We start from the raw sequence: 57,148 nt of genomic DNA, 5'->3' as shown, positions 1-57,148 counted from the left end.
CCCTCGACGGTCGAGATGTCGACGCCCAACATCTATGCCGACCGCATCGAGTGGATGATCCGCCATCTCGACAACCGCGAGAACCTGATCATCTCGCTGCATCCGCATAACGACCGCGGCACCGGCATCGCCACCACCGAACTCGGCCTGCTGGCCGGTGCCGACCGCGTCGAAGGCACGCTGTTCGGCAATGGCGAGCGCACCGGCAATGTCGATATCGTCACGCTGGCGCTCAACATGTTCACGCAAGGCGTCGACCCGGAACTGGACTGCTCCGACATCAACCGCATGAAGGACGTCTACGAATATTCCAACCAGTTGAAGATCCCCGAGCGCCACCCTTATGTCGGCGAACTGGTCTACACGGCGTTTTCCGGCTCGCATCAGGACGCGATCAACAAGGGCATGAAGGCGATCAAGACCGCCAACAAGCCATTGTGGGAAGTGCCCTATCTGCCGATCGACCCGCAGGATGTCGGCCGTAGCTACGAGGCGATCATCCGCATCAACTCGCAATCGGGCAAGGGCGGCATCGCTTATGTGCTCCAAGCTGACTACGGCTTGCATCTGCCCCGTCCGCTCCAGGTCGAGTTCAGCCAGGATATCCAGGCGATCACCGACTCCGAAGGCAAGGAAGTCTCGTCGAACCGCATCCATGAGCGCTTCCTCGAACGCTATGTCGACCAGCCCGGCGCGCGGCTGAAATTCGTCGACCACCAGACTTTTCCGGATACCGAAGTGAAGGGCCGGCGCATCGTCGAGGCGACGATCATCGACCAGGGCAAGGAGGTGACGATTTCCGGCACCGGCAACGGCCCGGTAGACGGTTTCGTCGATGCCCTTTCGCGCCATATCGGCGTCTCTCTCTCGGTGCTCGACTATTCCGAGCACTCGATCCAGCGCGGCTCCAACGCCTCGGCCATCTGCTACATGGAGATGGAACACCCGGGCGGGCGGATTTTCGGCGTCGGCATCAACACCAACATCGTCGCCGCCTCGCTCGAGGCGGTGGTGTCGGCGGCCAACCGCGTGGTGTGATCGTCCACCGAGGTTAACCATGCCGCGCCTTGCCCGGGGATATCGGGCAAGGCGAAGGCATCCCGAATTCTGCGTACTTGTGAGTTGACACAAGCACGCTATGATTGAGTTCCATAACGGCGCCGCTCTCAAAAAAGGTCCGACGCTTGCCCCAGAATAAGCCTGCTGCCCCCGCAGTGCTCGAAACGCTTGAGAAGCTTCTCGCCAGCGAGACCTTTGGCCGTTCGGAACGCGCGCGCAAATTGCTGCGCTACCTGGTTGAACAGGAGCAGGCCGGCCGTGCGGACCGCCTGAAGGGCTTCGCAATCGCGGTCGACGTCTTCGGCAGGGATGCCGGCTTCGATTCATCGGCTGATGCCGTGGTCCGGGTGCAAGCCGGCCGCCTGAGAGAACTTCTGGGGCAATATTTCGCCACCGAAGGCGCGTCCGATCTCATCCGCATCACCATCCCGCGCGGCAGCTACGTTCCCGCCTACGAAATCGCGTTCGACGCAGGCACAAAGCCGGTTCCGAAAATCCTGCCTCTGGATGAGCCGATCGTCCTTGCGCAACCACAGCAAATCCAGGCCGATACACCACCGGCAGATGCCGGCCAGCCTTCGGCTTTCATCGCTGCCGCCCAGCCTTTGCCTCCAGCGTCGCAGGTCATGCGGCACCTCTGGTTCTTCTGGGGAGCCATGGCGGTCATCATCGCTATGCTCGGCTTTCTCGTTTTCCGCATAACCGAGCCGGCAACGCTGGACGACGTCGCAGCGCTGGCGGGCACTTCTTTCACCGAGACCGGCAGCATCACAAAATCGTCCGCGATCGAGGCCCTGCCGCCCGTCTACATTACCAACGCTTCGGAAGATGCCGACGCGACGCGGGTCGCGACGGTGCTGCGGGCCGGGCTTTCCGGCTTCGACACCGTCGACTTCATCGCCAAGGATGTTCCGGCCGGCGCAGGCCCGGTCAATCCCAACCAGTTCGTCTTCAACGTATCACCGGGCACATCGGACGGAACGGTGGCGGTCGAGTTGCAGCATAGCGCCAGCGGGAAAATCCTCGTCAGCCGCACCCTTTCGCCCGAAGACCTCGATCCGAAGGTGCTTGATGACCGCATCGCCGACATTTTGAGCGCCACGATACCCGTCTCCGGGGCGATCTACGGCTTCATCGACCAGAACGATACCGATACCGGGCTGACGCGCTGCCTGCTGCTCAACGACAATTACTATCTCGACCAGACCCCGCAGAAACACGAGGAAGCCTATCGCTGTTTCGAACAACTGCTGGCTGAAAATGCCAAATCGCCGCTGATCTACAGCGAACTGGCCTCTCTCCATCTGGAAGCAGTCACCGACCACCACCCCTACCCGCCCGGCGCGACTGCCGAGCAGGCTCTGGCGCTGGCCCATCGTGGCGTCCTGACCGGACCGACCAGCCCCTATACGCATCGCTCCTACGGCTTCCTGAATTCGCGCGTCGGCGACCCGACAGAGGCCATCCGCTTCATGCGCAAAGCCTATGAGCTCAACACCTATGATCTCAGCATGGCAGCAGCCTATGGCTATGCGCTGATCTTCTCAGGCAATTACGTCGATGGCGCGCCCATTATGGAGCACGCCGTCGAGGCCTCGAGCGCCCATCCAATGTGGTGGGACTATGGGCTCTTCCTGGCCAAGCTCATGACCGGTGACATGGAACGGGCGGCACGCGCCACAGAATCATTGGCGGCAACGAAGAAATCGCACTACCTGGCCGCGCGCCTGATTGCCGCCGACATCTCCGGCAAAACCGAGCAGGCCAAGGCTATCGCAACCGAACTCGCCGTCGATTTCCCAAAATTCGCCGCCGATCCGCGCCCCACTTTCGAGAAAGCCAACTATCCTGCCGACTTGACGGAAAAGCTGGTGAATGCGCTGCGCGCGGCGGGGCTCGGCGGGTCGAGCTGATCGGCCCTCTTTCCATAGAGCCGTATCCGGGTCGGCGGAAGTAACGTTTCCCGGCGGCAAGTGCCGCCAAAAGACAATCCTGCCGGAGAGATCGCTTCAGATGACCCAACAGCTTTTTGCCGCCGAGACCGGCACTGGTTCTCGCGTTGTCGTGCTCATCCACGGCTTCGGCGGCTTCCACGGCATCTGGGATCAAGTGGCCACCGAACTTGCTTCGGAAAATCGCGTCATCGCCTATGACTTGCCCGGCCATGGCGGTTCGCTTGGCTGGCCCGGCGCGGGACCCGCAAAAATCGCCGTGCGCGCAATTCTTGCCGATCTCGCGGCACGCGGCATCGAAAAGGTCCATCTTGTCGGCCATTCGATGGGCGGCGCGATTGCGGCACTGGCTGCCCTTTCCGACCCTGCCCGCATCGCTTCGCTGACCTTGCTCGCGCCGGGCGGCTTCGGCGAAGAAATCGCCGGACCCTTGCTGCGCCGCTTTGCGGCGGCAAGATCGCAGGCCGAGATTCGCGACTGCCTTGATGCGATGTCGGGACCGGAATTTCACCCCCCAGACAATTCCATCGAGGCGCTGGAGACGGTGCGCAGCATCGACGGCCAGCGCGAAAAACTGATCGAAATTGCCGGCGCCATTACCGAGAATGACCGGCAGGGTGTGATCCCGCGCGAAATGCTGGCAAAGCTGACCATGCCGGTCGCAGTCGCCTGGGGAACGGAGGATTCGGTCTTGCCCTTCTCGCAGACTACCGGCTTGCCATCAGCCTTCAGGCTTTATCCCTTGCAAGGTGCCGGCCACATGCTGCCGGAAGAGGCACCTGAAACCGTGCTGGACATCATCCGCCGCACCATGGGCTGAACGGGTCGCGGACGGTCAAACCCACCGAATTTGGCGCTGGAACAGATGCAATGCCACATTCGCTATGTTAAGAGTTCGTTAACGTAGCCGCGGGGTTTGGAGCCACTGCCCATGAGCGATGCAGGGGAAAACGTAACGCCGATCGACCAGACGCACCGGCTTGCCGACGTCATTCGCGACGTCAAGAACGCTGCCGCCGACCGCGAGGATGTCGTCGTGGAGCTGCGCGAGGCGAGCCGCATGCGGCTCGATCTGCTGGCGCAGGAGCTGGCCCCCGTCTTTGCCGACGTTCCCGCCGATATCGACATGTTCGACTTTGCCGTGTCCTCCGGCCTGCAGCCGCGGCTGTGGATCGACGCGGTCAGCCATGTCGGCCTCGGGCGCGACCGCCGCACCTATCGCTTCCTGCACGACACGCGCATCGGCCGCGTCGTGCTTGCCGAATCCACCAGCATCAAGCCGGTTGCCGATCAGGTAACCCGCTACATCGCCGAGCGCATCGTCGAGCGTCAGCGCCTGATGGATGGCGGCGTCGGGCAGAGTTTTGCCCGCAGTGCGGATGTTGCCGAAGCGGCTCCCGCCCTTCGCACCTCCGGTTCCGACGGCTGGAAAACATTCTTTTCAGGGCTTGGCATTGTCACCGCCGGCGCGCTGGTCGGCGTTGCGGTCGCCGCCATCCTGTTCTGGGAACGCCTCTCTGCGATCAAGATCACGTTCTGATCAGCGCCCGACCGTTTCGTGCGCACTGGTCAGGTCCAGCGCCATGATCTCGGACGGAGGCATTGCCGCACCGGTCAGACCGTGACGGCTGAGGCGAATATCCCATGCGCCCGCCTCGCCCGAAATATCGATGAGATTGTACTGGGCGGCGGGCTTGTGGCCGCCCGGCGCCTGGCCGGCCGCGGCAACGCCCACCACAGGCACCCGTGCCGATCCGCGCTTGCCGATCCAGTAGAGCGACGGCTCGTGCGAATGCCCGTGCAGCACCAGTTCCGCGCCATGGCGGGCGATGATCTTCTGGAAACGCCTTATGCCGAACAGGCGTTTGTGCTGGGCAACGGCGCTTCGCACCGGCGGATGATGGATCATCACGATCCTGCACAGCCCGCGCTTGCCGGCATCGTCAAGAATGCTGCGGAGCCTGTGAGCCTGCTCCTCGCGGAAAAACCCATTGGCCATGAAGGGTGCAGTCGCCCGCGCCGACGAAACGCCGATCAGCGCGACCTGACCGCGCACGCGCAAATAGGGGAAACCATGACGGTCGACCGGCGCGTTCTGCCCGTCGCCAGCCATCCACGGACCCCAGGCGCGGCAGATCTTGTCGAAGGCGCCGGGCACATAGGCGTCGTGGTTTCCCGGCACCACCGAAACATCCTCCGGCTTGCCGACCATCTCAAGCCAAAGCTTCGCCAGCTCGATCTCGCCATCCAGCGCCAGATTGACGAGATCACCCGTCACCGCCAGATGGTCCGGATTCTTGGCCTTCAGATCGGACACGATCGCGTCGATCACGCCGTCATGAAGGTAACGGCGACGGTTGCGTTGCCAATTGACATAGCCGACCGCCCGCTTGGAGGCGAGTTCGCGATAGGTTACAGCGGGAAGAGGTCCCAGATGGATATCGGAAATATGCGCAAGCCTGAACATTCAACCCTTTTAGGATACGCGCTTGCAGCTTTCCAGAAGCCGGTTGCCGCAGGATGACAATCAGCGAGCGCGAAGCGCAACAGGGCAAGAGTGCATGGGCACGCCTGCGCTCCAGCATCTTTCATTTCTATTTCCTGCTACGCCGCCCGATGACGCTTGGCGTGCGCGGACTGGTCTATGACCGGGAGGAAAATGCCGTCTTTCTGATTCGCCACACCTATGTTCCGGGCTGGCAGTTGCCGGGCGGCGGGGTGGAAACAAGCGAGATCATGGCCGACGCGCTGGCGCGCGAACTGGTCGAGGAAGGCAACATAGAGATCACCGCGCCGGCGGTGTTGAAATCCCTGCATTTCAACCGCCAGGCAAGTCGGCGCGACCATGTCGCCATGTATCTTGTCGAAAGCTATCGGCAGACGGCGCCAAAACAGCCCGATTACGAAATCGCCGAGGCCGGTTTCTTCAAGCGCGATGCCCTGCCCCCTGAGACAACCCCGGCAACGCTGCGACGCATCGCCGAGGTTCTGGATGGGGCGGAAGTGTCGCCTTACTGGTAATCAGGCAGCCTTCCTGAATCGGTCGCGGTCATGCGCCGCGAAATGGTCGATCTCCGGCCCGACGGGAATTATCCGCGTCGGATTGATCGTGGCATGGCTGCCGTAATAATGCGCCTTGATATGCCGCATGTTGACGGTCTGCGCCACGCCCGGCACCTGATAGAGATCGCGAAGGTAGTTCGACAGGTTCGGATAGTCGGCAATCCGCCTCAGATTGCACTTGAAGTGCCCGACATAGACGGGATCGAAACGCACCAGCGTCGTGAACAGCCGCCAGTCTGCCTCGGTCAGCCGGTCGCCGACAAGATAGCGCTGGCGTGACAGGCGATCCTCCAGCGTGTCGAGCGCGGCGAAGAGTTCCTTGAACGCCTCCTCATAGGCCTCCTGCGTCGTCGCGAAGCCAGCCCTATAAACACCGTTGTTGATCGCCGGATAGACGAGATCGTTGATCGCATCGATCTCACCGCGCAGCGCCTGCGGGTAAAGGTCGACCGATGCATCGCCCCATTCGTCAAAGGCCGAATTCAGCATCCGGATGATTTCGGATGACTCATTCGAGACAATCGTCTGCTCTTTTTTGTCCCAGAGAACCGGCACCGTCACCCGGCCCGAATAGGAAGGATCGGCCTTTGTGTAGATCTGGTGCAGGAAGTCGAGGCCATAGAGCGTGTCGCCGGTGGCGCCATCGTCAGTCTGGAACGTCCAGCCATTTTCCCCCATGAAATGGTGCACGACCGAAATAGAAATCACATCGTCGAGCTTCTTCAAGGCACGGAATATCAGCGTGCGATGCGCCCAGGGACAGGCGAGCGAGACATAGAGGTGGTAGCGGCCCGGCTCGGCCTCGAAGCCGCGTGTCCGGCCCGCAGCAGGCTTGCCGTCGGCCGTGATCCAGTCACGCCAGCCCGATTGCTGACGCACGAAGTGCCCGCCGGAATCCTTGGTGTCGTACCAGCGATCCACCCATTTTCCGTCGACCAGCAGTCCCATGGCGATGCTCCTTTTGTGAAGCCCAATGTAGGGACCGAGGTGGCAGGCAGAAACCCTTGTTGTCTGAACAGTTCGTCAACGCGATCGTTTCATTGAAGAATTCCGGTGGACGGGGTCGAAATTTGATGGTAGCGGGTCACCTCAATGGCAACACACTTTGCACATATTCGGTTCGACCGACGACGAATGGGCGCCCGCGCTTAAACAAGCGCTGATTCCCGACCGCTGCCATGCGCTGCGGATAGTCTCCTCGACCGGATGCAAAGACCATGACTCTTGCCGTGACCTACCTGCCGGAACTGCCGGCGCATGATTTCGAAATCGACGCGATCAATGAAGAGGCCTTTGGCCCGGGCCGCTTTGCGCGCGCCGCCTACAAGATCCGTGAAGGTGGCCCCCACGAACGCAAAATGTCCTTCGTCGCGACCTATGACGGCGCGGTGATTGCGTCGGTACGGATGACCTGGATTGCCGCCGGAGAAGGCCGCGCCTTGCTGCTCGGACCGCTTGCGGTGCGCCCTGCCTTCAAAAACATGGGCATCGGCCGCAAACTTGTAGCGATGTCAGTGGACGCCGCGAAGAAGGCCGGCGCGCCCTCCGTCGTTCTGGTCGGCGACGAACCCTATTACGGCCCGCTCGGCTTCAAACGCATTCCGCGCGGGCAAATATCGATGCCGCGCCCGGTCGATCTCGACCGGATTCTCGCAGTCGAAATCCAGCCCGGCGCTGTCGCGACGCTGACGGGCGAGGTTTGCCACGCCGACCTGGCGGGGCTCCAAATCGATTGCGTGGCCGAGCAAGCCTCCGTAGCATGACACTGACGTTTTCCGGGCGGTAGAAACCCTCCGGAACGATTTGTCGTTGACATGACCGCCCGAAGCATGAGCCCGCTTCGGGCTGAAATTTATTTGCTTTGAATCCGGGAGGAAATTCACCGATGAACCCCAATGGCCAGATAGCACTTGTCACAGGCGGCAGTTCCGGCCTGGGCGAAGCCACGGCGCGCGCACTTGCAGCGCGCGGTGCAAAGGTCGGGGTTCTGGATATCAGCGTCGAACGCGCACAAAGGGTTGCGGGCGATATCGGTGGCTACGCTGCCGAATGCGATGTCAGCAATGCCGAAAGCGCTGAGGCAGCCATAGCCGAGATAGCCGCGAAACTGGGCGAGCCGCGCATCCTCGTAAACTGCGCTGGCATCGCCATCGGCATGAAGACTGTCGGCAAGGACGGCCCTCACCCGCTCGACCTCTACCGCAAGGTGATCGAGGTCAATCTGATCGGCACCTTCAACATGATCCGCCTTTTCGCCGACCGCGCCGCCAAGCTCGATGCGCTGGAAGGCGGCGAGCGCGGCGTCATCATCAGCACGGCTTCCGTCGCCGCCTACGACGGGCAGATGGGACAGGCCGCCTATTCGTCCTCCAAGAGCGGCATTGTCGGCATGACCTTGCCGGTAGCGCGTGACCTCGCCCGTTCCGGTATCCGCGTGATGACGATCGCGCCCGGCATCTTCAAGACGCCGATGATGGCAGGCATGCCGCAGGAGGTGCAGGATTCGCTCGGTGCCGCGGTGCCCTTCCCCTCGCGCCTCGGCGAGCCTTCGGAATATGCCGCCCTTGCCCTTCATATCGTCGAAAACCAGATGCTCAACGGCGAAACGATCCGCCTCGACGGCGCGATACGCATGGCGCCGAAATAGAGCCGGCAATCCATGACCACGAAGCCGGGACCGCTTTCAGGCCTGACCGTCGTCGAGATGGCCGGGCTTGGTCCGGTACCGCTGGCCGGCCTCATCCTGTCGGAGATGGGTGCGGACGTCATCCGCGTCGAACGCCTGCGCACGGACCGGGCATTCCTGTCACTGCCGCCCGAATATGACCTCGACCGGCACGGCCGCGAAATCCTCCGCGTCGATCTCAAGCAGGCCCAAGGCGTGGAACTGGTGCTGCGCCTTGTCGAAAAGGCCGACGCGCTGATCGAGGGTTTCCGCCCCGGCGTCATGGAAAAGCTGGGGCTGGGGCCTAAGATCGCCTGCACCCGCAATCCCGGCCTGATCTATGGCCGCATGACCGGCTTCGGCCAGACGGGACCCATGGCCCAGCGCGCCGGCCACGACCTCACCTATCTCGCTTATACCGGCATACTCCATGCCATCGGGCAGAAGGGCGGCAGGCCGGTGCCGCCGCTCAACCTCGTCGCCGACTATGGCGGCGGCACGATGTTCTTGATCACGGGTATCCTGGCGGCACTCTTCGAACGCTTCAAATCCGGCAAGGGCCAGGTTGTGGACGCCGCCATGGTCGATGGCGCATCCATGCTGGCGACGCCGTTCTTCGGCTTCATGGCCGCCGGCCTGTGGCAGGATCGCCGTGGCGAAAACCTGCTTGATTCCGGCGCGCCTTTCTACGACACCTACGAAACCGCCAACGGCAAACACATCGCGGTTGCCTGCCTCGAGCCGCAATTCTTCGCCGAGTTCTGCCGGCTCCTCCCGCTCGACCAGCGCTTCGCCGAAGCGCAATATGACAAGTCGCTGTGGGATGAGATGCGTGAAGCGATCGCAGATCGCGTGCGAATGAAAAACCGCGATGAATGGAGCGCCTTGTTCAAGGACACGGATGCCTGCGTGGCACCTGTTCTTTCGCTCAAGGAAGCACCTCGCCATCCGCACAACCACGCACGTCAGGCGCATGTCGCGGCCGGCGCATTGCTGCGGCCGGGCCCGGCACCGCGTTTTTCGCGCAGCGGCACGCAGGCCGCGATGCCTGTCGAAAGCACGCCCGCGACGATCCTCTCCCGTTTCGGTATTCCAGGCACCGAGATCGAGACGCTTGCCAAGGAAGGCGTTGTCGGCAAATAAGTGGATATCAGCATTCATGATTTTGTGAGGATGGGGTGGAAACGAAAAAGGATGTCATTCGCGAAACGGATGCCGAGGCGATCACACTCGCCAAGACGCTGATCCGGACGGCGCGCCATGGTGCTATCGCCACCCTCGATCCCGAAACCGGCGCGCCGCTGGCAAGCCGTGTCGGCACCGCCACCGACGTCGATGGAACGCCGCTGATTCTTGTTTCGTTGCTTGCCGCCCACACCCGAGCGCTTATCGCCGATCCACGCTGCTCGCTGCTGCTCGGCCAGGCCGGCAAGGGCGATCCGCTCGCCCACCCGCGCATTTCGCTTTATTGCCGGGCAAGGCAACTGGAACGCGGCACACCCGCCCACGCCCGGGCGCAACGCCGCTATCTGAATCGCAATCCCAAGGCAGAACTCTATGTCGGTTTGGGTGATTTCTCGTTTTTCCGGCTGGAGATCGATGGTGCCAGCCTGAATGCAGGTTTCGGCAAGGCTTACAATCTGACGCCGGCCGATCTCTTGACCAACAGCCCCGCGCTTGAAGCGCTTGCCGACAGCGAGCAGTCGGCGCTCGACCACATGAATTCCGACCATCTCGACGCGATCGCAGTCTATGCCCGCCACTATGCAAAGGCCGATGGCGACGGCTGGATCGTCACGGGCTTTGACGCCGATGGTATGGATATTGCAACAGGCGACCAAATTCGACGCGTTTTCTTCCCGCGTAAGTTGACGGAAGCCGGCGAATTGAGAAAGATGCTTGTTGAAATGGCCAAGAGCGGACGTGAAGCAGATCACATACGGCGCTAGCTCTGGTCTTTAAGGAAGCAGCAGGGCCTCGAATTAGCAAAATTGCTTTTAGGCTTTGCTTTTTTAGAAATTGTCGGATTCAGGTGAAACCGACGCGCGTTTCTCGACGTTATTGCCCCCATGACGTCGAGGGAAAAGTTACCGTGGGGGAAGGTATGACCGCCAATCCGCTTATCGATAATGCAGGAGCTGCAGCCACGCTGCTCAGTCTCTTGGGCAATGAAAAGCGTCTCGTCATCATCAGCCATCTGCTGGAAGGTGAAATGTCGGTCGGTGCGATTGCCGAGAAGGTTTCGCTCAGCCAGTCCGCACTCTCGCAGCATCTGGCGAAATTGCGCAGCATCGACATAGTCGAGACGCGGCGCGACCGGCAGATGATCTACTATTCATGCAATTCCGCCGCGGTGCGGCAATTGATCGGCACGCTTGATGGGATCTTCAACGGCGCAGACGAGGTCTACGAGAAATCCTACGCTCAGAGCCCGGTCCTCGCTCAGAAGTCTTGACCGGCAGCGGTTGGCGCTCTTTAAGAAGTCGAGCTGGATGGCGTTGCGTCCATGCGGACGCATAAGAACGATCCAACACCTTGAATGAGCGTCGGAATATTTCGAAAGCCGGATTTCGTTTTGGTCCGATGCTCTAACAGACCGACCGAGCCCGATGGACCCGATACGCATTGACGATCCCGCCGATCCTCGCGTCGCGCCTTACATGGATATTCGCGAGCGCGATCTGGCCGGCCGGCAGGGGCGCTTTGTCGCCGAAGGCAAGGTCGTTCTCAACGTCCTGTTTTCAGCGCGGCGTTTCGAGGCGGAATCGGTGCTGTTGCTTGAAAACCGGCTTGCGGGCATGACCGAAACGCTGAAATCCGCGCCGGCCGATGTGCCGGTCTACGTTGCCTCCAGCGATGTTCTGGACGGCATCGCCGGCTTCCACATGCATCGCGGCGTGCTGGCGATAGGCCGCAAGCGCCCGCCCGAAACGATCGAGACGATTCTGGAAACCCTGCCGGAACGTGCATTGGTGGTCGTCCTGGTCGGCATCGCCAATCACGACAACATTGGCGCGATCTTCCGCAATGCTGCAGCCTTTGGCGCGGATGCCATCCTGCTCGACGAAACCTGCTGCGACCCGCTCTATCGCAAGGCGATAAGGGTCTCCGTCGGCGCAGCACTCAAAGTACCCTTCGCCGTCGCAAGCGAAACCGGTAGTCTTGTCGACACCCTCGGAAAACACGGCTTCGAGCAGATCGCCCTGTCGCCGCAGGGCACGGTCGACTGCCGCGACATGGCGCGGCCACAGCGGCTCGCTTTGTGGTTCGGCACCGAAGGCGAAGGCCTGCCGGAAAAGCTGATGCGGCGGCTGAAAACGGTGAAGATCGCCATGACCGGCGGCTTCGACAGCCTGAACGTGGCGGCTGCGTCTGCAATCACCTTGCATCACTTCACCGACCATCGCGTTTAGGGTTGCTCAGTCCGCAGACGTCGCCGTCTGCAGTGCCCGCACGCGATCGGCAAGGCTGACCGTTAAGCCTGCACCCTCGCCTGTCTCGGCCGCCAGTGCCTTGGCAATCGGCGAATCGGGACCATCCAGCTTCGCCGCCAGATTGACCACATGGGCCGCCAGTTCGTTCATCTGCTCACGCAGCCTGGCGTTTTCGTCATCGTCGCCGGTGTTCTCCTGCGAAACGGGAGCCGAATTTTCCGACTTCAGCCGCTTGTTCTCGCGCGCCAGCGCGGTCAGCCGCTCTTCCAGGCGCTCGCGGTCGGCTGACAATTTCGCCAGTCTTCTGTCGATATCGTCATCCGCGTCCGCATAGGCCAATGCCGATGCTTGCGAAGCTGTGCCGGCGGGCTCATTGCCCTTCGACGCATCACGCAGCCGCGCCAGTTCACGCTCACGCCGTTCCAGCCTGTCGTCGCGGTCGGCAAGCGTGGCTGTCAGCGTCTCCACCTTCCTGGCCAGGTCGCTCGTCCGCTTCTTTTCCACCGTCAGGCCTTCGCGCGCTGTCCTGGTTTCAAGAGCCATGGCCTTGGCCTGCACGTCAGCTTCCTTGCGCTGCGCCTTCAGCTTCGACAACTCGCTGGTGAGCCTCTCAAGCTCGCTTTCCCGCGCCACCAGTTCGATCTGGCGGCTGCTCGACGAAAAACTCGCCTCATCATACATGCGGCCAAGCTTTTCCAGTTCCTCGGCACTCATCGTGCTGGAGCCTTCAATCTCGGCAAGCCTTTCGCCGAGGCGCTTCAATTCCTCGTCGCGCTTGGTGAGATCGGCAGTCAAGGCACCCACCCTCACCGCCAGCGCATCATGCGCCTTGACCTTCGCATCGCGCTCGGCGGCAAGCTTTTTGACCTGTTCCTGGGCGCGGCCGACATCGACGAGCTGCGACGCATTCTTTGCCTGCAGGCTTTCGGCCTTCATTTCCAACCGGCGAATCGACATCGCCGCTTCGGCGCGGATGCGATCCTTCTCGGCCTGGATTTCGCTTGGCGTCAGCGGCATCGAGCCTTCGATGCGCTTGCGCGTCAGGTTGACAGCCCGCCGCCAGGCAACCGGTGTGATCAGCACGGCAATGAAGCCGGCACACAGGAAGCCAAGCACAAAGAACAGGATGGACTGGATCACATTACACTATCCGTTGCCGGTGGGCTCCGCCCGCCCCTGGCCTATCTGCCACAGGGCGGTGTTCGGGGCAACGCAATGGTGGTCCGTATGCTTAAAACGGGTTCCACGTCGCCTGCTGTGTCAGCTTCAGATATCCCATATTGATGCCGAGCCGGGCACCGACACCGGTTCGCACCGGCACCAGCAGCATGTTGCCGTTCTTCATGACGTTGAAGCCGACGCCCGCAACGACATAGGCGGAACCTGCGACACCGCCAAAGCGGTTGTAGAGGTTGGAAACGTCATCGAGATTGTAAACCAGCATCATGGTGCGCGAGCCTTCGCCGCCGAAATCCCAGCCCAGCGACGGACCCTGCCAGAACACTTTATGGTCGCCGGCGTTCTTCGTGTAGAGCGAGCCTTCACCATAGGTGAGCCCGCCGATCAGCGCGCCGGAACCTTCCTCGCCAAGGATATAGCCGTTCGGCAGGCCGTAGGACGAGAATATCTTCTCGATCACGGTCGCCAGCCCACCGGATGTGGCGCCAAAGAAGCGATGGCCGGAGTCCACGATTTCCTGAGCGGAATATTCCTGAGCCCGCAAGGCCGATGAAGAAAAAGCCACGATGCTCGAAACGGCGAACATCATTGCGATCAGCCGGAACAGATTCCGGTTGTATAGTCGGGAAAACATGCTTCCAATCTCCGTCCGGGAGCACACTCGCCGACGCCTACTGCCTGTCGCGGCTCTTTGTTGGCCGCTTTCAGGGTCACTCACCCGCAAATTATGCCGTAATCCTTTTTCAACCATTAAGCTTTCACATGAAGATGGCGGTTCGAAGGCTGGCGACAGCGTTGGTGGCCGTGCAAACGCTGATTTTAAAGACGAAAATGCTGGAACTTTTCGCTGGCCGGACGATGCCTGTATGATCGCGGCCTGAGAGCCAGACGTGATTCGTTCGGGCTGGCGCGGTAGAACTGCTTCGCACTGATTCGTTAATTGATGTTAGGGATACCGTTCAATGTCCGATCTCTTCGCGCTGTCCGCACCAGATCTCGCTGCCCTGCTGTGCAGCCGCGTGTGCCATGACATCATCTCGCCCGTCGGCGCAATCAACAACGGGCTGGAACTGCTTGATGAAGGCGGCGCCGACGAAGACGCCATGAACCTCATTCGCGCCAGCGCCCGCAATGCCTCGGCGCGGCTGCAATTCGCCCGCATCGCCTTTGGCGCGGCAGGCTCGGCCGGAATGCTGATCGACACCGGCGATGCAGAAGCCGTGGCGACTGCCTTCCTGAAAAACGAGAAGCCGGAGTTGACCTGGACTGGGCGACGCGCACTGCTGCCGAAGAACAAGGTCAAGCTGCTGCTCAACCTGGTTCTGGTGGCCAACGCCGCGATCCCGCGTGGTGGCAAGATCGCCGTGACGCTCGACGATGTCGAAACCGAGCCGAAATTCACGCTCTCTGCAAGCGGGCCGATGCTGCGCGTGCCGCCGAAATTCCTCGAGCTTCATTCCGGCCACCAGCCGGAAGAGGCAATCGACGCCCACGCCGTCCAGCCCTATTACACATTGCTGCTGGCGCGCGAGGCAGGCATGACGATCTCCATCCACGCTACTTCGGACGAGATAGTCTTCACCGCCGCTTAGTTTCCGGCAGAAGCAGGTTTCGCACTGCTCCATTTCGGGGATCATGCGCTGAACGCGTATCCCCGAAACGCTTGGCCGCGGGGCCTAAGCCACTATTTTTACGAAAACTTTACCCAACGGATTTTCAGCTTTTTTACATCACCGGGCTAACTTGCAGCCGCACGGTCCGGTTCTCTGGCTCGCGCGGGGGATGCAAAGAGAGACGGGCTCATGAAACGCTGCATGTTCATCGACGATTCGAGTGTCATCAGGAAGGTCGCCAAGCGCATCCTGAGCGGCCACGACATGCTTGTGATCGAGGCCGCCACTGGTTCTGAAGCCCTCGAAATGTGCGCAGCCGACATGCCCGACATCATCGTCGTAGACGGAGCACTTCCCGACATGGCGAGCGCCGACGTGATCCGCCGAATTCGCGCCATCGACAGCCCGGTCAAGCCGAGGATCGCGATATGCCTGGTCGAGTTCGACATCGGCGCGATCATGCGTGCCAAGCGCGCCGGCGCCCACGATTATCTGCTGAAGCCCTTCAACCGGTCGCAATTGCTGTCGCGCTTCCGCGACCTGCGGGCTGCCTGAACCCCCAAAACGAAAAAACCCGGCAAAAGCCGGGCCTTTTCAATCGTTTGCCGAAACTCAGGCGCTTTCGCGGATTTCCTCGGGTTCGCGCAGCACATAGCCGCGGCCCCAGACCGTTTCGATGAAGTTCTGGCCGCCGGACGCGGTATCGAGCTTCTTGCGCAGCTTGCAGATGAAGACGTCGATGATCTTCAGTTCCGGTTCGTCCATGCCGCCATAGAGGTGGTTGAGGAACATTTCCTTGGTCAGCGTGGTGCCCTTGCGCAGCGAGAGCAGCTCAAGCATCTGGTATTCCTTGCCGGTCAGATGCACGCGCTGGCCGCCGACTTCCACGGTCTTGGCGTCGAGATTGACCACCAGGTCGCCGGTGAGGATGACCGACTGGGCGTGGCCCTTCGAACGGCGCACGATGGCGTGGATGCGGGCGACGAGCTCGTCCTTGTGGAACGGCTTGGTCATATAGTCGTCGGCGCCGAAGCCGAGCCCGCGAACCTTGTCCTCGATGCCGGCCATGCCGGAGAGAATGAGGATCGGCGTCTTTACCTTGGACAGCCGCAGCGTCCTCAAGACTTCATAGCCGGACATGTCCGGCAGGTTGAGGTCGAGGAGAATGATATCGTAGTCGTAGAGCTTGCCGAGATCGACGCCCTCTTCACCGAGATCCGTCGTATAGACGTTGAAACTCTCCGATTTCAGCATCAGCTCGATGCTTTGTGCTGTCGCACTGTCGTCTTCAATCAGCAGAACGCGCATTTCATTCCCCTTTTCTGCCGCCGGACCGCATCGTGAGCCATCCGGTACCGGAGCAGTGATTGCCTAGGTCGCAGGCTGCCATCGAATGGTTAACAAATCCTAATTCCGCTTGGCAAGCAGTAACAGAATTTTTAACCCCTGGATACACCCTCTTGAATCTAATGAAGAATCCCCGATCCATTTATTAACAAGCCACGTTAACAATCGGCGCCAAGTGATTCTTTTGACTCTTGTTGTGGTCGTTAGGCTTCGCAGCCAAATTTTTACCGCCCCTTAAGTCCTGCCCCTTATGATTAACAATGCCCGTAAACGAATGGTTACCGGCGGCGAAAATTTTAGGGATTTGTTTCCTTTTTTGCCGGGAAACCGTGGACGCGTCTGTTGGTCGGGCCTTTTCGGGCTGCAAGGGGGCGGTTTGATGGGAGAGTGTGCGTGAATTGGAGTATCGAATCATGAAATCACGTGAAAACCTGGTTCGGCTGAAGCAGTTTCAGGTGAATGAGAAACGCCGCCAGCTGCTGCAGCTCGACATGATGATTGCCGAATTCGATCGCATGGCCGGAGAACTGGAGTTCCAGATCAACGCCGAGGAAAAGAAGGCCGGCATTACCGATATCAATCATTTTGCCTACCCGACCTTCGCCAAGGCTGCCCGCCTGCGCCGCGACAACCTCAAAAATTCGCAATCCGACCTGCTTCAACAGCGAGCCGCAGCCGAATCATTACTCGGCGAAGCTGAAGCGGAGCTTTCCAAAGCCGAAATGCTCGAATCACGCGACAGCAAGAGCCGCGAGATCGAAAGCGACAACCGCAGCGCCATGATCGGCTGAGACAGCCGGTCCTATCTGGCCGACCGCCGGCACGCCCTGGACGCGAAACAGCGTCCGGGCCGGCACAAAAAATACGTTTTCCGTCACATTATCGCTGCCAGAGCGGCAACAAAGCGCCCGCATTCGATGGCGGATTGCTGCCCGGACGGGCGGCTTTTCGAATCGGGAGACGACTTCATGACAATTTCGCTGACACGGCGCTCGATGCTGGCTGGCTCGCTTCTTGCTGCCCCTGCCCTGATGGTGGCGCGGACGGCATTGGCCGACGTAAAAGACGCCGCAGCGCAACTGCGTGCCCTTGAGAAGAAATATGGCGGCCGGCTTGGCGTCGCCATCCTCGACACGGCAACTGGAACCAGGATCGAGCACCGCGCCGACGAGCGTTTTGCCCTGTGCAGCACCTTCAAGGTCCTGGCATCGACAGCTGTCCTGGCCCGCGTCGATAAGGGCGAGGAAAAACTCGACCGCCGCATCACATATGAGAAAAAGGATCTCGTCACCTACTCGCCGGAGACCGAAAAACATGTCGGCAAGAAAGGCATGACGCTTGCCGAACTGTGCGAAGCGGCAATCACCCTCAGCGACAACACCGCCGGCAATCTTCTGCTGGCCAGCTTCGGCGGGCCGGCCGGGCTGACTGCCTATGCACGGTCGCTTGGTGACGAAGTGACCCGGCTCGATCGCATCGAGACTGCGCTGAACGAAGCAAAGACCGGCGATCCGCGCGACACGACAAGCCCCGCGGCGATGCTGGCGGACCTGCAGAAACTGGTGCTTGGCGATGCCCTGTCGCCTGCCTCGCGAGATCAGCTCAAGACGTGGCTTCTGGCCAACAAGACCGGTGACAAGCGCCTGCGCGCTCACCTGCCCAAGGATTGGAAAGTCGGCGACAAGACCGGAACCGGTGACAATGGCTCGGCCAACGACGTCGGCATCCTGTGGCCACCCAAGGGCGGGCCTATCATCGTTTCGTCCTACTTTGCCGAATCGTCGGCATCGACGGACGAGAAGAACACCGTTCATGCCGAAGTTGGCCGCATCGCAGCGTCCCTCGTCTGACAGGCATCGCTCGGCAGCCTTGCGGGCAAATCTACAAGGCTGCCGAGACACTCTCCGAATCAGACGATGCCTGCTTGCGGGCTTCGACGATCTCGGGAACGTGACGTTCCGACCACGCTCTGATCTCGTTGAGCAGGCCTGCCAGATTGCGGCCAAGCTCGGTCAATTCATATTCCACCCGCGGCGGGATTACGGGAAAAACCTCACGCAGCACCAACCCGTCGCGCTCCAGCACGCGCAACGTCTGCGTCAGCATCTTTGGCGTGATGCCCTCGACCTTGCGCGCCAGCTCGCCATGACGGCGGCGGCCGAAGCTCAGCGCGCCGACAACGAGATAAACCCATTTGCTCGACAGCATTTCAAGAACCGTATGCGACATGCATTCGCGGCGGAATGCGTCGTAGCCGAAGGGCTTGTCCGGATCATTGCTATACATGGAGTACCTATATATCCAAATTGTGCATACTGGACAATGGATAATTACTATCCAAATGATAGTGACGTGATCGTAAAAACAGGAGATTGCATCATGCGCGCTATCACTCAGAAGACCGCCGGCGGACCGGAAGTCCTTGAAATCGAAGACCGCCCCTCACCCGACCTCGGCCACGGCGAGGCAGTCGTCAAGGTCAAGGCGGCCGGCATCAATCCTGTCGATATCGCGGTGCGCGGCGGCTTCTATCCGCTGCTTGGCGAACCACCCTTCACCATCGGCTGGGATATTTCCGGCATTGTCGAAGAAGCTTCCGAAGGTGGCCGTTTCAAGGTCGGCGATGAAGTATTCGGCCTGTCGCGCTTTCCCAGGCAAGCAGCCGCCTATGCGGAGGAAGCTGCGATCTCGGAAGACGAGTTCGTTCGCAAGCCCAAAACGCTCGATCATATTCACGCCGCGGCCCTGCCTCTTGCCGGCCTGACCGCGTGGCAAGGGCTGGTGGGCGCCGGCGGCCTGAAGGAAGGGCAGCGCGTGCTGGTCCATTCAGGCGCGGGCGGCGTCGGTCATCTAGCGGTGCAGATAGCCAAGGCGCGCGGCGCTTATGTCCTGGCGACTGCCAGCGCGGAAAAGATCGATTTCGTCCGCTCGTTCGGCGCCGACGAGGTCATCGACTACAAGGCTTCCGATTTCACCAAGGAAGCGCGCGACATCGACATCGTGTTCGAGACCATCGGCGGCGACCATGCCGCACAGTCGCTCAAGTCGCTGCGAAAGGGCGGCGTACTCGTGTCGCTGCTCGATCCCGGCGAAAAGACGCGCGCCGAGGCGCCGGCACTCGGCGTGCGCGTCGAACGTATTTCCGTCGTTCCCGATCGTGAGGGTCTTGAGGAACTCGTCCGTCTCGTCGAGACGGGCAAACTCACCGTCCACGTCGAAAAGACCTTCCCGCTCGAACAGGCGGGCAAGGCGCATGAATTCCTCGGCACCCGGCCAAAGGGCAAGGTGGTGCTCGCGGTCTGATCGATACGATCGACAAAGAAAACGGCCGGACTTGCGGTTCGGCCGTTTCGCTGGTGCCTAGAAAATCAATGTCGATATTGCTGGATACGGGTGGTCCGCAGTCCGGCCAGGCCATATTCGTCGATCGATGCCTGCCAGGACAGAAATTCTTCGGTCGTCAGTTTATAGCGCTGACATGCTTCTTCGAGGCTCAAAAGTCCTCCGCGAACGGCCGCAACAACTTCGGCCTTGCGGCGAATGACCCAACGACGGGTATTCGTCGGCGGAAGATCGGCAATGGTAAGCGGGCTGCCGTCAGGCCCAATAACATATTTGACACGCGGTCTAACCAGATCGGTCATAGTACTCTCTACACAAAACTTAAAGACCCAATCACAACCACATTACCGCCACAGCTTTAAAAATTGCCTAAACCGATGGTAAGCCTTGAGTAATGTTCGTGAACCTTTTGTTAACCATGAAGCGGCCCACTGGTGTTGCTGCATGGTGCCAGTGAAAGTGTTAAAAACCTCATCTCATGTGGCACAAACGCCAACTGTGGCGCTTTGTGGCGGCTTGACCTATATTCCCGTCGTTGGCATGAAGCGCCCGAACAGCTGAAACGGACCATCCTTTTATGAACAGCCTGGACCTTCCCGGACGTCCTGAAGATACACGCGTCGTGGTTGCGATGTCGGGTGGCGTCGATTCGTCTGTCGTGGCCGGCATCCTGAAACGCGAAGGCTACGACGTCGTTGGCGTAACGCTCCAGCTTTACGATCATGGCGCAGCCACCCACCGCGCCGGCTCGTGCTGCGCCGGTCAGGATATCGACGATGCCCGCCGCGTCTCCGAGACGCTCGGCATCCCGCATTATGTGCTGAATTACGAGGAACGCTTCCGCAAGGCGGTCATCGATCCCTTCGCCGAGAGCTATGTCTCCGGCGAAACGCCGATCCCTTGCGTGTCGTGCAACCAGACGGTCAAGTTCGCCGACCTTCTCGAGACCGCGCGCGAACTCGGCGCCGACGCGCTGGCGACCGGCCATTACATCCGCTCGCGCGCCAATGGCGCCCACCGCGCGCTCTACCGTCCGGTCGATGCCGACCGCGACCAGAGCTATTTCCTCTTTGCCACCACGCAGGAACAGATCGACTATCTGCGCTTCCCGCTCGGCGGCCTGTCGAAGCCGGAGGTACGCGCCATCGCCGAGGATCTCGGGCTTTCGGTTGCCACCAAGCAGGACAGCCAGGACATCTGCTTCGTGCCGCAGGGCAAGTATTCGGACATCATCGCCAAGCTGAAGCCGACCGCCGCCAACCCTGGCGACATCGTTCATATCGACGGGCGCGTGCTTGGCCGCCATGACGGCATCCTTCGCTATACCATCGGCCAGCGCCGCGGCATCGGCATCGCTTCGGGCGAACCGCTCTACGTCGTCCATCTCGACGCCGAGCGCGCCCGCGTCATCGTCGGCCCGCGCGAGGCGCTGGAAACGCACAAGATCTACCTGCGCAACATGAACTGGCTGGGCGACACACCGCTGGGCGAGATCGGGCCGGAAGGCATCGAGCTTTTCGCCAAGGTGCGCTCTACCCGCCCGCCGCGTCCTGCCGTACTTCACAATCGCGACGGCGCGATCTTTGTCGAGCTTGGCGACGGCGAATCGGGCATCGCGCCGGGCCAGGCCTGCGTGCTCTATGTCGATGACGGCAATGACGCCCGCGTGCTCGGCGGCGGCTTCATCGAGCGTTCCGAACGGGGTGCCGAGGCCGAAGCCATGCTGACGAAGCTCGCCGCGCGCTCGAACACGATCGCTGCCGAGTAACAAGCTCCGGATAAAACAAGACAGGACTGGCGGCGGTGTATCACCACCGCGCGCCAATAGGCTCAACCGTGCGTGACTGTCCCGGCAGTCAGGATGCGAAGCACGGTGATTGCTTCCTCACCGCTGGTGCGCGGCTCGGCCCGTGTCTGGATGCACGACAGGAAGTGCTCCAGCTCGCGCGTCAGTGGCATGCCGCCTTCCACCGGAATGTAGGTCGGTTCATTGGCGGTAAACGCCCATTGGCCGCTATCCTGCCAGACGGCATGGCGGTAGACTGCAAGCTTGCGCTCCCACGGCTCGACATCGTCGAACACCGCCATGGCCCGCGTGCCGACCACAGTCAGCCGCCGCTCGCGGTAGGGATTGAGGCGCGAAGTAAACAGATGGCTGCGCAGCCCGTTGGGGAAGCGCATGTGCAGATGGGCAAAATCGCTCTGGTGATCCAGAAGGGCGGCACCCTCGCCGCGTATTTCCGTCGGCGCCGAACCGGTGATCGCCAGGATCATCGACAGGTCATGCGGCGCCAGGTCCCACAGCGCGTCATTTTCGGTATGGAACTTTCCGAGCCCGAGACGGTGGGAGTGAATGTATTTCACTTCGCCCAGCTCACCATTGTCGATCAGCTCCTTGAGCTTCTCGAAGGCTGGATGGAAGCGCAGCACGTGACCGGTCATGAAGATGCGCTTGTTGGCCTTTGCCGCGGCGACCGCGCGCTCCGCATCCGGAACGGTCAATGCGATCGGCTTTTCGACCAGCACGTCCTTGCCGTTTTCCACAGCCTTTATCGCCGCTTCAGCATGAAACTGCGGTGGCAGCGCCATGACGATGGCGTCGATATCCTTGCGGGTGAACAGGTCGTCAGGCTCGATGGCGAGGCAATCCTGCTCCGAGGCAAAGCCTTCGGCACGCGCCTTGTTGGCGTCCGAAACCGCATGGAGGACACCAAGGCCCTTTAGAGTGCGGATATGGTTCGCGCCCCAATATCCGCATCCCAGAACTGCAATTCGCGGTTTCATCAAATTATGAACTCAATAAATAGGTGGCGGAGACATAACGGCGCGCCGTTTCGAACTCAACCCCGCCCGCTGAATCAAATGGAATGCCAGAAAGGATTTCTTTGCATCAATTCTTGAAGTCGCACCGGCTCTCGGCGCTTGACAGCCCTACCGTCGCGACCTTATATCCGCCCGACCTTCGGCGAAGCTACGAGATGCCCGCGCAATTGTGGCAAATTTTCGGACCTTCGCTCCGTGGCGGGATAGCTCAGTTGGTTAGAGCACGGGAATCATAATCCTGGGGTCGGTGGTTCGAGTCCACTTCCCGCTACCATCGCTCCCACTGAAACCAGTGGGACTGCTCCTTGGAGCAGTGGCGGAACAAAATCGAGTTCGGCTTGCAGACGATTGCGCTCCGCCTTAGCGACTTTGATCCTATCCCGATTTCTTCGGCTTCCATTAGACCTTTCGTTACCGCGTCCACGATACGATCGATCTCGCGCTGCCGGGCTGCGATATCCCGTTCCAGTCGGGATCAACAAACGATCGTGCATCAACGCCACGGCGATCCGCCAAGCCACGGGCACCGATAACAAGCACGACCGCCGCTTCAGGTCCAAGGTCCAACAGCTATCGGGCAAGTTCCGCGATCAGTCGCTGGATAAACCGCTCTCCGGCTGCCAGTTGCTCAACCTCGATATACTCATCGACCTGATGGGCCTGCGCGATGTCGCCCGGTCCCACAACGACCGTCGACCAGCCTGCATTCTGGAAAATGCCGCCTTCCGTCGCATAGGCAACGACCGCCGTATCGTTAGCGCCCGTCAGCGCAAGCGCCAGCGCCTCCGCATTGCCGTCCGGTTCCGGTGCAAGGCCCGGAACGGATGAGAGATCCTCAATCTCGATGCCTGAATTCGGGGTAATGGCTTTCATCGCTGGCTCTATTTCAGTGCGCGCAAAATGCTCGAACCTGTCGCGGAAACCCTGTCCGGTCTCCTGCGGAATGGCGCGGATGTCGGTGATGAAGCTGCAGGATTCGGCCACGATGTTGCCCGCCACGCCGCCATTGATCACGCCGCAATGCAAGGTCGTATAGGGCGGCTCGAAAGTGCCGGGCGCGGGGCGGCGGCTGTTGTCGGCCAGCGTGTCGTCCAGCCAGGTCACAAGCCGGGCCGCGATCATGACGGCGCTTACGCCGGTATCGATTCGGCTGGAATGGACCGCGTGCCCGCGCACATGGGTGTTGAAAGCGACGATCCCCTTGTGCCCATTGACCACGCGCATGCGCGTCGGCTCGCCCACGAAGACCGCCCGAGGCACGGCTATTGTCTCGGCCATCTTTTCGACCAACGACGGCGCACCCTTGCACCCGACTTCCTCGTCATAGGAAAGAGCGATGTGGATCGGCGCCTTGAGGTCTGCCACGAGCATATCCGGCACGGCAGCCAAGGCGAGCGCATTGAAGCCCTTCATGTCGCATGAACCCCGGCCGTAGAGCCGGCCGTTGCGTTCGGTCAGCAACCATGGGCTGTTCGTCCAGCCCGCTTCAAGCGCCGGCACGACATCGGTATGGCCAGACAGCACCACTCCGCCGGGCGCCATCGGGCCGATCGTCGCGAAAAGATTGGCCTTCGAGCCATCCTCGTTGAAGATCACCGTCGAGGACACGCCGTGTTCGGCCAGATAAGCTTTGACGAATTCGATCAGTTCAAGGTTGCTGTCCGACGAAACGGTCGGAAAGGCGACGAGGCGCTCCAGCATCTCCTTCGGTGTCATTCGGTTGGGTGAGGACATGCGAATCCTTTCGGTAGGCAGTAGCTCGGCAAGCGATCACCGGATATGGCAGGAACATCGAAGGGAAGGCTTAGCAGTCAATGACAAGATCGCCGCGCGGGATGGCCTGGCAAAGCAGCACCTGCCCTCGCGCCAGAAGTGGCTCTTCGCCCGCCGGATAGTCGGCGCTGCCGCTGACGACGCGCTGGACGCAGGACTGGCATTCCCCGTTGCGGCAGGAATACTGGACGTCAATGTCGTTCATCAAGGCGAGATCCAGCAGCGATCCGCTTTCAGGTTTCCACGTCACGCGCTTGTCGGAGCGCGCGAATTCTACGGTGCAGGGCGCATGGCTCGCCGTCCCGCCCGACAAGGCGCCTGCCAGACCGCCGCTTTTCGGTTCGAATGCTTCGATCCTGATGCTTTCGGGCGCAGCGCCAAGGTCGATCAGCCCTTGCCTGAGCGATGACATGAACGCGTCAGGGCCGCAGATGTAGAAATCGGCATCGGCGATCGGCACATGCGCGGCAATGGTATGCGCATCCAGCCGGCCCTTATGGTGACAGGTGTCGCCGTCTTCCGGCTGAGAATAGGCTGTAAGCAGCCTGATGTTGCTGCTCGCCTGCCCTGCGATCTGCAGCGCCTCCTCGCCGAACAAATGATGCCTAGCACTGCGGGCCGCGTGGACGAACCAGACGTCGCGTCCTGCATCTTCGCGGGCCAGATGCTCGGCCATCGGCAGAAGCGGCGTGATGCCGACGCCCGCGCTGACAAGCACCACCGGACGCAGCGGCGCACTCTCGAGCACGAACTGCCCGCCCGCCGCGCCGAGGAACACCTCATCTCCGACCGCGACCGTATCGTGCAGCAGGTCCGACACACCGCCACCGCCGATGCGGCGCACGGATATGCGCAGCGACTGCGCGTCGGGAGTGCCAGAAACGGAATAGCAACGCCGCCGCTGCGGCTGGTACTCATCCTTGGGCAGGGACACGCTCACATATTGCCCAGGCGCAATCGATCCAATCGGCGCATTGTCGCGAGGCTTCAGCACGAAAGACACCACGTCGGGGCTTTCGCGCTTTCGTGCAACGCAGCTGAAACTGCGCCGACCGCTCCAGGCGACCGGGCGCGAATCCGTCCATATCCGCGATCGCGCAAAGGCCGCCGAACAGTGGAAGTAAATCTCTTCGGGATGCACGCTCAACCGGCGCTGCCCGTCCGGCTGGGTGCTCACCTCGCGATAGGCACCGTTCAGGCGTATGTTGTCGGACCGGCCCGGCTCGGCAGCCAAGAGCGCGAATGTGGCGGAATGCGGTGTGGCGGACGCTACTGAGCCTTCGTGGCTGACATCGAGCAGGAGGGACTGTGTGTTCGTGTCGGGATCGAGCCGAAGCGGCGACCCGCCCACAAGGTCCATCAGGATCTCGCCCATATCGCTTTCATGCGCGAAGACGATGAACCGCGCATCGTCGATAAAACCCATGAAGCCGGGGCCGGCGGTGTTGTAGACCTTGGTCTGCACCAGCGGGCTCGGCGTCCCGTAAAAGTCTCGCAGGCCGGCCTCGGCAAGACGGCTTTCGGCGGCAGCATCATAGAGAACCGGCTTGCGCCCGCCCTCGGCCTGCCATCGGCCATCCCTGGCGTAGATATCGAGCACGTCCAGCGGCGGCTTCCTGTCGGCAGGATCGATCCAGAAGCCGCTCCTGGCGAAAGCCTTGCTTGGCACGAACTCCATCCGGGCCGGCGTCAGCACAATGACGCTCAGCGGGCGGTTCTCGTCGGCGGGAAAGGCGGCGATGTCTTCCTCGCTTCGCGACACGCTCGCGCGTGCGGCAATCCGCAGATAGTCCTCAGAGCGGCGGTTGAGCAGGACCAGCGCGACATCGGGATTGCTCAGCACATTGCCGATCGTGTCCAGCCTGCGGTTGCCGACATAATCCGGGAGCAGCAGGGCGCCATCGTCGCGCAGCCGGACCACCGAGGGCTGACCACCGCGCGGGGAGACATCCATCGCGCCCTCGGCATTGCGTGAAGCAATGAAGAGCAGCGTGGACTTCTCGATGAAGGCGCGCGTGTGGTCATCCATGATCGTCGTCCACATTCATGTTCGCTACGCTACAGGCTTTCCCATGCCCTAGACGGCAGCGCCGGTCATTTCGCGCGATGCAAAGAACTCCCTCCCCGGCACGGCTTGGAGCAGTCGTCTTGTATAGTCGGCACGTGGTGTGTCGAAGAGTTCGGCCGCCGGTGCCTGTTCGACGATGCGGCCGTGTTGCATGACGACGATGCGGTCGGCGATCTCGCGGGCGACGCGCAGGTCGTGGGTGATGAAGAGCATGCTGAGCCCCATCTCGGCCTTGAGCTCCGCCAGAAGCTGCAGCACCTGCGCCTGCACCGAGACATCGAGCGCCGAGACCGCCTCGTCGGCAATCAGGCAGACGGGATCGAGCGCCAGGGCTCGCGCAATACAGATGCGCTGGCGCTGCCCGCCGGAGAATTCGTGCGGGAAACGGTCGAGGGCGTGAGCGCCCAGGCCGACCCGTTCGAGCCAGCGTTTGGCGATGGCTTCGGCCTCGGTGCGAGAGGTGCCGAAGGCCATGGGCCCGCGAACGATGCTCTCGCCGATCTTCAGGCGCGGATCGAGCGAGGCGTAAGGGTCCTGGAACACGATCTGCGTGCGGCGGCGGAACTGCCGCAGCGCCTCGCGGCCCATGGCGTTGACCGGGGCGCCGTCGAACAGGATCTCGCCACCGTCGGGCTCGATCAGGCGCAGCACCATGCGCGCCAGCGTCGACTTGCCCGAACCGCTCTCGCCGACCACCGCCAGCGTGTCGCCCCGGTTCAGGACAAGGTTGATCCCGTCGGCTGCGACGACCCGGCGCGGGGTAGCAAAAAAGCTCTGCCTGGTCGTGAACACCTTGTGCAGGCTTTTGATCTCCAGCAGCGGTGCCTCGCGGCTTTCTGCCTTGCGCACCGCCCCCCTGCCCGGTACGGCATCCAGCAGCTCGCGCGTATAGTCCTCGCGCGGTGCGCTCAGGACCTCGGCTGCCGGACCTTCCTCGACCACCCGGCCATGACGCAGCACGATAACGCGGTCGGCAATGTCGGCGACCACGCCGATGTCATGGGTGATGAACAAAACCCCCATGCCGCGCTTTTCCTGCAGGCTGCGGATCAGGTCGAGTATCTGGCGCTGCGTCGTCACGTCCAGTGCGGTCGTCGGCTCGTCAGCAATCAGCAGGCGCGGATTGTTGGCGAGCGCCATGGCGATCATCACGCGCTGGCGCTGGCCACCCGAAAGCTGGAACGGATAGGCAGCCGAAAGCGTCGCGGGATCGGGCAGGCCGACCTGGCCGAACAGCTCCTGTACCCGGGCATCGACGGTAGCCGTACTGGCTGCCGGATCGTGGGTGCGGATCGCCTCGGCCACCTGCGCGCCCGCGCGCGCCAGCGGGTTCAGCGCAGTCAGCGGCTCCTGGAAGATCATCGCGATCTCGCCACCGCGGAGCGCACGCATCTCGCGGGGTGCAAGTTGCAGCAGGTCACGCCCACTGAGCTGGATCGCCCCATTGAGCGCCTTCACCTTGTTCGGCAGCAGCCCGAGGATCGCATGCGCGGTCATCGACTTGCCCGAGCCGCTTTCGCCGACAAGGCAGACGATCTCATTGGGATTGACGGTCAGGCTGATCCCGTCCACGGCGCGGGCGCGGTCGGCGCCGTCCGGCAGGCCGACGACGAGGTTTTCGATGGCAAGCAAGGCTTCGGTCATGCCCGCGATATCCTCGGGTTGAGTGCATCGTTCAGCGCTTCGCCGACCAGGTTGATGGCGACAACCGTCAGCAGGATGGCAATGCCGGGAAAGACGCTCATCCACCAGGCCTGGCGGATGACGGTGCGCCCGGACCCGATCATGTAACCCCAGCTCATGTAGTTGGGATCGCCAAGTCCCATGAACGACAGCCCGGCCTCGATCAGGATTGCCGCCGCCACGGTGAGCGAGCCGGCGACGATGATCGGCGAGATGGCGTTCGGCAGCACATGGCGCACGACGACCGACAAGGTGGACTGGCCCTGGCAGCGCGCCGCCTGGACGAATTCGCGCTGCGCCACGGTGCGCACCTGCGCCCGCGTCAGCCGCGACAGCGGCGGCCAGCTCACCAGCCCGATCGCCAGGATGATGGTGCCGATCGACGGCGTCAGGATCGCCACCAGAAGGATCGCAAGCACGAAGCTCGGGATGGTCTGGAAGATCTCGGTGAAGCGCACGATGACGGCATCGACCGCACCGCCGGCATAGCCCGAGATGCAGCCGAGAAGCACGCCGATGCACAGTGCCGTCAGCGTCGAGGCCAGCCCGATCAGGATCGAGACCCGCGCGCCATGGACGATCCCGGACGCGATATCGCGGCCGAGCGTATCAGCGCCCAGAAGCATGCCGTTCTCGCCCGGACGGCTGAAGGGTATGCCGGTCATCTCCCACGGCGAAGCGGGATAGACCAGGGGTGCGACCACCGCCATCAGGCAGACGAGGCCCAGAAGCACCAGCCCGACGATGCCGGCGGGGCGCCGCAGAAAGGTGCGGATGATATCCTTCATGTCGACACTCCCTAATGCGCGCCGACGCGCGGGTCGATCAGCCGGTGCAGGAGATCGGTCAGCAGATTGACCGCGATCACCATGACCGACATCACCAGGAACAGGCCGAGCAGCACCGGATAATCCCGCGCCGTGACCGCGTCGAAGGTCAGGCGGCCAAGCCCCGGCCATGAGAACACCGTCTCCACCACCACCGCGCCGCCGATCAGTGCGCCTGCCTGAAGTCCGGCAAAGGTCACCACCGGCACGGCTGCGTTGCGCAGCATGTGGCCGCGCAGGATGCGGCCTTCGGTCAGCCCTTTGGCGCGTGCGGTGCGGACATGATCCTCATGCGATATCTCGATCAGCGAGGACCGCATGAGCCGCGTGTAGACGGCCATATAGATCGCCGAGAGCGTCACCGCCGGCAGGATCAGATGCCGCGCCACATCCATCGCATAGCCGAAGCTGCTGTAGCTCGCCGCCCTGATGTTCGCATAGCCAAACGCCGGCAGCCACTCGAGCTGGACCGAGAAGATCAGAACCAGCATCAGCCCGAGCCAGAACACCGGCGTGGCGTAGAGCAGCAGCGACACCAGCGAAATCGCCAGATCCGACCATTTGCCGTGCCTGAGCCCGGCAAATGCGCCGAAGAACACGCCGCCGATCAGCGACAGGAAGAACGCCGTCAGCGTCAAAAGCAGCGTCGGCCCGAGCCGGTCGAGGATCAGGTCGCTCACCGCCCGGCGTTGCCGGTAGGAGTAACCCAGGTCGAACCGCACAACCTTACCCAGATAGGTGCCGAGTTGCACCAGATAGGGCTGGTCGAGCCCATACTCGGTACGAACCTGCTCGATGAACTTCACATCCGTATCGCCCGACTGACCCGCAATCACCAACGCAGGATCGCCAGGCGCCGAATGGACGAGCACGAAGTTGATCGTCGCGATGACGAGGATCGTCAATATGATCCCGGTAAGCTTGGCTAAAAGACTGGAAATGATCGGCATCAGACGTATTGCGACCTTTGAATTTGCTGTTCGCCCTGCTGCGCGAACCCCAGCAACTGGTCGAGGACGCCAAGAAACAGCCCGGCCCCGACCGGGATCAGTTCGTCGGGAAAATCATAATCGGGATTGTGAACCATCGGCCGGTCCGTGCCGGAGCCGATGAACAGGAGCGCCGACTTCGAGCAGGATCCGAAAAGCCCAAAATCCTCCGCGCCCCTGATCGGCACATAGTCCGTCACGCGTGAGAGGTTCATGCGCGTTGCAGCGTTATCGAAGACTGCCGCAGCCTCGGGGTCATTCACGCAGGCCCGGAAGAAGTTATGCGTCGAGTGCGTGAGCGTAAGACGCTCTTCGGCGGCGACCGCGCGCACCATCTCCAGCACGTCCTCAACCAGAGCCGGCATCCCGTCGCTCTCGGGCCTGCGGAGGGTCATGCAGATTTCGGCCGAACCCGGGGTGATGCCGAAAACAGGCTTTCCCATCTGGACGCTCGTCAGTGTCACCCGGCGGAAGCCCTGCGCGACGACATCGCCCGCCTCGAAAGTCTTCAAGGCCGTGATGATGCGGGCGACCGCTGCCGCCGGCGAAATGCCGGTTTCAGGCATCGAGGCGTGGGCGGTCTTGCCGACGAGTTCGATGCGCAGGCCCATCGAAGCGCAGGTGATCTGGCCCGCGGCGACAGCAACATGGGCGAGCGGCAGGCCGGGCATGTTGTGGATCGCGAAGGCGTGGTCCGGGGTGATCCCGGCGAATTTCGGATCGGCGAGGACTGCCTCGGCGCCATGGGCCGTCTCTTCGGCGGGCTGGAAGAGCAGCACGGCCCTGCCCCGCGCGGGCCTGTGCCGGGCAAGGTGGCGGGCAACGCCAGCCATCATCGTCATGTGACCGTCATGGCCGCACATATGCGCCTTGCTGTCGTTGCGCGAGCGGTAGGGAAGGTCCGAAATCTCTTGGATCTGAAGCGCGTCCAGCTCGCAGCGCAGCAGGACTGTCGGTCCCGCCTCGGCACCCTCGTAGACCAGCGCAACGCCGTGACCGCCGAGCTCCGTGACGACCTCGTCGGGTTTGGTGTCGGCCAGGAAGGAGACCACCTCGCGGGCGGTCTCTACCTCTTCGCCGGAAATTTCCGGAAACTGATGCAATTTGTGTCGCCACGTCTGCAGAACGGCAATTTCCGCGTCGTCAAAATATGGGGTCATGTCGGCCAACGGCCTCCTTTATCGCGGCAGCCAGCCGCATCGGACGAATGAGCGCGGGACCGACCGGACCCGCTGCACGGCCATGCGCCGGCACCCTTCCGGGCGCCGGCGCATCGCCAGAATGATCAAGCTGCGAAGTGGGTCGTGCCGAAGTTGGCGTTGACCCCCGTCGACGAGGTTACGACCTCCTTTAACCGGTTGTCGTAGATCGTCGGATACTTCTGCTCGCACAGCCAGAGGACCGGCATCTCCTCGACGAGCAGCTGCTGGACTTCCGTGTAGTAGGCCTGACGCTTTTTCTCATCGAGCTCCACGGCCGCCGCTTCGAATAGCTCGTCCACCTTCGGATTTGAATAGCCGGCGGTGTTGGAGAACATGACGCCCTTGCGGATATTGGAAGAGATGTAGGTGCGTGCCACGCCAAGTGCGGGATCGCCGTTCTGGTAGAGCTGGTTGCCGCTGATGTCGAAATCGCCGTTGCTCACGCTGGCGACCCAGCCGGCGAGGTCGTTGCTCTGCAGCTCGATATTGACCCCCGCCGCGCCGCAGGCCTGGCGAACATATTCCGCGATCCGCGTCCAGACCTCGCCCGCTGGCACCATCGTGAACTTCAGGGTGACGCGCACGCCGCCAGCGCCGGGCTTCAAACCCATTTCATCAAGCAGCGCGACCGCCTTCTCGACGGAGTGCTCATAGGTCTTCACGTCCGAATCGTAGAAGCGCATCGAAGATGCAATCGGCCCGGTGGCCGCATTGGCAAGACCGAACAGGATGCGGTCGCGCACGAATTCACGGTCGATCAGATGCGTCAGCGCCTGGCGGAAGCGCTTGTCGTCCATCGGCGGACGGCGGCAGTTCAACTCGATCCACACCATGGGCGAGAAGTACTCGTAACCGTCGGTCGTCATCTCGAGATGCGGCAGCGCAGACAGGCGCGCGGCGTCGAAGGGCTCGATGTCCTGCCACTGTGCAAGCTGCGTCTCGCCCTGCTCGAGCGAGACAGCGCGCGAGGCCGCGTCTGGAATGACGCGATAGTAGATCTCCTTCAGCTTCGGCTGGTCCGGCCGGTAGTAGTCATCGACCGCCGTGAGGTGGATGTGCGAACCCTTGACCCATTCATTGAGCCGGAACGGCCCGGTGCCGATCGGCGGCTGTTCGGCGCCATCCTTGCGATAATCCTTCCCTTCCAGAAGATGGCGCGGCACCATCGGCGCGGAAGCCGTCTCGAAGGCCATGATGAAAGCCGGGAAAGGCTGCTTCAGCTTGAAGACGACCGTGAAGTCGTCAGGCGCCTCGATGCTTTCGCAACGGTCGAAAACGGCCTTTGCGCGGGGATGCGTTTCAGGCAGAAGCGACTTGCAGGAGAAGATGACGTCCGCTGACGTGAAGGGCTGGCCGTCATGCCATTTCGCGTTCTGAACCAGCTTGAACGTATAGGTCAGGCCGTCCTCGGAAATGTCCCAGGTATCGGCGAGCAATGGCTGCGGCGTGAGATCCTTGGCATAGGAAAGCAAACCCTCATAGAGCTTGCCGCCCACGACGCCGGTCGGCGTCTGCTGGTTGATCCCCAGGTTCAGGATCGGTGGCTCGGGCTGGATGATCGCCGTCAGCGTCTCACCCACCTCCTGACCGAAAGCCTGCCCCACGAAAGCGGTCGAGCCAAGGGTGGCCGCCAGCATCATGTTGAATTCCCGCCGATTCATTTCATCTCTCTCCTTTTTCAATCAAAACGCTGCCGGTGTACGGTGCGCTGCGGTTCCCCGACCGCTTATTTCTTCGTGACGGTCTTGTTCTGGTGGTCTGCAAACAGCACCTCGACGGACTTGCCGAGGACTTTGCCGCCAAACTCTTCGACGGCCATCTGAGCCGCGGTCACCGCAACTCTTCCGGGATTATTCATTCACGTTCCTCCCTCATCCGTTCTGGACGACCAGCATGAATGCGTGTCGCCGAAACGGTATGTTCAAGACCTTAGGTAACGCATGCTCTGGTGTTCAATGTCTCGGACACACACCCGCCGAGACCAGCAGTGTCGGTCATCGACAAATCGGCTCGCACCACGGTGTGGGATCATCTCTGTCTCCCGCCCGTGTTTGCCGAGCGTTCGGCGAAAGCCTGCAGCCCGCGCTTGGCGTCATCGCTGGTGAAGGTGCGGTGCCCGAGCCTGGCCTCCTCGGCAAAGGCCTCGTCCAGAGGCAGATCCTGGAGTGTCAGCACGGCTTCCTTGATGGTCTGGATCGCGGTCGGGCTGAAGGCGGCGATCTGCGCGGCGATCTCCTGGGCGAGCGGCTCGACCTGATCTGGCGCGACGACCTGGTTGACGACGCCCTTCGCTGCCATTTCGTCGGCGCGAAACCGCCGCCCCGAGAGCAGTATCTCCATGGCATGGGCGTAGCCGATCTGGCGAACCAGTCTCACCAGCGTACCGCCGGCGGGCACAAAGCCGTGGGTCGGTTCTGGAAGCTGGAACATGGCATCGGTGGAGGCGATGCGGATGTCCGTCGCAAGCATGATCTCGAAGCCGCCGCCGATGCACAGACCGCGCACCGCGCAGACGATGGGTTTGTAGAATTTCAGCCCCTTGAGATGAGCCGGATCCCAGGCGCTGATGTCGAAACGGTCGCTGGCCAGCGCCGGGATGGACTCCGTCAGGTCCGCGCCGACACAGAATGCGCGCTCGCCTGCACCCGCCAGGACGACCGCCCGAACATCGTCGTCGTCGCGAACGGCCATGAAGGCCTTGCCCAGATCCTCGTACATGGCAAGCGAAAGGGCATTGAGTTTTTCAGGACGCGAGAGGCGGATCGTCGCGACGTGACCGGAGCACTGCAGTTCGATCGCCATCTCAGATCGCTCCATCCTCGGCGAGCTTGCTCAGCTCTTCGGGCGTAAGACCCACCAGCCGCGAATAGACGAAGGTGTTGTGTTCGCCGGGGTTGGGCGCTTTGGCGCAAGCATTGCCGGGCGTCCCGGAAAGCTTGATCGGCAGCCCGAACATGCGCACGAGCTTGCCGCCGACCGGTACCTTGACGATCATGTCGCGCGCCGCGATGTGCGGGTCCTCCACCACCTCCGCGATGGTCTTGATCGCGCTGAGCGGGATGCGGTCGCCAGCCAGTTCTTCAAGCTCGGCCTTGGTGTAGGCGCTGAACCAGCGTTCCAGGAGGGGTTTGACGCGCCGCTCGGCGACACTCTGGTCGAAACGCTTTTCCATCGTGTCGATCTCGGGATCGTTGGCGACTTCCGGCTCGCCGAAAAGCTCGCAGGTGATCCTCCAGAACTTGTCCGTGTAGCCGCCGAAGAAGACGTAGCCGTCCTTGCAGGGAAACTGGCCGTAGGGTCGGACGAAAGGATGCTCATTGCCGAGCGGCGAGGCAACGTCTCCTTCCATGGTGTAGCGGACCACCGCGTTCTCGGTCAGGGTGAGCACGGAATCCTGCTGCGAGATATCGACCACCTGCCCCTCGCCGCCGCGCTCGGCTTCGCGCAGCGCCGCAAGCGTCCCGATCGCAGCGTAAAGCGAAGCCGCCAGATCGCCGATGATCGTGCCGACCCGCACTGGCGGCCGGTCGGCATAGCCGTTCATCGACCAAAGGCCGCCGGCAGCCTGGCCGGTGTTGTCGTAAGCGGGACGCGAGGCGTTCGGGCCGGTGCGGCCGAACCCGCTGATCGCCGTGTAGATCAGGCGTGGATTCTCCTTCTTCAGCACCTCATAACCGAGCCCGAGGCGCTCCATGGTCCCAGGCCGGAAATTCTCCACCAGCACGTCCGCCCGACGCACCAGCTTGCGAAGCAGCGTCTTGCCCTCGGCAGACTTCATGTTCAGCGTGATGCCGAGCTTGTTGCGGTTGAATTGCGTGAAGAAGGCGCTGAATTCCTCGTCATCGCCAGACACGAAGGGCGGGAACGTCCGCGCATAGTCGGGATCGTCGGGATGCTCGACCTTGATCACCGTCGCGCCAAGATCGGCCAGCAGCATGGAGCAGAACGGGCCAGCCACCACCCGCGTTATGTCGAGTACGGTGACGCCCTTCAGGGGACCGGATCCGGTGACCCCGGCTCCGGTGGCTGCAAATTCTTCCGACATTTATTTCTCCCTAAGGGGCAATTCTTCGAGATGATCCCGGCGCTAACAATATCTCGCCGCTACATCAACCAATGTCATAAGCGTGCGTTTCTCACATAGTCGGCTCGGAACCGCTGCCCGCGATCATCGCCTGCGCCACTTTCGAGCCTGTGGGCCGCCCGAGTTCGGCCGAGATGAAGAGGCCCGCATCAATGACGGAGCCAAGATCGACGCCGGTCTCCACTCCCATTCCGTGAAGCATGAACAGCAGATCTTCGGTCGAAACGTTTCCAGTCGCGCCGCGTGCATAGGGACAACCGCCCAGCCCGGCGACCGAGCTGTCCACGACAGCTACGCCTTCTTCGAGGCATGCGAGAATATTGGCCAGTGCTTGACCGCGCGTATCGTGGAAGTGGACCGCCAACGCGTCGATCCCGATATCCTGAGCGACGGCACGGACGACCGCGCGGGCTTGCCGCGGCGTGCCAATGCCGATGGTATCGCCGAGCGAAATCTCGTAACAGCCAAGCTGTGCGAGCCTCTGCGATACGGAAACCACCGCATCGATCGCCACCGGCCCCTCATACGGGCACCCGAGTACGCATGATACGTAGCCGCGAACTGCCACACGGTTCGCATTTGCCATCTCGATGACGGGGCGGAACCGCTCGATGCTCTCAGCGATCGAGCAGTTTATGTTCCTCGCGGAAAACGTCTCCGATGCCGATGCGAAGATGGCTACCTCTCTTACGCCGGCCTCGATCGCAGCGGCCATGCCTTGCTGATTGGGAACCAGCACCGGATAGCGGACTTCATCGGCCATCGGCAGTTGCCTGACGACCTGATCGGTATCGGCCATCTGAGGGATACGCTTTGGGGAAACAAAGCTGCCCACCTCGATTGAGCGAAGCCCCGCCGCAGCGAGGCGCTTAATGAGTTCGAGCCTTGTCGTGACGGGAATGGCGACTTTTTCGTTCTGAAGACCGTCTCGTGGTCCCACCTCCACGATCCGTACACTCTCCGGCATGTCTCTTCTCCGATAATTTCGGAGCGACACTAGGCCGAACATGCACGACGACAGAATGTCATTATTCACATAATTTGCCGCTAGTTATGTGAATAAAGTACATTCTCGGCAGTACGTAAGTATGTCAGTGCAGTGCGAGGCCCACATGAGCAGAAGAAGAGCCGCCAGAATGGAGGAGCAAATGTCCAGTCGTGCCGGCACTATCTCGGCCAGCGCCCGGACGAGTGAAAGTGCCGAGGCTGCCCTTTATTATCGACGCCTCCTGGAGCTTCTCGACAGCAACGCACTGCTTTCAAGCTTCGAGCAACTGGCTATCGAGGCCAGGAATGTAGCCTGGGGTGGGGAGTTGGCCGACTCGATCGGCGATGCCGTCGCCACGGCCGTGCGGTTGCGCGAGAACTTCGAACTCAAGCGCAAGCGGGAGATCGAGCTCTCGGCCCTCTATGAGACCGCGCGCGATCTGTCCGCGCTTCGTGACACGGACCAGATTCTGCAGGCGATCGTCCAGCGCGCCAGGCAGCTGGTTGGCAGCGACATAGCCTATCTATCAGCTGCCGACGAAGAGCACGGCGATTTCTACGTACGAACGACAGAGGGCGTTATCTCCCAGGATTTCGCGAGAATCCGGGTGCCCCGCAACATCGGCGTGTGTGGAAGCGTTGCCCGGACGAGGAGACCGTTTTATTCGAGCAACTATTCGGCCGATCGCAATTTCGACCACGACGCGAGCATCGATCGGGCCACTAGCGGTGAAGGTATCGTCTCCATCCTGGGCATTCCCCTCGAACTCGAGGCCTACGTCATGGGCGTGCTCTTCGTCGGAGATCGCTACGTCCGCTCCTATACGCCACAGGAGATGGCAGTCCTTTCGTCTCTCAGCACATTCGCAGCCCTTGCGATCGAGAACGCAAGACTGCTCGAAGAAGCGCAACGCGCGCTTCTCTTGGCAAGGGAAGCCAATGCAGCACTCAGAACCAAGGCGGATGACATCGAGCAAGCCGCGGTCGCGCATGAGCAACTCACTGAGTTGATCGCGCGGGGCGGCTCACTGGATGATCTGGTAAATCGGGTTTCAAATTTGTTGAAGGGCCAAGCCGGCGTTGTCGACGAGAGCAGGAACCTTATTTCGGGAGCCTTTGCCGACCATCTCACAGATGAGGCCCTCGCCAAAGCCGTACGCGAAAGCGACCGCATAGGCCGATCGGTGTCGCTTCCGGCGACGGACGGGAGCGTCACGGTGGTTACGGCAGTGATGGGAGGCTCGGCTCGCCTGGGTGCACTCGTCTTTATCCGCAGCAGACCCCTTTCAGCGCCTGAGACGCGCACGCTCGAGCGCAGTGCGATCGTCACGGGCATCGTGCTCCTTTCCCTCGACCGGATCGCGCAGATCGCGCATCGCAACGTTGCCGATACTGTTTCAGCGCTTCTGCGGGGAACCACCGATCCGTTCTCGCCTGAAGGGGCGCGGCGGCTGCCACCGGGGATTTCCCTTTCATGGCCGGTGACGGTGATGCTTGTGGAACTGGTCACGGTTACATCAGCCCAGGCGGCGTCGGCGCTGCGCTCGATTCTGGCCGGTCGCGATACAATTTTCGCAGAGTTCAATGGGGATCTGGCGATCGTCACGAATGCTCCAGATCCAGGCAGTCTCGCCAACCGAATATCGGAAAAGCTAGAGGAAGCATTCGGCCACAGGTCCAGTATCGTGATCTCCGATCCGATTGCCACCTTAGACAAGGTGCCGGTCGAATATGAAGGATTGCGTCGATGCTTTGGCCTGATGCGCGGTCTCAAGCAACAGGGTCGGGTCGTGTTCGAGAAGACACTGTCGGTTTATGCGCTGCTGTTTCACAACAAGGGAGAGAACGCGGTCGACTTGTTTCTGCGCTCCTCGATCGGCTCACTCGTTGAACATGACGAAAGACGCAAGAGCCAGCTCGCGTCCACGCTGCTTGCTTATCTCGATACGGGGCGCAGCGCACAGAAGGCCGCTGAGATGTTGGGCATTCACGTCAACACGATGCGCCAGCGGCTCGATGCGATCTCGCTGATCAACCCTGATTGGGCCGATCCTTCGAGAACGTTGGAAGTCCATATTGCGCTACGCCTTCATATCCTCGGACAGGCCACCTGATCTGCGCATTATCCCTGTGATGAAGCCACAAGGAAGCGCGGCCTAAGTGTAAGCCCTGCACATTGTTCCCGGGGTAGAGACCCACTTAGGTTCTGAGAAAATACTCAGTGGGAGACTCGTTTTCATGTCCGTCAACAGCCGCATTCCGGGGTTCTACAAGCTCACACCGCCGGAGCGCTTCAAGACCATAGTCGAACGCAGCGGCTTGTCCGAAGGCGATCTCGCAAGCTTGGCCGCAACGGACGGGAAAATGCTGGCGATCGCCGACCGCATGGTCGAGAACGTCGTTGGAACCTTGCCGATACCGCTCGGCGTAGCGGCCAACTTCACCATCAACGGCCGCGACTACCTGATCCCGATGGCAACGGAAGAACCTTCCGTTGTTGCGGCGGCAAGCAACATGGCCTCCGTTGCGCGTATCCACGGAGGATTCCGCACGTCGAGCGATCAGCCCATCATGATCTCGCAGATTCAGGTGGTCGGCGCAAAAGATCCCCAGGCCGCCCGTCTCCGGCTCTATGAGAGGCGGCAGGATCTGCTCGATCTCGCCAACGAGCAGGATCCGTTGTTGGTCAAGCTCGGAGGCGGCGCGAAGGACATTGAAGTGCGTATCGTCGAAGCCTCTGGCAAGACCTATGTCGTTTTGCACCTTATCGTCGATGTTCGCGACGCCATGGGAGCAAATGCGGTGAACACCATGGCGGAGGCGCTGGCGCCGCTTGTCGAACAGATAACCGGCGCGCGCGTTCGCCTGCGTATTCTGTCCAACAAGGCAGACCGGCGGCTTGCACGGGTCCGTGCCACTTACGACTGCCAGGCTCTTGGCGGGCCGGATGTCGTGGACGGTATCATCGATGCCTATGCTTTTGCAGCGGCGGACCCCTATCGCGCGGCAACGCACAACAAGGGGATCATGAACGGGATCACCGCCGTCGTGCTTGCGACCGGTAACGACACGCGCGCCGTGGAAGCCGGCGCACATTGCCATGCGGCGGCGCAGGGTCGCTACACGTCCCTATCGCATTACGAGAAGGATGACGCCGGCAACCTCGTCGGCACACTGGAAGTACCCATGGCCGTAGGATTGGTCGGGGGCGCCACCAAGACCCATCCGGTTGCGCAAGCCGCAGTAAAGCTGCTGGCCGTCAAAGGCGCTCAGGAGCTTGCCGAGGTCATTGTTGCTGTCGGGCTTGCCCAGAACACCGGAGCCCTTCGCGCCTTGTCCGCCGAGGGGATACAGAAGGGTCACATGTCGCTTCATGCCCGTAACATCGCCGTTGCAGCCGGGGCTGACGGCGATGAAATCGAGAAAGTGGTGTCCCGCCTGAAGGATGGGGGGCACGTCCGGCTCGACAAGGCACAGGCTGTTCTTGCCGAGCTTAGGCAATCCGGCGGCTAACCCCGGAGCCGCAGACGGGCTCTATCATCCCGTGCACCAATAGAGTGGCCGGTACACGATATCATTATTTTACCACCCGTTTTGGCCGGTCCAGACCGTGCTGCGAAGGGTGGAGTTGGCCGGAAGGCGCGTCGGTTCTGGTGCGATGCTGTTCTGTGCGGGCGGCGCATCAAGCTTCATCGTCGCATCAGTGATCGCCGATGACGGAGGCGCAATGGCCCGCTGGCGCCAGATCGTCCCGGAGCAGATTTTCCGTTGTTCCGCTTCAGCTCCAGGACCGTATTTGCTTCAGGCGTGCTGGCCTTCATCGGTCGTCGCACATACAATGCGCGAAGCGAAGCAATGGACCTGCGATGGCGAAGTCACGAGAAGCGGCTGAACAACTGGCGCAGCTTACAATCACTATCCGCAGGGACATCATCTTTGGCGCCTATGCACCGGGCACATGGCTGAAGCTGAGTGATCTGCAGCAGCGATATGACGCGAGCGCGTTCCACATCCGCCGTGCACTGGATCAGTTAAAGAACGACAAATTGGTCGACCATGTTGCCAATGCCGGATTTCGCGTCGCTACGCTCGACGTGACCGCCCGCACCGAAACGCTGTTCGTGCGCACGGTGCTCGAACGCAGCGCGGCCCATCTGATCACCGCAAGGGCCAACGCGGACGACATCGTGGAACTGCGACGGCTCGCCCAACTGTTCGACGCCAGCATCACCGAAGAAGGGCGCCAAGCACAGGCGAGCGCCAACCACAATTTTCACGCCTATCTATATTCGATCGCGCGCAATGTCGTGTTGAGCGAAACCATCAACGAAATGCGCAATCGCAGCGGGCAGTTCACCGCCGGCCGCTGGCGTTCGGTGGAAGGGCTGCAGGCGAGCAGCCGTGACCATTTCGCAATCATCACGGCCATTGAGGAGCGCGACCCCTATGAGGTCGAGCAGGCCATCGTCAGCCACATCAAGGCATTCTGACGGCGCGCCAGCGGGAACTCAGCCCAGCGCGTCCCAGCAGGCGCGCGACAGTTCCGCGATCGCGACGGTCGAGGCGACACGGCCCGGCAGGCCATTAGGCATGACCTTAGGCACCTGGTCGGTGGTCACGCTCATGATGTAAAGCGGCGCGTCGTCCTTGAAGACGATCGCCGCGTCCATCCAGCCACGCTCCCCCCAGCCCGTCTTGTTGGCCACAATCGTCATCGTCGGCAAATGGCCAGGAATCATGCTGCGAAAGCGCTGCCAGGTGAGGAAGCGCAGCGCCATCGCGCAGTTGGCGGCGTCGACGCCGAGACGCTCGGTTGCCGCCGCATCGCCATTGGCACCGGCGAGGATCAGTTGCAAGAGCAACACCTGATCACAGGCCGTTGTCGTCGTCACATGCTCGAGCGCGTGGGCGGGCGACAATCCGACCGGCGGCAGGCGGGTGCGGTGGGTGGTGTTTTCCATGCCGATGCGGTGGCAATAGGCGGTAAACTCGGGAATCTCCAGATCCTTCATCACCTCGTAGGTACAGATATTGTCGCTGGTGATGATCATCTGCAGGATCGCGTCGCGCATCGGGAATGTCAGGCCGGGCGTCATGTACTGACACACGCCCGACAGGATTCCTGGCTGCTGCTCCTTCCTGATGACGACGGTCTGCTCGAGGTCGAGGCGCCCTTCGGCGGCGGCGTTCAGGGCCGCCATCATGACCGATATCTTGCGGACGCTGGCCGATGGCAGGACGACATCGCCGCCGCGCGTCAGCTCTTCCCCGCTGGCCGCCAGCCGGACATGCCAATAGATATCGAAGCCGCGATTTTCGGACAGCGCCTGAAGCCGGGCATTCAGTTGCGATGCATTCATTTCATCATTCCTCAAAACCGGTCCTGGACCTACCCACGTCGATGGCGTGTTGGAAGGGCGTGCGCTCGACAGGTAAGCGCACGCACGCATGTCACTTGATGGAGACATTCCACAGCGTCGGGGCATCGAAAGGCGATGCTTCGATGCCTTGCAGACGCTTGTTGAAGCCGTTTGCCTGCGTCATGTGAAAGAGACTGACGGCGGGAACTTCCTCGATGAACAGGGCGTAAATTTCATCGGAGATCGCACGAACCTGATCCGGATCGGTCGCTGCAAGACCCTTGTTGAGAAGGGCAATGGCGCGCTCATCCTTCCAGACCTTGCGCGATTCCGGTCCGATGATGCGTTCCCAGGCACCCATCGGGTCAAAGCGGCCCGAATAGCTGAACGACTGCGCCTGATAGTTGCCCTTGGTATAGCGTTCGAGCTGCAGACCCCATTCCAACGTCTCGATCGTCACATTGATGCCGGCCGCCTGCAACTGGCTCTGGATGATAATCGCCTGGTCGAACATCGACTGGAAGCTCTTGTTGGCGATGATGGTGATGGGCTCGCCCTTGTAGCCCGCTTCCGCCAGCAGCTCGCGGGTCCGGTCGGGATTGGCCGCTATCGGCTCGTCCTTGATCGGCGAATAATACCGGCTGACGCGCGGCATCGGCGTGGTCGTACCCTTGGACAGGCCGTAGGTGACGCCCTGCGCGACAGCCTCGCGGTCGATGGCCGATGCAATCGCCTGACGTAGCGCCTTGTTCTGGAGCAGCGGATCCGTCTGGCTGAGCAGCAGCGCATACCAGACGGTGGTCTCGGACAGCACCACGTCCAGCGACGGCTCTGCCTGAATCTGCTTCACCGACTGACTTGAGACCGAGGAGAGATCGAGCTCGCCCGAACGCAGGCCGACAATTCGCGCCGCCGGATCGGTGACGACGGAAAAGCGAATCTTGTCGACCAGGGCTTCCTTGCGGCCGGCACGGCCGCTGGGATCGCCGGGCGGCGAGGTATAGTTGGCAAAGCGGTTGACCTCGGCATATTCGCCGATGCGCCGTTCTCCGGCCGTAAAAGGACCGGTGCCAATGACCGATCCCCAACTGCCGTCGGCTTTAAGTGAGTCCCGGTGGAATACCGGCGTGCCGGCGCAGTCGGTGCGTGCCAGGGAATAGATGAACGAGCCTTTCGCCGCTTCGAGCCGATAGACCACCGTCAGCGGATCCGGCGTTTCGACAGACGCGACCTTGACGTTGCCTTCGAACACCGCCTTGCAGCGCCAAACCGAACCCTCCGCCATCAGATAGTCCCACGACCATTTGACGTCCGCGGAGGTAAGCACCTTGCCGTTATGGAATTTCACGCCGTCCCGCAGCTTGAAGACATAGGTCTTGCCTTCGTCCTCCACCGAATACGACTCCGCCAGAACGGGGGCGATCTCGAGAGTGTTGCTGTAGGCGACGAGACCCTCGACGATGTGCATGTGGACCGGATCGGACATGCCGTCGGTTTGGCGCGCCGGATCGACACCGCGGATGTCTTCGTTGAGCGCAACGCGGATGGTGCCGCGGTCCTGTGCAAGCGCTGGATCGGCATTCGCCATACCAGCCGAAATTATTGCAGCGACGGCGAACAGAGCCTTTGTTCGACTTGTCGAGTTTTGGAAATTCCGAAGCATATCAATGTCTCCCATTGTGTCTTCATTATTATGGCGATCGCGATGAACGCCTGTAATTTCACCCGATAGATTGCTGGTTCTCAGGCCAACTGCCCGTCCACCTCCAGTGCTTTGATTGAAACCGAAGCGGGGTTGATGACCGGCGCAGCTTCGACAAGCCGGCGGGTATAGGGATGGCTTGGGCGGTCGAGGACCGCGGCTGTCAGGCCCTCCTCGACGACGCTGCCATTTTCCATCACCACGACGCGCTGGGCGATGCGGCGCACCGCGGAGAGGTCGTGACTGATGAACAGGCACGCAAAGCCGTAGCGAGCCTGGAGCGACAACAGCAGCGCCAGCACCTGCGCTTGAATCGTCATGTCGAGCGCCGAGACCGGCTCGTCCGCGACCACGAAGGCCGGGCGCCGCACGATCGCCCTGGCGATGGCGATGCGCTGGCGCTGGCCGCCCGACAGTTCGTGCGGGAAGCGGCGTTCCATACCGGAGAGTCCGACATCGGCCATGGTTTCGGCCACCCGCGCATCTTTCTCCGCGCTGGTCATATCGCCGACATGGCGCAACGGCTCGCGCACGATCGCGCCGATGCGCTGGCGCGGGTCGAGCGACGAATAGGGATCCTGGAACACCATCTGGCAGGCTAGGCGGGCGTCTCGGTCGGCCGCACCGCTTAACGTGATCGCACGACCGCGAAAGGTCACCTTCCCCGATGCCAGCGGTAGAAGACCGAGGATGGCCCGGCCCATCGTCGTCTTGCCCGAGCCACTGCCGCCGACCAGCGCCACTGTCTCACCTTCGCCGATCGACAGATCGACGCCGTTGACGGCGTGGGTGCTGCGTCCGGGAAATGTCACCGCGACAGCCTCGGCCCGCACCAGCTCGCGCGGCGATTTCCCCGCAGGAGCCGAAGGGGCACCGTCGCTGCGGCGGGCGGCAGCCACCAGTTCCTGCGTATAGGGATGCCCGGCCTTCTCGATGATGCGTGCGGTCGAACCGCGCTCGACCACATCGCCGGCCTTGAGCACCGTCATCTCCTGCGTGTAGCGGGAGACAAGGCCAAGATTGTGCGTGATGAGCAGCACCGCCGTGCCATTCTCCCGCGCCAGTTCCACCATCAGGTCCAGCACTTCGCGCTGGGCCAGCGTATCGAGCGCCGTCGTCGGTTCGTCGGCGACCAGCAGGCGCGGCTTCAGCAGCATGACCGAGGCCAGCAGGATGCGCTGGCGCATGCCGCCGGAGAACTGATGCGGAAAGGCGCGCAGGCAGGCTTCGGGATCGGCGATGTGGACCCGTTCCAGCATGGCAAGGGAGAGCGCCTTGATCTCCGCCCGCGACAGGCGCCTGTGCTGCGCCAGACCTTCGGCCATCTGGGATCCGATGGTGATCGCCGGATTGAGCGAGACCATCGGTTCCTGGAACACCATGCCCGCGCCCGGGCCGCGCAAGGCGCGCATGCGGCGCTCACTGGCGAGGGTGATGTCTTCACCGTTCAGGCGGATCGAGCCGCCGGTGATCCGCAGTCCACCTGGCAGCAGGCGCATAACGGCGCGCGCCGCCATGGTCTTGCCGCTGCCCGATTCGCCGACAAGGGCGGAGAGCTGGCCCGCAGCGACGGAGAGGTCGATGCCATGCAGCACTTCGGCGTGGCTGGTGGCGACGCGCAGGCCGCTGATTTCAAGAACCGGCGCGCTCATATTGCCGCCATCCGCGGGTCGAGGCGGTCACGCAGCGCATCGCCGAGCAGGTTGGTGCCGAGCAGCGCAATCGAGATGCAGATGCCGGGCGCGAGGCTGAGCCAGAGCGCCTGTTCGAAGAACGGCTGGCTGGAGGCCAACATGTTGCCCCAGGTCGGAGCGGGCGGCGGCACGCCGAGCCCGAGGAAGGAGAGCGCGCTTTCAGACAGGATCGCCCAGCCGAACATCGAGGTCCCGAGGACGGTGATCGGTGCCAGGCAGTTGGGCAGGATGTGCGCGAGCATCGTGTAAAGTTCCGAGTTTCCGATGACGCGCGACGCCTCGACATATTCCTTCTCGCGCGCCGAAAGGACCGTGCTGCGGACAACGCGCATCACGCCGGGCAGGTAGGCGATGGCGAGTGCGATCACGATGCCATTGCGGCCCGCGCCGACAATGACGATCAACGTCAGGGCGAGCAGGATGCCGGGGAAGGCAAGCAGCGCATCGCTGACGGCGGAGATGCCGCGCGCGGTCCAGCCGCGGGCGCTGCCGGCAAGCATGCCGATGATGGTGCCGGCGGTTATCGCCAGCGCCACCGTCACGGCCGCGATGCTCAGGCTGGCTGTTGCGCCTGTCATGAGCCGGCTCAGCACATCGCGGCCAAATTCGTCGGTGCCAAGCCAGTGCACAGGCGACGGTGGACCCAGTCGGTTGAGCATGTCGAGACGCAGCGGATCATACGGCGTCCAGAAGGCGCCAATGATGGCTGCAGTCAGCAGCAGGCCCGTCAGCGCGCCGCCGGCAATGAGATTTGCCTTGTTCATCATCGTGCTACTCCACCGTTATGCGCGGATCGAAGACCGGGTAGAGCAGGTCGACAACAAGATTGATGAGAACGAAGACCGTCGCCGTCAGCAGCAGGCAGCCCTGGACGACGGGATAGTCCCGGGCGAAAATCGATTCCACCAGCAGGCGGCCGATACCCGGCAGGGTGAACACCGTCTCGAGCACGGCAATGCCGCCGAGCAGGTTGCCGAGCATCAGCCCGATCAGGGTGAGCGTCGGCGCGAAGGCGTTGGGGAAGACATGGCGCAACAGCACCCGCCACTCGGGAACGCCCTTGGCGCGGGCGTGGGTGACATATTCCAACCGCAGCACTTCGATGGTGCTGGCGCGTGCCATGCGGATGAGCACGCCGGTTTCGATCAGAGCCAGCGTGATGACCGGCAGGATGATGAAGGAAGCAGCGCGCAGCAGATTCTCGTCGAAGCCGACGAAGCCGAGAACCGGGACCCAGCCCAGCTTGAGGCCGAAGATCAGCAGCATGATAAGCCCGAGCCAGAAGCTCGGAATGGATAGCAGCAGCGTTGCAACCGAGACGGCGACGATGTCGATCAGGCTGTTCTGCCGCCAAGCCGCGATCATGCCGGCCGGCACCGCGATCACCACGGCGATAAAGACCGCCAGAACGACAATCGACGCAGTGACTGCGAAACGGTCCAGAATGAGCGGCAGGACGACCTGCCCCGTGCGGGTGGATATGCCGAAATCGCCCGACAGGACACTGGCGAGCCAGTAGCCGAACTGGATCGGCAAGGGCTGATCCAGCCCCCAGCGGCTGCGCAGGATCTCGAGCTGCGCGTCGGTCGCCGACTCGCCCAGCATCAACGACGCCGGATCTCCGGGTATCATGCGCATGATCAGGAACACGGCGATGCCAACCAGCGACAGCGTCACAGCTGTCATCGCGGTTCGGCGCAGAAAATAGCGAAACATCGATACTCCGATCTCAGGCAGCCGCGGCGGACTGTGGTGTGAGACTATAGGTCGTCGACGCCCGGTTCAGCGCCGGCAGCGGTGTTATCTCGATCGTTCCGGCGGTGCTGTCGATCATCAGGGTGGCGACCGTCGCGGTCAGATTGCCGCGGCTGTTCGGCAGCGGCGCACGGCAGACGGCATAGGGCGCGCCGAAATCGTCGCGCAGCGCCGAAACGACGTCCTCCGGCGTGATCTTGCCGATGCTCGGCTCGAGCAGGCTGCGCACGCGGTGGTCGCGGTAGAGGCTGTCGGGCGTGTTGCGAATGCCGACATCGCGATACTTCGCCAGCGCCGACGCGTTGGTCCAGTGGTTGGCATGCACCAGCAGCCCATTGTCGGGATAGATCGCAAAGGCTTCGCGCGGGGCGCATTCGAAGTCGATGGCGACACCGTCGCGATGGCTGAGGATGAGATTGTTCGAGGTCAGCTTGTCCGTCGCTACGATGACGCCGATCGCTTGGGCATAGGTCTCGGCCTCCAGCGCCTTGCGGCGCACCAAGGCGAGCGGAATGCCCGGCGACTCGAAGTCGCGATCGGACTCAATGTAATTGGCGGTGATGGCGATGCCAGCCGCGTTGAGCCCGGCGCGCGACAGCGCCCCCGCCTCGGCGAAGGTCAGTACGTCCGGACCGTCATCACGGCGGACGAGCATGACAATCGAGGTCTCGGCGCATTCGGCTTTCCAGTCCCAGTTCAGGGCATGAATGAGGCGGCCGTCGCGGGTTGCCTCCGGCAGGATAACCACGCCGGTGCAGCCATCGGGCGCAACACTTTCGCTAGCGCGCGCCGCGTCACGAACTTCCCGCGCCTCGTAGAGCAGCTCGGTCCGCGCGTTGAGCAGCACGACCGCCTCGAAGTCGACCGCGGCACCCTCCGCGATCCCCCGCATCTCTTCGACCATGCCTGCATCAAAGGCCTGTATCCGCGGCAGATACCCTTCGACATGCCGGCCGATCGCGGCGCGGTCGAGGCCATAGGCGGAGAACTGCGACAGATAGTGGCCGATGCCGCGCTTGATGCGTTCCGCAGCCTGTTGCCCATGCATGCGGCCACGCTCTCGCGGCGAACCATGGATCTCGATGAACGGGAACTGCGACACTGACATGCAAGCCTCATTTTTATGTACATAAATAATATGCGCACCTCGGAATAAAAGGCAAGAGCATTTGCTAATTATGATTTTTCGGTCAATTCACACGCATTTGCCGATATTTTATGCGCAAAAAATGACAAAATTAACCGACGAGTGGGAGCTTTTTCGGGACAAAGAGCCGCTTTCACGGGGGAACATCGCGAAATTCGCGAGAATAGGTGGTCGAGAAGGCTGGTAGAGAGGTTTTCAGTTGCAGCCTCTCTGGTCGGGTATCTGATCGGTAGCTGGAGGCTCCGACCTGGACGTTCGACCGGGCAGCCAGTGCCGTCGGCAGGTTGGCGCCGCTTCCTATGTTGCTGCGCTCCGCGTTGGGTAGCAGAAGGGGATTATTTCAGAGTGACGGGAACGACTGTAGCGGGTTTCCGCTACCAAATCTTCCAGACACACACCGATCAGCAGCCTTGTAGCGCAAGCGCGCGAGGCTTTTCGGTTGTTCAATCGACCAAACCCCTTTGCAGCATCGAACTTTGTGCGGCATAAAAAGCCTGATCCTGACGGGTCGTGGGCAACTCTGGGGCATGGATTGGCATGAGGACAAACAACAGCGCTGGAAGACGCGTTCTTGCGTGGGCGATTGTGAGCGCGGCGATGCTGGCCGCTCATTCGGCCCGAGCCGATACGATAAGCGAAGTCGTCGGCGACTGGACGGCCAGCGTCGAGGATGTCAACACCGGCCAGGACCAGCGCAAGACCTGCACTGCAACTGCATCGGCCAAGGATCCCGACGACACCACCTGGACACTCAAGGTCGGCATTTCGAACGGCGACGTGCTGCCGCCGGAAGCCTATCCCGCCGTCACGGTGAGCGCCGAGAAAGGCGATTTTCCCGAAGGCGAAGGCATTCCGGCGGTGTTTAATGTCGATGGCACCAAAGTGGAGGTGACCGTTCTCGGCGAAGTCACCGATACCGGCCATCAATGGGTCATGGAAAACGACAGCGACACCAGCCAGGCCCTGTTTGCGGCGATGAACGATGCCGATGCAGTTACCTTTGAGCTTCAGGATTCGCCGGTCGCTTCCCTGCCCATCGGCGGCTTCGACGAAGCCTATCGCCAGCTGGGCGAATGGTGCGGCTTTCCCACCGAGGACGTGGCGCCCGCCGAGTAAACTTCACGTGTACGGGCCCGGATGAGGCCGCGTTGCGTCTTCCTAGCCGCAACCCCTCCCCTATCTCTCCTCCTGTCCGGGACGAAACCGGGCGCGAAAGGCGTTAGCGAGACAGGAAGCCAGTTTGGCTTTCGACCACGCCATTCAGGGAGAGAAACATGAAAACGATTATCGGACTTGCCGCGCTGTTCATTGGCACCGCGTCGGCGATGGCTGCCGAACCGGCCATGACAACCGATCATGGCGGCATGAAAGTCTATACGGATATGAAGGGCATGACGCTCTACACATTCGACAAGGATGCGGCCGGCAAATCGAACTGCAACGCCGAATGCGCGATGAAATGGCCGCCCTTCAAGGCCGAAGCCGATGCCAAGGCGGAAGGCGAATGGTCCGTTGTCAAGCGCGAGGACGGTTCGATGATGTGGGCCTATGACGGCAAACCGCTCTATTATTTCGCCCAGGACAAGGCTGCCGGCGACATGAAGGGCGACGGCATGGGCGGCGCCTGGCATCTGGTCAAGGCGGACTGACGCTCGGCTTTAGACAGGGAGCTTTACCCGCGTGAAAATCGAGCCGGCGACCTGCGTCGCCGGCGATCTAGCTCATTTGTTGTGGAGATAGGCTTCGAGCGAATCGTCCAGCGCGTCCAGCCATGGCGTGTGATGCTTGGGTGCCATGGTGCCGGTCATCAGCGATTTATAGCCGTGGTTGCGGAAGCCCATGATGTCTTCCATCTTGTGGTGCTCCCACTCCATGAAAGTCTTGTTGACGGCCTCGATATCGAAGTCGGGATAGTCGGTCGCGTCGATCAGTTCCTTGGTGTAGTCGCCCTGGAACCAGATCATCTGCTCGGCGTCTTCCAGCTTTTCCTCGCGCTCGCGCCATTTCTGGCCGTCGGCTGCCATCGCTTCCTTTGACGGCAGCCTGATGCGTCCGAGGATGACGTCACGGGCGTACCAGGCCTGCGCGTCGAACATGTTGAAGGTGTAGAACTGGTCCTGCATGCCGATATAGAACAGCTTCGGATTATGCTCCCAGACCACGCCCTTGTAGAGATCGAGCGGCCACAGCCGGTTCGCGGTCTTCAGGCGCAGATCGTCGGTCAGGAACGGGAAATGGTGGAGATAGCCGGTGCACATGATGATGGCATCGACATCGCGTGAGGTGCCGTCCTTGAAGTAGCAGGTCTTGCCCTCGACCCGCATCAGCAGCGGCACTTCCTTCCAGTTGTCCGGCCAGTTAAAGCCCATCGGCTTCGAGCGGTAGCTGGTCGTGATCGACTTCGCGCCGTATTTGTAGCACTGCGAGCCGATGTCCTCGGCCGAGTAGCTGCGGCCGATGATGAGGATATCCTTGTCCTTGAATTCGAGCGCATCGCGGAAATCATGCGAATGCATGACACGGCCGGCAAACTTGGCGATGCCCTCGAAATAGGGAACGTTCGGCGACGAGAAATGGCCGGACGCGACGACCACGTAATCGAATTCTTCCGCGTAGACGACGTCGTTGGTGCGGTCGTGGACGGTAACGGTGAACTTCTCGGTCGCATCCGAATAGGTCACCATGCGAACCGGGCTGTTGAAGCGCACCCATTTGCGCACGTCGGCCTTCTCGACACGGCCCTTGATGTAGTCCCAGAGCACGGCGCGCGGCGGATAGGAGGCGATCGGCCGGCCGAAATGCTCTTCGAATGTATAGTCGGCGAATTCCAGGCACTCCTTCGGCCCGTTCGACCAGAGGTAGCGGTACATGCTGCCATGAACGGCGTCGCCATGCTCGTCCACGCCGGTGCGCCAGGTATAGTTCCACAGGCCGCCCCAATCCGATTGCTTTTCGAAGCAGACGACTTCGGGGATTTCCGCACCCTTTGCCGCTGCCGACTGGAATGCCCGAAGCTGTGCAAGGCCGGAAGGTCCGGCGCCGATGACTGCTACCCTCTTGCTCATGCAATCCCCTCCAGGACTCTTTTTCTTGTGCGAAAGAAATTTCACTGACAGTAGATTATTGGGTTCTGCGTTGCTGTCAACACGTTCCGTTCGGCAGGCGAATGCTCCTGCAAACAGCCGCCGGCAATTGTCCTTAAGCCTCTCCTCTGTGCTAGGTTGAGACAAACGGGCCTTGCCTTCAAGCATCTGTCTGCGTATTCTTTTGATTGAAATAATTTTACAGGCAGGAAACATTCGGTCGGGAGGCCGCCATGTCGCAAGCCGTCTATCCAAACGTAATCGCCGGCCCCCCACGACCGAGCGCGATCCTGACGCCTGGGCTGCTTGCGCTGCCTGCGGGGATGGAGCGCTATCAGGTGGCGGGTGCAGGTGCGGTGTTCATCAGCATCGAAGCCGGCGATACGATTACGATCCGCGATGTCGAGGGTGGGCAAGCCTGCGAGCTCGTGGCAGCAGACGGTTCGGGAAAGACCGATGCCGGCATTCTGGGCACGAAGGCCAACAGCAACGCAGCGGGGCTGAAGGCGCTGTTGCTGGACGACAATGAAAGCCTGCGCGCCTTTCGCCAGAGCCTGGTGCGGCGCTCGATCGATCTGGCCGAGCCGCAAGCGGTGCGCCTGTTCGGCAGCACCAGCCTTGCCGGTTCCGAAGAGACTTTTACCGTCGCCCGCGACGGCAGCCTGATCATCGCAGCACCCGGCGGGCCGATGCCGGTCGACGGCCACGACACGGCGACACCGCTGCTGGTCGTGGTCCAGCGCGCGCGCATCCGGCCTGCGGGAAAGTCCGACCTGCCCGAGCCGCTGGCCGACCCGGTTCTCGACCTGCGCGTCAAATCGAAGACGGCGCAGAGCTATTTCGTCAAGGCCGGCGACTTCATCCAGATCATCGATGTCGATGGGCGCCAGTGCACCGACTTCCAGTGCTTTTCGGCGCGCAAGCTCGACAAGGGCAAGGACCATCCGCTCGACGTGACGGTCACCCGCTCGCTGATGGGCACCAGCTATCCCATGCCCGGCCTGCACTCGAAGTACTACGACCAGGACATGGAGCCGCTGGTCGAGGTGGTGCAGGACACCTGCGGCCGCCACGACGCCTTCGCGCTCGCCTGCTACGCCAAATATTACGACGACATCGGTTATCCCGGTCACCTCAACTGCACCGAGAACTTCAACGGCGCGCTTGCCGACAAGGGTGTTGCACCCCGCGGCGGCTGGATGGCGATCAACTTCTTCTTCAACACCGGCATCGACGCCCATGGCGTCATCTATTCCGACGAGCCATGGTCGCGGCCCGGCGACTATGTGCTGCTGCGCGCGCTGACCGACATCGTCTGCGTCTCGTCCGCCTGTCCCGACGACACGACGCCGTCCAACGGCTGGAACCTCACCGACATTCATGTGCGCACCTATTCGGGCGCGCAGAAATTCTCACGCGCCATCGCCACACGACCGACCCCGGATGCCGAGCCAAAAATGACCCGTGAAACCGCCTTCCATTCCAGCTTTGCCAAGCACACGCGCGACTTCGTCGAATATCGCGGCTACTGGCTCGCCAATTCCTTTGCCAAGGAAGGACCGCTGGAGGAATACTGGGCCTGCCGCGAGAAGGCCGTCGTCATGGACCTGTCGCCGCTGCGCAAGTTCGAGGTCACCGGCCCGGATTCCGAGGCGCTTCTGCAATACACCTTAACGCGCGACATCAAAAAACTCGCCGTCGGCCAGGTCGTCTACACCGCCATGTGCTACGAGCATGGCGGCATGATCGATGACGGCACGCTGCTGCGTCTGGGCAAGGACAATTTCCGCTGGATCGGCGGCGACGACTACAGCGGCACCTGGCTGCGCGAGACGGCACAAAAACTCGGCCTGAAAGTGCTGGTGCGCTCCTCCACCGACCAGATGCACAACATCGCCGTGCAGGGCCCGAAGAGCCGCGACATCCTGAAGGAAATCGTCTGGACCTCGCCCGTCCAACCGTCGATCGCCGAGCTCGAATGGTTCCGCTTTGCTGTCGCCCGCATTGGTGACGCGCAGGGCGTGCCGATCGTCGTTTCCCGCACCGGCTACACCGGCGAACTCGGCTACGAGATCTGGTGCCATCCGCGCGATGCCGAACAGGTCTTCGATGCCGTATGGCAGGCCGGCCAGCCATATGGCCTGAAGCCGATGGGTCTGCTGGCGCTCGACATGGTGCGCATCGAGGCCGGGCTGATCTTTGCCGGCTACGACTTCTCCGACCAGACCGACCCGTTCGAGGCCGGCATCGGTTTCACCGTGCCGCTGAAGAGCAAGACCGACGACTTTATCGGCCGCGACGCACTGATCCGGCGCAAGGAGCATCCGGCGCGAAAACTCGTCGGCCTCGACATCGACGCCAATGTCGCGGTCGGCCATGGCGACTGCATCCATGTCGGCCGCGCCCAGATCGGCGAGGTCACGTCCAGCATGCGCTCGCCGGTGCTCGGCAAGACCATCGCGCTCGCCCGCCTCGACGTAGCCCACGCCGATATCGGCACCGAGGTCGAGATCGGCAAGCTCGACGGCCACCAGAAGCGCCTTCCGGCCAAAGTCGTGCCCTTCGCCCACTACGATCCGCAGAAGACAAAGCCGAGGTCGTAGGAAACCGCAGTTCAGGCGGGTTCGAACGAGCCCGCCCCGCGCTGCAAAGCCGTTCATTCCCGAAACGCCACCGTCCGCGCAAATCCATTCCTTGCGCGCAGGGCGTTTCGCGGCGTAAGTGCCGCTGCCTTGAGAGCCATATCGCCCGAATGCCCGAGTTCCTGTCAGTCCTGAAACGGTTGCTTCCTGCCCTGCCACCCGTCAGCAATGCGGAGCGGCTGCGCATCTGCGTGGGCGCGCTGATAGGCATTTTCTTCACCGGGCTCGCCACCAAGATCGCCTTCAGCTCCTCCGGTGCATCGCCACTGCTGATCGCCCCAATGGGTGCCTCGGCCGTCCTGCTCTTTGCCACGCCCTCCAGCCCACTGGCGCAGCCCTGGTCGATCATCGGCGGCAACCTTGTCGCCGCGCTCATCGGCATCACCTGCGCGCGATGGCTAGATGATCCGCTCATTGCTTCGACGATCGCGATCACCGCCTCGATCGGCGCCATGCTGTTGCTGCGCTGCCTGCACCCGCCAAGCGGCGCGGTAGCACTCACCGCCGTGCTCGGCGGCCCGGCGGTGCACGCCGCCGGCTACGGTTTCGCGCTGTGGCCCGTCGGCGTGAACACGTTGCTGTTGCTGGCCGCTGCCCTTGCCTTCAACAATCTGACCGGCCGCCGCTATCCGCATCTTACGCCGGCACCAGCCGCCAATCCGCACAAGACCGCCGATCCCGTCCCGACCGCTCGCCTCGGCTTCACGGCGGCCGATCTCGAAGCCGCCTTGAAACGCTATGACGAGGTGGTCAATGTCAGCACCGACGACCTCGACGCGCTGCTGCACGAGACCGAGATGCAGGCCTATCACCGCCGCTTCGGCGTCATCCGCTGCGCCGACATCATGTCCCGCGACGTAGCGACGGTCTCGCCGCAGACCTCCCTTCGCGACACCTGGAAAGAGCTTTGCGACCATCGCATCAAGGCCCTCCCGGTGATCGACGATGCCCGCAATGTCGTCGGCATCGTGACGCAGACCGACTTCATGCAAAGCGCCGATTGGGGTCCGCGCGGAGAACTGCATCTCGGCCTCGGCAAGCGCCTGCGGCATGCGGTCAAACCCCGGCGCAGTTTAAACAAAACCGTCAGCGACATCATGAGCACGCCGGTGCGTTTCGCAGCACCCCACACGCCGGTCGCCGAGCTTGTGCCTGTCATGGCCGATGCCGGCCTGCACCATCTTCCGGTCATCGATGCCGACAGGAAGCTCGTCGGCATCATCACGCAGTCGGACCTGATCGCAGCGCTTTATCATGGTGCTCTTTCCGATCGACCCGAGGCCGCGGAACCGGCTCTCGTCGCCGCGCAATAGCCGGCGGTCCCCCTCTCCCATAAAGCTTTGCCGGCGTGACGTGCCGGCCCCTTGCCGTCTGATCGCGGCTGAAATCCGCGCGTCTGCGAATGTGATCGGCGCGGTCAAACAAAATACTTGACGCCACCTACGGCTGTGTCAATCTTCACTGTTAGGAAAAAAAGAAAACTAAGCGGAAAAGCTGATCAGGCCCGTGGAGGCGCACGCCGATCAGCACAAAAAGCAATTCTTCCGGGAACACTTCATCAACAATGGGGAACTTCGACAATGAGTTCGACGGTTAGCTATGCGCCCGCGAGCGATGGCGAATTGCACAGGACGATCGACTGGCGCGGCGCCTTCTGGGTGGCCAGCGGCGTCCCGCCACTTGTTCTATTCTCGATCGGCGGCATCGCCGGCACGGCCGGAAATGTCGCCTTTCTGATCTGGATTTTCTCCATGCTGATGGGGTTCCTCCAGTCTTTCACCTATGCCGAGATCGCCGGCCTCTTTCCCAACAAATCGGGCGGCGCTTCGGTCTATGGCGCAACCGCCTGGCTGCGCTATTCCAAATTCGTCGCGCCCCTCTCGGTCTGGTGCAACTGGTTTGCCTGGTCGCCGGTCCTGTCTCTCGGCTGCTCCATTGCAGCCGCCTATATGCTCAACGCTCTGGCGCCGATCCCCGGCTTCACCGAAACCTCGCCGGAAGTGTTGACCTATATCGCGGCCAATGCCGGCACCAGCGCAGCAGATGCCATTGCGGCCGTAACAACCGCGGCGACGCCCGGTATCCGCACATGGACGCTCTACAGCCATTCGCTCGGCCCGGTCGGCTTCTCCCTCAACGCGACCTTCTGGATTGGTGCTGTGCTGATGCTGATCACCTTCGCGATCCAGCATCGCGGCATCCTCGGCACCGCCAATGTGCAGCGCGTCGTCGGCCTGCTCGTCATCGTGCCGCTGCTGATCGTCGGCATCGTCCCGATCCTCACCGGCCAGATCAACTGGGACAACTATTCGCCCATCGTCCCGCTCGCCGCTGCTTACGCGCCGGAGCCGGGCGCCTGGAACACAGCCGGCTGGACGCTGATCCTCGGCGGCATGTTCATCGCCGCGTGGTCGACTTACGGCTTTGAGACTGCGGTGTGCTACACGCGCGAATTCAAGAACCCGGCGACCGACACCTTCAAGGCCATTTTCTATTCCGGCCTGCTCTGCATGCTGCTGTTCATGATCGTGCCCTTCACCTTCCAGGGCGTGCTCGGCCTGAACGGCATGCTCGCAACCCCGATCGTTGACGGTTCCGGCGTTGCCGACGCGCTCGCCGGCATGGTCGGCGGCGGCGGGCTGGTGAAAAGCCTGCTCATCATGCTGATGATCCTGGCCCTGCTGCTGTCGATCATGACGGCGATGGCAGGCTCGTCGCGCACCCTTTATCAGGGTTCGGTGGACGGCTGGCTGCCGAAGTATCTCAGCCACGTCAACGCGCATGGCGCGCCGACACGGGCGATGTGGACCGACCTCGTCGTCAACCTCATCGTGCTGGCCATCGCCTCGACCGACGCAACGAGCTTCTTCTTCATCCTCGCCGTGTCGAATTGCGGTTACATCATCTTCAACTTCCTCAACCTGAACGCCGGCTGGATTCACCGCATGGACAATGGCCATATCGCCCGGCCATGGCGGGCACCAACCTGGCTGATCGTGGTCGGCGGCGTCTTCGCCTATGTGAACGCGATCTTCATGGGCGCCGGCGCCAAGGTGTGGAACCCGTCGGCGCTGTGGGCCGGACTGTTCACCGCAGCGCTGATCATCCCGGTCTTCTGCTTCCGCCACTACATCCAGGACGGCGGCAAGTTCCCGGATCACATGCTCGACGATCTCGGCATGAAGCAAAGCGACTTGAAAACGAGGAAGGCCGGCATCCTGCCCTATCTGACGCTGGTTGCCGGCCTGGCCGTGGTGCTGATTGCGAACTGGTACTTCGTGATCTGAAGATCGAGCAAGCAAGTCTCGGCCATCGAAAGCCGGCCTACGGGCCGGCTTTTTTCATCCTTCAAAGACGAATTCTTGGCATCAAAAATAATTCTTACTGTGAAATTTTCTTTCATACAGGTTGACGAGAAGCCCTCGAAATGGCTTATTGTCAGTCCTGAAAGAAACGGTGGAAATCAGGATTTCCGGGCCTTGAAGCGTTGCTTTCGTGCTGGTCGCCTGCGACCGGCCGGAGTTTGATTTTGCCGCCTATTCCCTGCCTCATTCAGCCCGCTGCGACCACACAAGAATTCAATATGGGAGGACCCATTTCCATGGCCGACGTAAAGAGCGACATCGAGATAGCGCGTGGCGCGAAGAAGAAGGTTATCCAGGAGATCGGCGGCAA

51 protein-coding genes and 1 tRNA gene (1 of these 52 cut by a window edge) are annotated in these 57,148 nt (G+C 61.8%); 26 read left to right on the top strand and 26 right to left on the bottom strand.

All coding sequences use genetic code 11. The features are described 5' to 3' along the window. The 4 genes from leuA to WBQ96_RS25670 form a co-directional block, all read left to right on the top strand. Positions 1-1,038: the 3' portion of a 2-isopropylmalate synthase gene (gene leuA, locus WBQ96_RS25685; RefSeq protein ID WP_165121243.1), read on the top strand. Its footprint begins 624 nt before the window's first position; only the last 1,038 of its 1,662 coding nucleotides appear in the window; its start codon lies off the left edge, out of view; the stop codon is at positions 1,036-1,038. Positions 1,039-1,184: 146 nt separating this feature from the next. Continuing rightward, positions 1,185-2,972: a tetratricopeptide repeat protein gene (locus WBQ96_RS25680; protein ID WP_336555441.1), complete on the top strand. Its 1,788-nt coding sequence runs from the start codon at positions 1,185-1,187 to the stop codon at positions 2,970-2,972. 100 nt (positions 2,973-3,072) lie between these two features. Further along, positions 3,073-3,831, top strand: a complete 759-nt coding sequence (locus WBQ96_RS25675; protein ID WP_336555440.1) for an alpha/beta fold hydrolase — start codon at positions 3,073-3,075, stop codon at positions 3,829-3,831. Between the two features lie 111 nt (positions 3,832-3,942). Then, positions 3,943-4,551, top strand: coding sequence for a hypothetical protein (locus WBQ96_RS25670; protein WP_336555438.1), 609 nt, complete (start codon positions 3,943-3,945; stop codon positions 4,549-4,551). Here WBQ96_RS25670 and WBQ96_RS25665 read toward each other — a convergent pair whose 3' ends face one another. After that, on the bottom strand, positions 4,552-5,478 hold the full coding sequence (locus WBQ96_RS25665; protein ID WP_336555436.1) for a metallophosphoesterase family protein: 927 nt from the start codon (positions 5,476-5,478) through the stop codon (positions 4,552-4,554). It abuts the gene before it with no gap. Between the two features lie 53 nt (positions 5,479-5,531). Between WBQ96_RS25665 and WBQ96_RS25660 the strand changes: the two genes are divergently transcribed. After that, entirely contained in the window at positions 5,532-6,032 is a 501-nt protein-coding gene (locus WBQ96_RS25660) for an NUDIX domain-containing protein (protein ID WP_336555434.1), read from the top strand. Here WBQ96_RS25660 and WBQ96_RS25655 read toward each other — a convergent pair whose 3' ends face one another. Further along, positions 6,033-7,022 carry a glutathione S-transferase family protein gene (locus WBQ96_RS25655; RefSeq protein WP_336555432.1) on the bottom strand — a complete coding sequence of 330 codons (990 nt, stop codon included), beginning with the start codon at positions 7,020-7,022 and terminating at the stop codon, positions 6,033-6,035. A gap of 269 nt (positions 7,023-7,291) precedes the next feature. Here WBQ96_RS25655 and WBQ96_RS25650 point away from each other — a divergent pair, with 269 nt between their 5' ends. The 6 genes from WBQ96_RS25650 to WBQ96_RS25625 all read left to right on the top strand — a co-directional run bounded on the left by WBQ96_RS25650 (position 7,292) and on the right by WBQ96_RS25625 (position 12,152). Continuing rightward, positions 7,292-7,837 carry a GNAT family N-acetyltransferase gene (locus WBQ96_RS25650; RefSeq protein WP_336555430.1) on the top strand — a complete coding sequence of 182 codons (546 nt, stop codon included), beginning with the start codon at positions 7,292-7,294 and terminating at the stop codon, positions 7,835-7,837. 122 nt (positions 7,838-7,959) lie between these two features. Then, positions 7,960-8,721, top strand: a complete 762-nt coding sequence (locus tag WBQ96_RS25645; RefSeq protein WP_336555429.1) for a 3-hydroxyacyl-CoA dehydrogenase — start codon at positions 7,960-7,962, stop codon at positions 8,719-8,721. Positions 8,722-8,733: 12 nt separating this feature from the next. Beyond that, positions 8,734-9,882, top strand: coding sequence for a CaiB/BaiF CoA transferase family protein (locus WBQ96_RS25640; protein WP_336555427.1), 1,149 nt, complete (start codon positions 8,734-8,736; stop codon positions 9,880-9,882). Between the two features lie 35 nt (positions 9,883-9,917). After that, complete coding sequence (locus WBQ96_RS25635) at positions 9,918-10,688, top strand: HugZ family pyridoxamine 5'-phosphate oxidase (RefSeq protein WP_336555425.1); 771 nt, start codon at positions 9,918-9,920, stop codon at positions 10,686-10,688. A gap of 155 nt (positions 10,689-10,843) precedes the next feature. Further along, positions 10,844-11,194: an ArsR/SmtB family transcription factor gene (locus WBQ96_RS25630; RefSeq protein ID WP_336555424.1), complete on the top strand. Its 351-nt coding sequence runs from the start codon at positions 10,844-10,846 to the stop codon at positions 11,192-11,194. 154 nt (positions 11,195-11,348) lie between these two features. Beyond that, the gene (locus tag WBQ96_RS25625; protein ID WP_336555423.1) at positions 11,349-12,152 is read left to right on the top strand and encodes a TrmH family RNA methyltransferase; all 804 of its coding nucleotides are present in this window, start codon (positions 11,349-11,351) and stop codon (positions 12,150-12,152) included. 6 nt (positions 12,153-12,158) lie between these two features. Here WBQ96_RS25625 and WBQ96_RS25620 read toward each other — a convergent pair whose 3' ends face one another. Next, positions 12,159-13,313, bottom strand: a complete 1,155-nt coding sequence (locus WBQ96_RS25620; protein ID WP_336555421.1) for a hypothetical protein — start codon at positions 13,311-13,313, stop codon at positions 12,159-12,161. 91 nt (positions 13,314-13,404) lie between these two features. Continuing rightward, positions 13,405-13,941, bottom strand: a complete 537-nt coding sequence (locus tag WBQ96_RS25615; RefSeq protein ID WP_336555464.1) for a DUF1134 domain-containing protein — start codon at positions 13,939-13,941, stop codon at positions 13,405-13,407. Between the two features lie 373 nt (positions 13,942-14,314). Here WBQ96_RS25615 and chpT point away from each other — a divergent pair, with 373 nt between their 5' ends. Both chpT and WBQ96_RS25605 read left to right on the top strand, forming a co-directional pair. Next, complete coding sequence (chpT, locus tag WBQ96_RS25610; protein ID WP_091918307.1) at positions 14,315-14,944, top strand: histidine phosphotransferase ChpT; 630 nt, start codon at positions 14,315-14,317, stop codon at positions 14,942-14,944. 210 nt (positions 14,945-15,154) lie between these two features. Next, the gene (locus tag WBQ96_RS25605) at positions 15,155-15,520 is read left to right on the top strand and encodes a response regulator (protein ID WP_336555419.1); all 366 of its coding nucleotides are present in this window, start codon (positions 15,155-15,157) and stop codon (positions 15,518-15,520) included. A gap of 57 nt (positions 15,521-15,577) precedes the next feature. On the opposite strand, the gene ctrA is transcribed toward WBQ96_RS25605, so the two are convergent. Then, complete coding sequence (gene ctrA / locus WBQ96_RS25600; RefSeq protein WP_091918305.1) at positions 15,578-16,273, bottom strand: response regulator transcription factor CtrA; 696 nt, start codon at positions 16,271-16,273, stop codon at positions 15,578-15,580. 452 nt (positions 16,274-16,725) lie between these two features. Between ctrA and WBQ96_RS25595 the strand changes: the two genes are divergently transcribed. Both WBQ96_RS25595 and bla read left to right on the top strand, forming a co-directional pair. Continuing rightward, the gene (locus WBQ96_RS25595; RefSeq protein WP_091918304.1) at positions 16,726-17,103 is read left to right on the top strand and encodes a flagellar export protein FliJ; all 378 of its coding nucleotides are present in this window, start codon (positions 16,726-16,728) and stop codon (positions 17,101-17,103) included. A 177-nt stretch (positions 17,104-17,280) separates the two neighbouring features. After that, complete coding sequence (gene bla / locus WBQ96_RS25590) at positions 17,281-18,162, top strand: class A beta-lactamase (RefSeq protein ID WP_336555416.1); 882 nt, start codon at positions 17,281-17,283, stop codon at positions 18,160-18,162. 31 nt (positions 18,163-18,193) lie between these two features. On the opposite strand, the gene WBQ96_RS25585 is transcribed toward bla, so the two are convergent. Continuing rightward, entirely contained in the window at positions 18,194-18,598 is a 405-nt protein-coding gene (locus WBQ96_RS25585) for a winged helix-turn-helix transcriptional regulator (RefSeq protein WP_336555414.1), read from the bottom strand. A gap of 93 nt (positions 18,599-18,691) precedes the next feature. Between WBQ96_RS25585 and WBQ96_RS25580 the strand changes: the two genes are divergently transcribed. Continuing rightward, positions 18,692-19,615: an NADP-dependent oxidoreductase gene (locus tag WBQ96_RS25580; RefSeq protein WP_336555412.1), complete on the top strand. Its 924-nt coding sequence runs from the start codon at positions 18,692-18,694 to the stop codon at positions 19,613-19,615. Between the two features lie 65 nt (positions 19,616-19,680). On the opposite strand, the gene sciP is transcribed toward WBQ96_RS25580, so the two are convergent. Continuing rightward, positions 19,681-19,956, bottom strand: a complete 276-nt coding sequence (gene sciP, locus WBQ96_RS25575) for a CtrA inhibitor SciP (RefSeq protein ID WP_006203587.1) — start codon at positions 19,954-19,956, stop codon at positions 19,681-19,683. A gap of 275 nt (positions 19,957-20,231) precedes the next feature. Here sciP and mnmA point away from each other — a divergent pair, with 275 nt between their 5' ends. Then, entirely contained in the window at positions 20,232-21,422 is a 1,191-nt protein-coding gene (gene mnmA / locus WBQ96_RS25570; RefSeq protein WP_119821500.1) for a tRNA 2-thiouridine(34) synthase MnmA, read from the top strand. A 62-nt stretch (positions 21,423-21,484) separates the two neighbouring features. On the opposite strand, the gene WBQ96_RS25565 is transcribed toward mnmA, so the two are convergent. Beyond that, positions 21,485-22,438, bottom strand: a complete 954-nt coding sequence (locus tag WBQ96_RS25565) for a Gfo/Idh/MocA family protein (RefSeq protein WP_336555233.1) — start codon at positions 22,436-22,438, stop codon at positions 21,485-21,487. A 236-nt stretch (positions 22,439-22,674) separates the two neighbouring features. Between WBQ96_RS25565 and WBQ96_RS25560 the strand changes: the two genes are divergently transcribed. After that, a tRNA-Met gene (locus WBQ96_RS25560) sits at positions 22,675-22,751 on the top strand. A 296-nt stretch (positions 22,752-23,047) separates the two neighbouring features. Here WBQ96_RS25560 and argE read toward each other — a convergent pair. The 11 genes from argE to WBQ96_RS25505 all read right to left on the bottom strand — a co-directional run bounded on the left by argE (position 23,048) and on the right by WBQ96_RS25505 (position 36,070). Next, positions 23,048-24,211: an acetylornithine deacetylase gene (gene argE / locus WBQ96_RS25555; protein WP_336555231.1), complete on the bottom strand. Its 1,164-nt coding sequence runs from the start codon at positions 24,209-24,211 to the stop codon at positions 23,048-23,050. Between the two features lie 70 nt (positions 24,212-24,281). Then, the gene (locus WBQ96_RS25550; protein ID WP_336555229.1) at positions 24,282-26,279 is read right to left on the bottom strand and encodes an FAD-binding oxidoreductase; all 1,998 of its coding nucleotides are present in this window, start codon (positions 26,277-26,279) and stop codon (positions 24,282-24,284) included. 48 nt (positions 26,280-26,327) lie between these two features. Continuing rightward, on the bottom strand, positions 26,328-27,962 hold the full coding sequence (locus WBQ96_RS25545; RefSeq protein ID WP_336555227.1) for an ABC transporter ATP-binding protein: 1,635 nt from the start codon (positions 27,960-27,962) through the stop codon (positions 26,328-26,330). Continuing rightward, the gene (locus WBQ96_RS25540) at positions 27,959-28,789 is read right to left on the bottom strand and encodes an ABC transporter permease (protein WP_336555225.1); all 831 of its coding nucleotides are present in this window, start codon (positions 28,787-28,789) and stop codon (positions 27,959-27,961) included. Before WBQ96_RS25540 ends, WBQ96_RS25545 begins: the two co-directional genes overlap by 4 nt. An 11-nt stretch (positions 28,790-28,800) precedes the next feature. Next, positions 28,801-29,778 carry an ABC transporter permease gene (locus WBQ96_RS25535; protein WP_336555223.1) on the bottom strand — a complete coding sequence of 326 codons (978 nt, stop codon included), beginning with the start codon at positions 29,776-29,778 and terminating at the stop codon, positions 28,801-28,803. After that, positions 29,778-30,977: an amidohydrolase gene (locus tag WBQ96_RS25530; protein ID WP_336555220.1), complete on the bottom strand. Its 1,200-nt coding sequence runs from the start codon at positions 30,975-30,977 to the stop codon at positions 29,778-29,780. The genes WBQ96_RS25535 and WBQ96_RS25530 overlap by 1 nt, the downstream gene beginning before the upstream one ends. 125 nt (positions 30,978-31,102) lie before the next feature. After that, entirely contained in the window at positions 31,103-32,680 is a 1,578-nt protein-coding gene (locus WBQ96_RS25525) for an ABC transporter substrate-binding protein (protein ID WP_165121212.1), read from the bottom strand. 65 nt (positions 32,681-32,745) lie between these two features. Beyond that, positions 32,746-32,877 carry a hypothetical protein gene (locus WBQ96_RS25520; protein WP_336555217.1) on the bottom strand — a complete coding sequence of 44 codons (132 nt, stop codon included), beginning with the start codon at positions 32,875-32,877 and terminating at the stop codon, positions 32,746-32,748. A 170-nt stretch (positions 32,878-33,047) separates the two neighbouring features. Further along, positions 33,048-33,821, bottom strand: a complete 774-nt coding sequence (locus WBQ96_RS25515) for an enoyl-CoA hydratase/isomerase family protein (RefSeq protein ID WP_336555216.1) — start codon at positions 33,819-33,821, stop codon at positions 33,048-33,050. A 1-nt stretch (position 33,822) separates the two neighbouring features. Then, a complete protein-coding gene (locus WBQ96_RS25510; protein WP_336555214.1) occupies positions 33,823-35,064 on the bottom strand; it encodes a CaiB/BaiF CoA transferase family protein in 1,242 nt (413 codons plus the stop codon). Between the two features lie 91 nt (positions 35,065-35,155). Next, positions 35,156-36,070 carry a hydroxymethylglutaryl-CoA lyase gene (locus WBQ96_RS25505; RefSeq protein WP_336555212.1) on the bottom strand — a complete coding sequence of 305 codons (915 nt, stop codon included), beginning with the start codon at positions 36,068-36,070 and terminating at the stop codon, positions 35,156-35,158. A 181-nt stretch (positions 36,071-36,251) separates the two neighbouring features. Here WBQ96_RS25505 and WBQ96_RS25500 point away from each other — a divergent pair, with 181 nt between their 5' ends. The 3 genes from WBQ96_RS25500 (at position 36,252) to WBQ96_RS25490 (ending at position 40,580) form a co-directional block, all read left to right on the top strand. Continuing rightward, the gene (locus WBQ96_RS25500) at positions 36,252-38,204 is read left to right on the top strand and encodes a helix-turn-helix domain-containing protein (protein ID WP_337035943.1); all 1,953 of its coding nucleotides are present in this window, start codon (positions 36,252-36,254) and stop codon (positions 38,202-38,204) included. A 55-nt stretch (positions 38,205-38,259) separates the two neighbouring features. Next, on the top strand, positions 38,260-39,603 hold the full coding sequence (locus WBQ96_RS25495) for a hydroxymethylglutaryl-CoA reductase, degradative (RefSeq protein WP_336555462.1): 1,344 nt from the start codon (positions 38,260-38,262) through the stop codon (positions 39,601-39,603). 353 nt (positions 39,604-39,956) lie between these two features. Further along, entirely contained in the window at positions 39,957-40,580 is a 624-nt protein-coding gene (locus WBQ96_RS25490) for a GntR family transcriptional regulator (protein ID WP_336555208.1), read from the top strand. Between the two features lie 18 nt (positions 40,581-40,598). Here WBQ96_RS25490 and WBQ96_RS25485 read toward each other — a convergent pair whose 3' ends face one another. From WBQ96_RS25485 to WBQ96_RS25460, 6 genes are all read right to left on the bottom strand, one after another. Then, positions 40,599-41,450, bottom strand: a complete 852-nt coding sequence (locus WBQ96_RS25485) for a serine hydrolase (protein WP_336555206.1) — start codon at positions 41,448-41,450, stop codon at positions 40,599-40,601. Between the two features lie 91 nt (positions 41,451-41,541). After that, positions 41,542-43,113, bottom strand: a complete 1,572-nt coding sequence (locus WBQ96_RS25480) for an ABC transporter substrate-binding protein (RefSeq protein ID WP_336555204.1) — start codon at positions 43,111-43,113, stop codon at positions 41,542-41,544. Positions 43,114-43,193: 80 nt separating this feature from the next. Further along, positions 43,194-44,804, bottom strand: a complete 1,611-nt coding sequence (locus WBQ96_RS25475) for an ABC transporter ATP-binding protein (protein ID WP_336555202.1) — start codon at positions 44,802-44,804, stop codon at positions 43,194-43,196. Continuing rightward, a complete protein-coding gene (locus WBQ96_RS25470; RefSeq protein WP_165121202.1) occupies positions 44,801-45,613 on the bottom strand; it encodes an ABC transporter permease in 813 nt (270 codons plus the stop codon). Before WBQ96_RS25470 ends, WBQ96_RS25475 begins: the two co-directional genes overlap by 4 nt. 4 nt (positions 45,614-45,617) lie before the next feature. Further along, positions 45,618-46,562 (bottom strand): ABC transporter permease, encoded by a 945-nt coding sequence (locus tag WBQ96_RS25465; protein WP_336555201.1) that lies wholly within the window; start codon positions 46,560-46,562, stop codon positions 45,618-45,620. A gap of 13 nt (positions 46,563-46,575) precedes the next feature. Then, entirely contained in the window at positions 46,576-47,709 is a 1,134-nt protein-coding gene (locus WBQ96_RS25460; RefSeq protein WP_336555199.1) for a C45 family peptidase, read from the bottom strand. A gap of 636 nt (positions 47,710-48,345) precedes the next feature. Here WBQ96_RS25460 and WBQ96_RS25455 point away from each other — a divergent pair. Then, complete coding sequence (locus WBQ96_RS25455; protein ID WP_336555197.1) at positions 48,346-48,864, top strand: hypothetical protein; 519 nt, start codon at positions 48,346-48,348, stop codon at positions 48,862-48,864. 158 nt (positions 48,865-49,022) lie between these two features. Beyond that, positions 49,023-49,397, top strand: coding sequence for a COG4315 family predicted lipoprotein (locus tag WBQ96_RS25450; protein ID WP_165121198.1), 375 nt, complete (start codon positions 49,023-49,025; stop codon positions 49,395-49,397). Positions 49,398-49,469: 72 nt separating this feature from the next. On the opposite strand, the gene WBQ96_RS25445 is transcribed toward WBQ96_RS25450, so the two are convergent. Then, positions 49,470-50,813, bottom strand: coding sequence for an NAD(P)/FAD-dependent oxidoreductase (locus tag WBQ96_RS25445; RefSeq protein WP_336555194.1), 1,344 nt, complete (start codon positions 50,811-50,813; stop codon positions 49,470-49,472). Positions 50,814-51,064: 251 nt separating this feature from the next. On the opposite strand from WBQ96_RS25445, the gene WBQ96_RS25440 reads away from it, so the two are divergent. The 3 genes from WBQ96_RS25440 (at position 51,065) to WBQ96_RS25430 (ending at position 56,760) form a co-directional block, all read left to right on the top strand. Continuing rightward, on the top strand, positions 51,065-53,434 hold the full coding sequence (locus WBQ96_RS25440) for a DUF1989 domain-containing protein (RefSeq protein ID WP_336555193.1): 2,370 nt from the start codon (positions 51,065-51,067) through the stop codon (positions 53,432-53,434). Between the two features lie 149 nt (positions 53,435-53,583). Next, on the top strand, positions 53,584-54,786 hold the full coding sequence (locus tag WBQ96_RS25435; protein WP_336555191.1) for an HPP family protein: 1,203 nt from the start codon (positions 53,584-53,586) through the stop codon (positions 54,784-54,786). A 267-nt stretch (positions 54,787-55,053) separates the two neighbouring features. Further along, complete coding sequence (locus tag WBQ96_RS25430; RefSeq protein ID WP_336555189.1) at positions 55,054-56,760, top strand: APC family permease; 1,707 nt, start codon at positions 55,054-55,056, stop codon at positions 56,758-56,760. Positions 56,761-57,148: the final 388 nt, after the last annotated feature.

The organism is Mesorhizobium sp. CCNWLY176 (genome assembly GCF_037153935.1).
Taxonomy (GTDB): Bacteria; Pseudomonadota; Alphaproteobacteria; order Rhizobiales; family Rhizobiaceae; genus Mesorhizobium_M; species Mesorhizobium_M zhangyense.
Note: the sequence above shows the minus strand (reverse complement) of the source record. Positions and strands in the feature narration are given on the sequence as shown.

Excerpts from the sequence above, each read along its gene's own strand:
- WBQ96_RS25675 (WP_336555440.1), top strand. The coding sequence starts at position 3,073 with ATGACCCAACAGCTTTTTGCCGCCGAGACCGGCACTGGTTCTCGCGTT.
- WBQ96_RS25670 (WP_336555438.1), top strand. The coding sequence starts at position 3,943 with ATGAGCGATGCAGGGGAAAACGTAACGCCGATCGACCAGACGCACCGG.
- WBQ96_RS25665 (WP_336555436.1), bottom strand. The coding sequence starts at position 5,478 with ATGTTCAGGCTTGCGCATATTTCCGATATCCATCTGGGACCTCTTCCC.
- WBQ96_RS25660 (WP_336555434.1), top strand. The coding sequence starts at position 5,532 with ATGACAATCAGCGAGCGCGAAGCGCAACAGGGCAAGAGTGCATGGGCA.
- WBQ96_RS25655 (WP_336555432.1), bottom strand. The coding sequence starts at position 7,022 with ATGGGACTGCTGGTCGACGGAAAATGGGTGGATCGCTGGTACGACACC.
- WBQ96_RS25650 (WP_336555430.1), top strand. The coding sequence starts at position 7,292 with ATGACTCTTGCCGTGACCTACCTGCCGGAACTGCCGGCGCATGATTTC.
- WBQ96_RS25645 (WP_336555429.1), top strand. The coding sequence starts at position 7,960 with ATGAACCCCAATGGCCAGATAGCACTTGTCACAGGCGGCAGTTCCGGC.
- WBQ96_RS25640 (WP_336555427.1), top strand. The coding sequence starts at position 8,734 with ATGACCACGAAGCCGGGACCGCTTTCAGGCCTGACCGTCGTCGAGATG.
- WBQ96_RS25630 (WP_336555424.1), top strand. The coding sequence starts at position 10,844 with ATGACCGCCAATCCGCTTATCGATAATGCAGGAGCTGCAGCCACGCTG.
- WBQ96_RS25625 (WP_336555423.1), top strand. The coding sequence starts at position 11,349 with ATGGACCCGATACGCATTGACGATCCCGCCGATCCTCGCGTCGCGCCT.
- WBQ96_RS25615 (WP_336555464.1), bottom strand. The coding sequence starts at position 13,941 with ATGATGTTCGCCGTTTCGAGCATCGTGGCTTTTTCTTCATCGGCCTTG.
- chpT (WP_091918307.1), top strand. The coding sequence starts at position 14,315 with ATGTCCGATCTCTTCGCGCTGTCCGCACCAGATCTCGCTGCCCTGCTG.
- WBQ96_RS25605 (WP_336555419.1), top strand. The coding sequence starts at position 15,155 with ATGAAACGCTGCATGTTCATCGACGATTCGAGTGTCATCAGGAAGGTC.
- ctrA (WP_091918305.1), bottom strand. The coding sequence starts at position 16,273 with ATGCGCGTTCTGCTGATTGAAGACGACAGTGCGACAGCACAAAGCATC.
- WBQ96_RS25595 (WP_091918304.1), top strand. The coding sequence starts at position 16,726 with ATGAAATCACGTGAAAACCTGGTTCGGCTGAAGCAGTTTCAGGTGAAT.
- bla (WP_336555416.1), top strand. The coding sequence starts at position 17,281 with ATGACAATTTCGCTGACACGGCGCTCGATGCTGGCTGGCTCGCTTCTT.
- WBQ96_RS25585 (WP_336555414.1), bottom strand. The coding sequence starts at position 18,598 with ATGTATAGCAATGATCCGGACAAGCCCTTCGGCTACGACGCATTCCGC.
- WBQ96_RS25580 (WP_336555412.1), top strand. The coding sequence starts at position 18,692 with ATGCGCGCTATCACTCAGAAGACCGCCGGCGGACCGGAAGTCCTTGAA.
- sciP (WP_006203587.1), bottom strand. The coding sequence starts at position 19,956 with ATGACCGATCTGGTTAGACCGCGTGTCAAATATGTTATTGGGCCTGAC.
- mnmA (WP_119821500.1), top strand. The coding sequence starts at position 20,232 with ATGAACAGCCTGGACCTTCCCGGACGTCCTGAAGATACACGCGTCGTG.
- WBQ96_RS25565 (WP_336555233.1), bottom strand. The coding sequence starts at position 22,438 with ATGAAACCGCGAATTGCAGTTCTGGGATGCGGATATTGGGGCGCGAAC.
- argE (WP_336555231.1), bottom strand. The coding sequence starts at position 24,211 with ATGTCCTCACCCAACCGAATGACACCGAAGGAGATGCTGGAGCGCCTC.
- WBQ96_RS25550 (WP_336555229.1), bottom strand. The coding sequence starts at position 26,279 with ATGGATGACCACACGCGCGCCTTCATCGAGAAGTCCACGCTGCTCTTC.
- WBQ96_RS25545 (WP_336555227.1), bottom strand. The coding sequence starts at position 27,962 with ATGACCGAAGCCTTGCTTGCCATCGAAAACCTCGTCGTCGGCCTGCCG.
- WBQ96_RS25540 (WP_336555225.1), bottom strand. The coding sequence starts at position 28,789 with ATGAAGGATATCATCCGCACCTTTCTGCGGCGCCCCGCCGGCATCGTC.
- WBQ96_RS25535 (WP_336555223.1), bottom strand. The coding sequence starts at position 29,778 with ATGCCGATCATTTCCAGTCTTTTAGCCAAGCTTACCGGGATCATATTG.
- WBQ96_RS25530 (WP_336555220.1), bottom strand. The coding sequence starts at position 30,977 with ATGACCCCATATTTTGACGACGCGGAAATTGCCGTTCTGCAGACGTGG.
- WBQ96_RS25525 (WP_165121212.1), bottom strand. The coding sequence starts at position 32,680 with ATGAATCGGCGGGAATTCAACATGATGCTGGCGGCCACCCTTGGCTCG.
- WBQ96_RS25520 (WP_336555217.1), bottom strand. The coding sequence starts at position 32,877 with ATGAATAATCCCGGAAGAGTTGCGGTGACCGCGGCTCAGATGGCCGTC.
- WBQ96_RS25515 (WP_336555216.1), bottom strand. The coding sequence starts at position 33,821 with ATGGCGATCGAACTGCAGTGCTCCGGTCACGTCGCGACGATCCGCCTC.
- WBQ96_RS25510 (WP_336555214.1), bottom strand. The coding sequence starts at position 35,064 with ATGTCGGAAGAATTTGCAGCCACCGGAGCCGGGGTCACCGGATCCGGT.
- WBQ96_RS25505 (WP_336555212.1), bottom strand. The coding sequence starts at position 36,070 with ATGCCGGAGAGTGTACGGATCGTGGAGGTGGGACCACGAGACGGTCTT.
- WBQ96_RS25500 (WP_337035943.1), top strand. The coding sequence starts at position 36,252 with ATGTCCAGTCGTGCCGGCACTATCTCGGCCAGCGCCCGGACGAGTGAA.
- WBQ96_RS25490 (WP_336555208.1), top strand. The coding sequence starts at position 39,957 with ATGGCGAAGTCACGAGAAGCGGCTGAACAACTGGCGCAGCTTACAATC.
- WBQ96_RS25485 (WP_336555206.1), bottom strand. The coding sequence starts at position 41,450 with ATGAATGCATCGCAACTGAATGCCCGGCTTCAGGCGCTGTCCGAAAAT.
- WBQ96_RS25480 (WP_336555204.1), bottom strand. The coding sequence starts at position 43,113 with ATGCTTCGGAATTTCCAAAACTCGACAAGTCGAACAAAGGCTCTGTTC.
- WBQ96_RS25475 (WP_336555202.1), bottom strand. The coding sequence starts at position 44,804 with ATGAGCGCGCCGGTTCTTGAAATCAGCGGCCTGCGCGTCGCCACCAGC.
- WBQ96_RS25470 (WP_165121202.1), bottom strand. The coding sequence starts at position 45,613 with ATGATGAACAAGGCAAATCTCATTGCCGGCGGCGCGCTGACGGGCCTG.
- WBQ96_RS25465 (WP_336555201.1), bottom strand. The coding sequence starts at position 46,562 with ATGTTTCGCTATTTTCTGCGCCGAACCGCGATGACAGCTGTGACGCTG.
- WBQ96_RS25460 (WP_336555199.1), bottom strand. The coding sequence starts at position 47,709 with ATGTCAGTGTCGCAGTTCCCGTTCATCGAGATCCATGGTTCGCCGCGA.
- WBQ96_RS25455 (WP_336555197.1), top strand. The coding sequence starts at position 48,346 with ATGCTGGCCGCTCATTCGGCCCGAGCCGATACGATAAGCGAAGTCGTC.
- WBQ96_RS25450 (WP_165121198.1), top strand. The coding sequence starts at position 49,023 with ATGAAAACGATTATCGGACTTGCCGCGCTGTTCATTGGCACCGCGTCG.
- WBQ96_RS25445 (WP_336555194.1), bottom strand. The coding sequence starts at position 50,813 with ATGAGCAAGAGGGTAGCAGTCATCGGCGCCGGACCTTCCGGCCTTGCA.
- WBQ96_RS25440 (WP_336555193.1), top strand. The coding sequence starts at position 51,065 with ATGTCGCAAGCCGTCTATCCAAACGTAATCGCCGGCCCCCCACGACCG.
- WBQ96_RS25435 (WP_336555191.1), top strand. The coding sequence starts at position 53,584 with ATGCCCGAGTTCCTGTCAGTCCTGAAACGGTTGCTTCCTGCCCTGCCA.
- WBQ96_RS25430 (WP_336555189.1), top strand. The coding sequence starts at position 55,054 with ATGAGTTCGACGGTTAGCTATGCGCCCGCGAGCGATGGCGAATTGCAC.